We start from the raw sequence: 42,496 nt of genomic DNA, 5'->3' as shown, positions 1-42,496 counted from the left end.
CGGCATCACGCCATTCGATTACCTGATGTACTTACTAGAACAGGTCAGCCAGCCACATTACGATATCGAGCAATTGCTACCATGGGAATTTGCTAAACGCTAGGTGGGATTGGCGAACGCTTACGGAGGAGCTTCGATTAGCTTTAGTTGATAATCGCGCAGCGCGAGGCCGCAGGAGTTACTAAGACACCCATGTTTAGGAGATACCAAGACACCCATGTTAAGGGGGGGAGCTTCGATTAGCTTTAGTTGATAATCGCGCAGCGTGAGGCCGCTGTTTTTAAGGAGTTCGTCCAAGTAGATTGAGTTGTAAAAATTCGTGAGCAACCACAAAATTAAAAAGTGTGCTTTAACCCAATGGCTATGCACCTTGTATGATTGCTACCTTGTGCTATACCTTAATTTACTTTTAGTATCGGTTAACTCAAACGCTCATATAAATTTTATTCAGTAAGGGAATACATAATGAATCACTTTATCGCTTTAGCCGTTTTAGTCACTTTGTCTGCGCCATTCAATCTTAGTGCTAAAGATACGCATGTTCTACAACGACTCCAAAGCGTGAAAAAAGAATTAAAAGAAGGGGAGTCGCATAATTACTTTATCAAGGCGGCAGAAAATCACTTTATTTTTGGAGAAGTTGAGCAAGACACAATCGATGTGAAAATTCAGTTATTTGACCCTAAAGGGACAGAAATTAAGGCCTACAATAGCACTGAAATTGGTAGTGAGCCTTTTACATTAGATACTAAAAAGGCTGGCGATTATAAAGTCGTTGTCAGCTCGTTTGGTGAAAGTGCCGCTGGCCGTTACTCAATACAATTAGTTCGTAATGAGGCCATCCCTGAGGACCCTGATAAACGCCTCGAACAATTACTCAGCCCATACGATAAGGAAGCGACTCCTGGTGGGATCATTGGTGTGTTTGAAAAGGGGCAGACTACCCACGTTCATTCCGCAGGTATGGCAAATATTGCCCATGGTGTTGCATTTACCCCCGACATGCCAACCAATATTGGTTCTGTTTCAAAGCAGTTTACTGGGATGGCGATGCTACTACTTGAACAGCAAGGAAAGTTAAGCTTAGACGATAATCTTCGGCAGTATTTTCCGGAACTGCCAGATTTTAGCGCAGACATTACCATCAGAAACCTTCTTACACATACCTCGGGTTTACGTGAAATATTTGATTTTTTAGGGATGCGGGGGTGGACGGGCGAAGAATTCATAGACAAGCATCAAGCTATCGAAATAGTGAAAAAGCAAGCAAAGTTACAATCCGCGCCTGGCGAGAAAATGAATTATAACAACACAGGCTTTATTTTAATGGCACTGCTTGTTGAACGCGTTAGTGGACAGCCATTTTCAGACTGGATGCAGGCAAATATTTTTGAGCCACTCCATATGAAAAACACTTATGTAAGACGGGATCCTGGCCATATTATCCCCAATGCGGTTCAAGGATACGATAATGATAAAAATGGCTTTCGAGAAGCTGGAGATTTGTATTCCGCACCGGGAGCCGGTGGTATTTATACTACTGTTGCTGATATGGCAAAGTGGTCCCAGAATTACATCACTGGCGAGTTGGGTGGAAAGGAGCTGATCACTAAATTAACGACGCCTGGCGTACTTAATAACGGTGAACCGCAAACTTATGCATTAGGTTTGGGCGTCGAAGATTATAAGGGATTATTACGCTACGAACACGGTGGTGCTGATATGGCGCATTATACTAACTATGCATTCTTTCCCAAACTTGAAAAAGGGGTGTTTTTAAACACCAATAATACAGCTTTTAACATGGCTATGTGGAATCAAGTCGTTGACTTGTTTTTTGGCAAGGATTTTACCGAGTCATCGAAAGAAATTGATAATCAAGAAGATATAAGCAGTCTTAGTTTATCCCCAGAATATTTAGCGCAGTTAGCAGGGAAGTTCAAATCAGAATTGCTCGGAATGACTGTGGAGATAATGGCTTCAGACTTACAGCTTAAAATGGTCTTTGACGATAGTAACGCCATGCCCATGATAGCGCTCTCTGAAACGGAGTTTGCGGTGAGCGATGGACAATTCAATGTGCGCTATTCGATGAAAAATGAAAAAATAAGTGGCATCTCCATTAAACCCGGTCTCAGTTCGGATCGTTACGAGTTCACAAAACTCGACATATTTGAACCTACAAAAAAGCAATTGGCTGACTATACAGGTAAGTACTTTTCGAATGAGTTAGAGGTACTTTACACCATCGGCATGAATGAAGAGGATAGCCTCACGCTAAAACTGTACAATCTCCCTGAATTGACCTTAGTTCCGTCGGAACCAGATGTGTTCAGCGAAACGACCACTATATACAGTGATTTGAGTTTCATTCGAGATGCAAGTGGCAAGGTAACTGGAATAAGCCTCAGTAATGGCCGTACCCAGGACGTGATGTTTGAGCGTATGTCCTTGTAAGTTTTCAGAGCGGTTGTATGGGAAGCTCAGCATGCACAGTTATTGGCAAATAACTTGGGGTGAATGAGTACTTTTCCCTACAAGCAGCTTGGCAGACGAGGTCGAAACCTATTCAACCATCAAGTTAGCTCTGGATCAGAGGGACTAAATTACCTATTTAATCGCTCTAGTCGATTTAATCTGGTTAGAGCGATTTTAGCCTTGGCATAGCCTCTTTCTGCCGATTCTTGATACCAGCGTTTTGCTGTAGCGCGATCTTGAGCCACGCCTTTTCCGGCCTCATAGCTGAGCCCTAATTGGTACTGGGGAATGGCATCGCCTTGCTCTGCTGCCTTGAGCCACCACTTTACCGCTAACTCATGGTTTTGTTCAATTCCCGCTGCGAAAGCATAAGCGTTTCCTAAATTATGTTGTGCCAATGTGTTACCCAGTTTGGCTGCTCGTCGATACCATTCAACGGCTTCTTGTGAGTTCTCATTTTTTCCTAGCCCTTCGGCATAAGCGGTTCCCATCAAAAATATAGCCTCTGGAACCTGTTGCTCAGCTAATTCTTCTACTTTAGAAATCACACTTCTAGCAATTTCCTTTGCCTTGTCTTTATCTGCTGGATATCCCATTCTGCCGGTTGAATATACCCTTGCTATCCACATAACGGCCAAAGGATCTTGAGTAGATGCTGCAATTTCAAGTAGTGCTTTCGCCTTGGCATCGTCTACTTGCCCCGTTGCACCTATATACCATTTTATTGACTCTTCTAGTTTGCTATTAATTTGATAGGTTTGTTGTGCACTAGTGTGAAAAGAAATTGAGATGAAAAGAGCGATGAGCAAGAAGCATGATCGAAGAATAGACAATTTATTATAGTTTTTCATTTTAATCCTAAGGCTTATGCTGTGATTGTTGAAAATTGAGCGTTGAACAGATAAATAAAATACACCTAAACTAATGAGTTACTACTAGCCTGTGTAATTTCGTTTTAGAGTACAAGTTAATAGAGCATGGCTCAATGTACTTTTAAAATGAATATTTTGATAAGCAAAATAAGGAAGAAAAAGGTGGTGAATGGCGTAAATAAAAACCGCCCTTATCATGTTATTTAATAAGGGCGGTAATACAGTGCCTTTGTTTAAAAAGCTTAACCAAAGGCAAACTAGTTGTTTAGAAAGATGCTTTAACAGCAAGCCTTGCTGTAGTGCCATCACCTATAGTGACATTATTGGTACCACCACCTGCTAAGTAGTCCTCATCTAACAGGTTCTCAATGTTCAAACGAAAATCAACATTTTTGCCCATTAAGTTTGTGCGGTAGGTTGCACCCACATCAACACGTGCATAACCGTCTTTGGTAACCGTGTTGGCATTGTCAGCAAAACGCTCACCTTGATAGAAAACACCGGCATTCAGGGATAGTTTTTCATTCACTTCATAACGAGACCAGATTGAAGCCGACCATTTAGGGGCATCTGCAGGAGTATTACCCTGATAAGTTTCATCTACTTCATATTCTGCATGTAAATACATAGCAGATGTCATCACGAACCACTTGTCGGTAACAGCACCTTGAGCAGATATTTCAAACCCTTTGTGGGTTTGTAAACCAGATTGAGTCGTCACTGTTTCATAATCTGGATCATCATTTAGTTGCTCAGAAATTAACGTACCTGATTTTTCAATATTGAAAATGGCGGTATTCAACAACAGACGATCTGATACTTCCCATTTAGCGCCAACCTCAATTTGCTTAGAGGTGGTTGCATCGATTTCCATACCAAAGTTTCTGTCTAACTCATCTTCAATGGTTTCACTTGATTGCGGCTCGAAACCTTCTGAGTAGTTTACGTAAATAGTGCTGTTTTCAGCTGGGTGATAAAGCACACCAACTTTTGGCAATAATGACTCGTTATCAGCTCCTTCACGATTTTGTTTGTCGTAACGACCGCCAATGGCTACTTGCCAATGATCATTAAAGGTCATTAGATCTTGGAAATATACACCATAATAATCGTACTCAGTGGTACTTAAGGTTTCATCTCTGTGATAATCAAGATCAGGTAGTGAAGGCTCAACTTCACCAGGCGTGAAGGTAATTGTATCGCCGCGCTCAATTAATTGCCCATAGTAATAATCCAGACCATTGGCGCCAAATAAAAGGTTATGCTCAACGCCACCAATATTCACATCACCATTGAAATCGATAAAGGCGGTTTTAAATTGCCAATCATCAAAACGGTCATAAGGGTTAGAGTTATAACTATCCCCTGCTTGATAACCCGAGGGTAGGCTAGGTGAAGACTCAAAGCGTTCACGTTCGAAAGTTTGTTCGTTATAACCTAGTTTTACTTGCCACTCAGGGTTAATGAAGTAGGTTAATTTAGCGCCAATATTCTCTACAGTTATATCGGTAAAGGCCCAAGAAAAGTCATTGATCGTGTGTTTTTCACTGACGATTTCACCGTTATCATTTAGCCATGCACCTGTGTCTAAACCGGCTTTGTCGTTTGTGCGATCGTAATAAGCATTGATTATAAAGTCGTCGCTAATTTTATGTTCAAGTACCAGTGAACCTAAGAAGCGGTCACGTTCACGAGTTTCACCGTTTTGGTAATCACGGTCAAAATTAACGTCTTGTTTGACTAAAACGGCACGGTAGTTTGTGTCTGCCATGATTTCGCCACCTGCATCTAACATGAAGCGAGTAGACCCAAGTTGGTCAGTATCTGCAGATACTTCTAGAAGACGTGATTTGGTTGGTTGTTTAGTCACCATATTGATCAAGCCGCCAGGTGCAGATTGACCATATAAAATGCTCGAAGGTCCTTTAATTACCTCTACGCGAGATAAGGTTTCGATAGGCTGCTGATAGTGCGACCAATGCTGGTGGCCGTCACGTAGGTAGCCAGTAGAAGAACTTAGTTCAAAGCCTCGAGAGCTGAATACTTCGCGGTTACGTTGCTTAGAGCCTGGAGATAAACTAGCGTCATTGTTCAGCACTTCACCCAACGTAGTCGCCAACTGTTCATTAATGATCGTATCAGGAATGACGGTGACTGACTGGGCAGTTTCTAGGAGAGGAATATTACTACGCATCGCACCAGATGCATCCTGCACTTGATAATCATTAAAATATGAACCATTTACGCTAATGACCTCAAGGTCTTTTTCGCCATCGCTCGAATCCGGCGCTTGTGCGGCACTTGACAGAGAAATTAGCCCTAAACTAACCCCAACGAAAATCTGGTTTAAACGCATGAAAAGTCCTAAATTTTTTATATTAATCGACGAAGGACCGAGATATTAGCACAAACACGAATGATATCAATTCTTATTTGCAGTGTTATTTGTGTGTTGATTACTATGGTTTTGACTGATTTAAGCTTTCAGGCGCTGATTGTTATCAATGGATTTGAACAACAGCACCAGTGTTATACAATCAGTAGGAATTTCAAAGAAGCGCGGCGAAAGCATTGTTCGCGCAAATCAGATTTAGGAAGTTAATTTGAAAAGATCAGCGATTTTAGCCGTTTTACTTGTGAGTTTGGCTGCCTGTAAGGTTGCCACTAAAGATAATCAAATGATGAGCACTCAGATGGAAGATGAAGTTATGCAGCCAGCTATAAACAGTATAGCCACTGACTATGTAAAGCTCGTATTGGAAGTTGGACAATTCGATAGTGATGTTGTTGATGCTTATTACGGACCAGAAGATCTTAAACCTGCTGAATTAGAGAAAGGTTCTGATTTCCCTGCAGCAAGCCTTAAAGCCAAAGCACAGTTATTAACTAAACAACTTTTAGCTTTGCCTACAGACGCACTGTCAAAAGAGCAACAAGTTCGATTAACTATGCTTAAAAAACTGCTCATTGCGATTGAAACTAAAATTACTATGTTAGATGGACAAGAGTATGTTTTTGAGGAAGAAGCCAAGTTGTTGTACGACACTGTCCCTCCTAAGTTTCCACTGTCTCACTTCGATAGTTTATTAGCGCAACTCGATACCTTAGTGCCAGGTGAAGGGAACTTATCAGAGCGTTATACCGAGTTCACCAGTCAATTTGTTATTCCAAAAGATAAAATTGATATGGTTTTTAGAACTGCCATTGCAGAAGCGAGAAAAAGAACGTTATCGAAAATATCCTTGCCTGAACACGAGAACTTTGTATTGGAATATGTGACCGACAAAGCGTGGAGCGGTTACAATTATTATCAAGGCAATGGGCAAAGTTTAATTCAAATAAACACCGATTTTCCCATTTATATTACACGGGCAATTGATCTTGCTGCCCACGAAGGGTATCCGGGGCATCATGTTTTCAATGCGTTATTGGAACAAAAATTAGTGAACAAAAATAAGTGGGTGGAGTATTCAATTTATCACTTATTTTCACCTCAATCACTTATTGCTGAAGGTAGTGCCAATTATGGCATTGACGTGGCGTTTCCGGGGGAGTCTAGGCTGCAATATGAAAAACAAGTACTGTTTCCATTAGCGGGGTTAGATGCAAGCAAAGCAGATTTGTATTACCAAGTTCTTGACTTGGTTAGTGAGCTTAGTTACGCAGGTAACGAAGCGGCAAGGCAATATTTGAACGGCGATATTAGCAGAGAAGACGCCGCCGAAATCATGGTTAAATACCAATTGTATAGTCCAGAAAAAGCGTTACAACGCACCCGGTTTGTGGATAAATATCGTAGTTACGTTATTAACTATAATCTTGGCAAAGACTTAGTGGCTGAATACGTAGAATCAAATGGTGGTACTGCTGATCATCCTGATAAGCGTTGGCAAGTATTTGAAGAACTCTTAAGTACCCCGAAAACTGCAAGCATGTTAGAAAAATAACAAAACGGCATAAAACAGAGGTAATTTTTCATTTCAAGGGTTGCCTCTGTCCATGCGCAAACACGCTATTGGGGAAGGATGTTATGTGTAGTACATGATTAGTTGAATCACTACCATTATGACTAAAAGTGGCAGTATCCAGCGACTCATTTTCGACATTTGCTCTGCAGATAATCTAAAATTCGAACGCTCGAGTAATGGAATTACGATCAACAAAGAAGCAAACAATACGCCTAAAATAATTAAAACCGTCAAATTTTACTCCTCCTGTTACCACGCTATTCTTCAATACCAATCCAATATCGACAAACTAAAGTGCGAGGCTTATTTATAATATACACAATGGGGGAGACGAGAAGTAATTCAAGTAGATCAAAAACAGAGCTTGGAATAGATTATACCGTTCAATCAGTGGAGTAGTGAAACATAACGCCACCACCAGGCGATAATGAAAGGTAAATATACCTAGTTAATTATCCACCGGTTGAGGAGTAAACTAATGTGTCTTCGGTTACTTTTAAAGCCTGTACCGGCTTTCCTGGATGTCTAAACCAGTAATCACCTTTGCGCCAAATAGTGCCGTCTTCCGCCTCTACTTGTCCTTCTAGTATGAAGCCTTCGTTATAGGTTTCATAGCCTGACTCTCGAACGGGAACTGTTAAACCTTTATAAAACCGAATTAAACAGGATCCCTCTTTACTTAGTTTATCTTCACTCAGCACAAATCTGCGGCCAATCGTTTTCTGGTTAGGCCCTATTAATACTGGCCAGTTATTTTCAATTGGCACCTTGGTGTAAGCAAAGTCTCTTGTACTGGTTTTGTTATCAATATAAAAAGGCTCGTCTTTTGCTATTGCTTTTGGATAATTGAAGTCCAGGTTGCGCGGTGAGCGTCCAATAAAAATTGTTTCTGTTGGAACTGCACTTTTAAAACCGTGCACAAGATAGGGAGGGTGATAAACATAGGATTGGTCACTAAGCCAAGTCTTGTGATCAAAGGTCATTTTTCCCTCAAGTATAAACAGTTCTTCGTAAACTGTATGGTAATGAGGAATGCTAGGTGGATTCGCGCCTTCTTCAGGTACAAAGCGGAAAAGAGCCGTTCTATCGCCGCTATCTTCATTAAAGTTGAGCATTTTACAATAGACGCCTGAGGACAGTTTATCCCAAGGCAGTGCATCAGAGCTTAAATGGTCGATATGATGTCGCATAGTTTTACCTGTACTGTATTTACTAACTGCAGTTCTTTTTTAGTTAGCGGGTTCAGCCGTTAAGGTTTCTATTGGATTAGTCATTTCGTGATTAACTTTATGCTTACCAGCTAGAAAGAAAAACAAACCGGAAGCTATCAATCCTGAACCTACGAAAATGGTATACATCCAATGCCAGCCCATAAATTCTACAAGACGGGTTGTCACTAACGGGGAAACTAGAAACCCTGCATTTACACAGGCTGAACCACAAATTCCCATCGTTGAACCACGTAACTTGGGATGAGATTGGTTCATCAAAAATACAATAGCAATGGAAGCAGTACCGTTTACAAAAATCGCCATAATTGAAAAAACAATAAGATCTTGCCACTGTGATTGAGGCAGCCATATGGCGATGACCAACATGATTGCCCCAAGTGTTGCAAAGGTTAATGTTGTTGCTCTTAATGATAAATAACGTCGACTGATATAAGCGGATAATAGATAGCCGACAATACCAACCACTTGTAGCGTTCCCATTATTAGTGCTGCCATCTCACCGCTATAACCTCTAGCGACTTGAAAAAATGTGGGTAAATAGAAAATTTTGGCACCTGAAGCCAGTCCATAACAGAAAAATGCTGCGCAGAAAGCAAGGGCAGTAAATCGGAAGCTACCTGAAAAAATGTCCTTAATTGAACTCGTATTTTGTGCGCTAGCATCATCGTCAGACAATTTAGGATTATTGGGCAAACTCAAAGTAAACAACAGTACCAGTGGCGCGACAATAAACCCCATCATAAAAATCATACGCCAGCCATTATCTAACAATAACGCAACGACTAAAGACGCGAAGAACCATCCAAATGGATAACCACATTGCAGCAAAGAGATGAACCAAGTTCGATTCTTGTCTGAGCTATAATTAGCCACCATGGAAGCAATAATGGGCACTAACGCTGCGCTTAAACCGAAGCTCAGTGCGCGTAGGATAATAAACCCTTGTTGCGAGGTGGCAAGACCCTGTAAACCAACTAATATGGCAGATAACCCCATACAGATTAATAGCATCCAGCGGTGACTCCAGCGGTCAGCTAAAACCCCTGCTATTGGGGCAATGATCATCGCCGCCAAAAAAGATATTGAGATTATCGATCCTGTGTCATTAAGTGAAAAAGCAAAGGTCCCCATTATGTCTGGTAATACGTAGCTAAATAATGACTGGTCCATATTTGTAAGGGTTGAACTTAAAATCGCGATAACGAAAACAAAGATGCCAATATTACGTGCACGCCATTGCATAAAAGCGTTGCCAATTGGTTTTGATTCATTGGTTGGGTTAGGGGTACTTTTGGAATTAATCATTCACAGGACTCTTATTAATAACGTCTTTTTTTTGACCATATCAGTTATCTAAATATATTGATATATGTATAGGTTTAATTTTTTGTGTTTTTAACAGGTGATTTCAGAATGGGTAAATAAATTTAGATTGAAACCTAATCGATATTAAAAAGAGGAGGAGGCTGACGTTTAATATGAAGCAGCGACACCAGCTGATATTGCTAAATTAGATTAGATCATATTTGTCTGTCTCTGAGTTTTGAGTATTGACAGTAAATCTCTTTTTTTCCCGCTGCGTATCCTTCATACTTGCGCCACTTTCATTTTAGGCAGCTAAAACTTCATGTTAAAACGGAGTATTTTGAGACTAGTTGGCTCGGCAATCATCGTATCGATAACGATTATTGGCACTTCTATTCATACCTTGTATAGCAAAAAAGAAATTAATATTGATCCCAAATTACATGAAATTTCAGGGATTGAAATTGATAAAAAAAATCGTTTGTGGGCCATTAATGATAGCGGGGATGACCCTAAGCTGTATCAGATAAATCAAGACGGTTCGATTGCTAAAGAAATATTAGTAACCAATGCTAAAAATGTTGATTGGGAAGACATGACTCAAAATAGTTTTGGGCATTTTTTCCTTGGGGATTTTGGTAATAATGATAATAGTCGCAGGTGGCTAACGATCTATAAAATCGAAAACCCCATTGATATTAAAGGCAATACTACAGAAGCTGAAATTATTAAGTTTACCTACCCAGATTTAGATGATAACCCAGTCACACCAGAAAACAGGAATTATGACTTAGAGGCTTTTGTTGAATTGGACAGGCACCTCTATTTGTTTACTAAAAACAGAACTGAGCCCTTTGATGGCATCACTAACGTTTACAAAGTAGGTGATCATGCTGCTAACTTTGATGCTGAATTAATAGGATCATTTAAAACATGTACAACCTTGGGAAAGTTATGCTGGATCACATCTGCCGCACTAAGCCCTAATCGTAAACAGTTGGTGCTTTTGGACTCAACCAGTATTTGGTTATTTGAAAACTTTGAGGGAGATAATTTTTTTAGCGGCGATGTATTTCGCATTGATTTAGGGATCGTCACGCAAAAAGAAGCCGTTACCTTTTTGGATGACAACACCATTGTATTCACAGACGAAGCGTTTAAAGGCATTGGTGGCAATGCTTATGTTATCAAACTTGATGAAGTCGAAAAGATTGTCGTTCGACGTCGAGCTGAAAATATCCCTAAACAAGCACCCAAAGTAATTAAAGGGTCTGAAACTCGAAACCAAAAAAACAAAATTCTTAACGAAAACTCTTAAAAAAAACTCTTAAGACACCCACCGCTTTTCTCACAAACAACACTGCTGCCAGCTTAGTGTCTATTTAAGTAGGCTGCATCCAACCTGCATTTTGACTAGCCTACTTTGCGTTTCAAATTGTTCGTCTTGCATCAATTTGGGTATTCACCTATACGGTATTTAACAATTTTTGTTTTATATTTTATTGAATGATACATTGTTATGCTAATAATTCTAATATGTCAGCTCAGAGCTTTAAGGAATTAAAAATGTCGCAGGTCCAACAAACATCAGGCGGCTCATTGCTGGCTGATAGATTGCACGCCACTGGTGTGAAAACCATCTTTTCTCTCGCGGGTGCGGGACATACTCACTTATTACTACCCCTTGAAGATTTAGGTGTTCGGATAGTCAGTACCCGTCATGAAAGCGGGGCAGTCGGGGCGGCTGACGGTTACGCTAGGGCTACTGGTGAGATTGGCGTTGCCGCAATTATTGCTGAACAGGGTTTACCCAATGCCGTTTCTCCTATATCAACTGCAATGCATGCTGGTTCTCCTTTAGTCGTGCTTGCTACTCGTTTTCCCGATAGCTGGGTTGAAGCCGATGGAGAAGTACCTGTTGATCATCATCAGATGATTTCAGGGGTGTGCAAATGGGTCAGAACGGTTCCATCAGCAGATAAGTTAATTGAATATTTTGATACTGCATGTCGCATTGCTACAGCAGGAAGACCTGGTCCTGTGGTGCTAGTGATTCCGCAAAATTTCTTGATGGCTCCCTGTCATCCTTCGATTGTTGAACTTCCTCATGTTCCCAATCCTCCCATTGTCAATGCCACAGACATTAGAAAAATTGCAGATATGATTGTTGCAGCCAATCATCCCGTTGTCCTGATGGATTCAGGAGCCGTGCCGAAAAAAGGCGAAGAAGCCAAAGTCTATGCGGCATTGAATAAATTCAATAAAGACTTCGATGTACCTATATTTACCTATGGCCAAGCTCGTGGATTGATTCCAGAAGATAACGAATCTGTATTGCCTTGGCCGTTTGGGCAGCTCGTTTTGCCCGAAATAGATTTACTGATCGTGGTGGGAACCCGTTTAAATATGTGGTTTGGTTTCGGGCGAGCTCCGCGGTTTCCTGAGAACATGAAAACAGTACAAATTGATATTGAGGCAGAAACTATCCATCGTAATAATCAAGTCACTTTTGGTGCCGTTGGTGATCCTGCTACTGCAATTCAAGATCTGGCTTTAGAGTTGAATGATCGTGGTTTTTCTGCGGGCAGTTTGCATTGGTTAGATGATGCATTGGCTGAACGTAAGGCGCTGGTTGAAGAACGAAAAAGCGGCAACAATAAAGAGATTCATGCACTTGAACTTATTCAGCAAGTTGAAAAAAATCGACCTAAAGATGGCATCTTTGTTGGTGATGGCGCAGATATTCTAAATTGGAGTCAAGCACTGGTCAGAATTGCTCGACCCCGTGGTTATTTAGATCACCACCCGCTAGGCTCTATGGGGGTGTGCTTGCCTATGGCTTTAGGCGCTGCTGCGGCAGAAAGAGACATCGCCACTGCCCAAAACCGTGCGCCAAAACGCACTACTTTATTAACTGGTGACGGCTCATTAGGTTTTTATATTGCAGAGCTCGATACTATTGCTCGGGAAGGCTTACTTCTTACTATTATTGTCGGTAATGATGCCCAGTGGGGTACAGAGGTGCATGGACAGCGCTTGATGACAAAGCGTACCGTCAGTACAGTATTGGACTGGGTTGATTACGCTAAAGTAGCTCAAGGATTCGGGCTTGAAGCACATACGGTTAATACGCGAGACGAATTAAACGGGGCTATCGAACAAGCTTATACGGATACGGGACCTAAATTGGTAAATGTTCGTATTGATCCTGCCGCCGGTATGGAGCTGAAAATAAACCCTCAACTTACTTTTCTAATCTTTAGTGACTTAGCGCCACCTAATCGGTAAGGCTTGCTGAACTTTTCGTTTACTTAATTGGTATTTCACAGCGACAGTTTGATTTTTTCAAACTGTCGTAGCTAAGACACAAGCATCTAAACCCTCCTTATTACATCATTTTTGGAAATAATCCTTTGCCAATTGCCGCATATATCGTGCGCCCATTAATCTGTACATTGCCGTGTAATATTTTTGTTAAAGAACGGTTGGTTTTATGTCTTCAAAATTTAAAAAGGCTACTATTGCCGCAATATTCGGCATTTACATAGTTACGCCATTTTCCCACGCAATTGAAATTTTTCATCAAGATGATGGTGAACACGTTACTACAGTGAGTCTTGGTGGATACGCGAAAGTAGATCTTCGTCATGTTAACGGAGATGTTGCGTATCAAGATTATTGGGTGGGTAATTTCCCTGGCGGGGAAGCGACTGATACTTCTCATACCGGGTTCAACGTGCGCGAGTCTCGAATAAACATGAAGGTTAGCCATGATGATGTGTCGGGTTTCTTTGAAATTGATTTCTATGGTGGAGGCGGCAATGAGATTATCAGCAACTCATCGAACGTTAGGATTCGCCATGGCTTTATAAATTATCAAAATTGGTTGGCAGGTCAGACGTGGAGTACCTTTATGCCGCTCAATGTGATCCCTGAAACCCTAGACTTTGGTGGTCCTCACGTAGGCGAGGTATTCATCCGTGCCGTGCAGCTTCGGTATACCTATGGAAATTGGCAGTTCGCCGTTGAAAACCCTGAAACCTGGGGGGATGATGATGTTGGAACACCCTCTAGTGCCCTTGGTCTTACGGGTGATGAAGCCGATGCCGATGAGTCTATTCCTGATTTTGTCGTGCGCTACAATTATCAAAATGATTGGGGCTCATTCGCGGTTGCTGGTTTATTGCGTAAGGTCGATCAAGGCGGCATAAATGAAACCACTGCGGCACTCAATGTTTCAGGTAAAATTGATTCAGTGGGTAAAGATGATTTTCGCTTTCAGGTTACCCTGGGCGAACCCGGCCGTTATGCTTCTACAGCCTTAACTACTGATATTGTGGTCAATCCTGATAACCAGCAAATTGAAGTGGAGCAGTCTTTAGTTTATACCTTAGCTTACCGTCACTATTGGAGTGAGACTTTGCGCTCAACGGCGTTCTACGGCGCAGCTGAAACCGATGTTGCTGAGAAAAAACGTGCCCATTGGGGGCTGAATCTTATCGAATCATTAACTGACTCCTTAAATGTTGGGGTCGAGGTGGGCAATTATCGTGTTGCTGATCCAGATATAGAAAGTGTCAGTTCAAACTATTTACAATTCTCGGCGCAGTACTCATTTTAATAAAAATATTCCTTTTTACGCTGCAGTGCTTGGCGAAAATGCTCAACCAAAAGGTTGAGCATTTTGTTGGGTTGCCGAGTTTTGGGATACACCGCGTAAATTCCTAAATTTTTGGCTACAAAGGGACTTAGCAAGGGGACTAAATGGCCAGACAATAGCTCTTCATGAATAAGTGCTCTGGGAAGATAAGCAATACCAAAACCACTTAATGCACTTTGTTTTAACGTATCCAATGTATTTGTTCTAAAACGACTGTTTACCTGCACGGGATAATCTTGGTCATTTACATGAAACTTCCATGCTTCCATTTTTTTGTCTTCGTATTTGTATAATACACACTGATGTCTGAGTAAATCGTCTGGGTGCTCAGGGGTGCCATTCCGATTTAAGTACTCAGGACTTGCACATACTATCCAAGAGGAATCTATTAACCTTCGACCAATTAAGGATGAGTCTTCAAGATCAGCGGTTCGAATTGCGAGGTCATAACCCTCATCCAACATGTCAACTACACGGTTGCTCACCAATAATTCAACATCAACCCCAGGGTATTGTTCGCAAAAATCTGTGAGAGCTTGATTAAGCACCAAATTAGCGGTGACGACAGGCATGGTGATGCGAATTTTACCTCTTACGATGCTGCCAAATCCAGATACCACATCTTGCGCATCTTGAATTGCTTGCTGTGCCACTATGGCTTTTTGATAGAGAGCTTTTCCTGCTTCGGTAAGGCTCAATTTGCGTGTTGTACGGTACAACAACTGCACATTAAGCGCTTTTTCTAAGCGAGCAATACGTTTGCTCACGACAGACATCGTAATCTCGTGTTTAACCGATACTTTTGAGAAAGATCCTTCTTCTACAACAAATACAAATAAAAGGATATCGTCAGCTTTAACCATGGTAGGAGCGTTCTATTATGTCAAAAAAGGAAATAATCATATCGTTAAACCTTATATATTAACAGCCTGTTACTATTGTAGAGTCCATCACAAGATTTTAACTATCAATTAACAATGGTTCGAAGCACGCTTTAAGGTGATTTGACAGCGTATTGTTTACGTTTGAGAGGATGAAGAATGAGTGATATTGGACTCGGGTTGTTAGCCTTAGCACCCATTGGTTTGTCGGCGCTTTTACTGCTTGGTTTACAATGGCCTGCTAAAAAAGCCATGCCGGTAGTGTTAGCCCTAACTATCTTGTTAGCCTTTTTTGTCTGGAATATGACAGCAACTCGGGTCACTGCATCGATTATTCAAGGTTTAATCGTCACTGTCTCTGTCATGTGGATTGTGTTTGGCGCAATATTTTTACTTAATACATTAAAATATACGGGGGCTATTCAGACAATTCGCCAAGGTTTCGCGCAAATATCTCCTGATAGGCGTATACAAGCTATCATTATCGCTTGGTGTTTTGGCACTTTCTTAGAGGGGGCTGCGGGCTTCGGCACACCAGCAGCTATCGCAGCTCCATTGTTGGTTGCATTAGGGTTTCCTGCGATGGCAGCGGTACTCATTGGTATGATGATTCAAAGTACCGCAGTATCATTTGGTGCAGTAGGTACTCCCATTATCATTGGTATCAATAACGGTTTAGACTCAGCCAATATCAGCTCATTACTCGCCGCTGAAGGGTGGTAATGGTCGCAATTTATTCAACATATCACCTCCGAAGTCGCAATTATTCACGCGTTAGTTGGCACCTTCATGCCGGTGTTTATGGTTATTATGCTAACTCGTTTCTTCGGTGCTAATCGCAGTTGGAAAGAAGGGTTTGAAGTCTTGCCATTCGCCATATTTGCAGGCTTAGCCTTCACCGTGCCTTATGCGTTAACTGGTATTTTTCTTGGCCCAGAATTTCCGTCTTTGGTAGGAGGCCTTGTTAGTTTGGTTATCGTTGTGAATGCAGCGAAAAGAGGTTTTTTAATGCCTAAAACCACTTGGCGTTTTGCTGAAAAATCTGCATGGCCTAAAAGCTGGATTGGTAGCATCAATCTTGATACTAGCAACGAAATTCAGCATAACCCTATGTCGCAAACAAAAGCTTGGACTCCTTACTTAATTGTTGCTGGTTTACTGGTGATTTCTCGTGTATCCCCAGAGATAAAAAGTTTTCTGGCGAATATGAGTATTGGTTTAACGGATATTCTCGGTGAGCAAGGAGTTAGCGCAGCATTTAGCCCCCTTTATCTTCCCGGTGGTTTACTCATTATTGCAGCGCTTACTGCGATTCTGTTACAAAGCAAAGGTAAACAAAGACACTTAGCGTTTAGTAGTGCATTGTCGGAATCAAATAAAACCATTATCGGCGCAGGCATGGTGCTTATGTTTACGATCCCTATGGTGCGCTTATTTATTAATTCTGGCGTAAATATAGGCGACATTCCGAGTATGCCGATGGCGAGTGCGCAATTATTTGCTGATATGTTAGGTGACGCGTTTCCGTTAGTGAGCCCCACAATAGGTGCATTAGGAGCATTCATTGCAGGCTCAAATACTATTTCTAATATGATGTTCAGCCAATTTCAATACGAAGTGGCAATGAACTTACATTTATCGCCATCTTTAATTATTGCAGGGCAAGCTGTCGGCGCAGCAGCAGGTAATATGATTGCTATTCATAACGTTGTTGCTGCTAGTGCGACTGTTGGTTTATTAGGGCAGGAAGGTGCTACCTTGCGAAAAACCTTATTGCCAACTTTTTACTATGTTTTAGTGGCAGGGTTGCTGTTGATGTTTGCTACTTACATATTGAATATTAGCGGCCCGCTAACCTCTGGATAGCGTTCTCTATGCACAATGAGTGAGGCCATTTTAGCTCGTTTGTTTCGAATTTAGCCTGTCTGTGTCAGGCCCGTAGAATATATTTATCACACTTATAGATAGGTGGTAGTTGGAGAATTACAAAATGAATCATGACTCTGTTATTTCACAGTTTAAATCAATATTGAATGATGAGCATGTCACAACGGGAGCCCGTGAAACGGAGCACTATCGTTCAGGCTGGCGCTCAGGTCAGGGAAAAGCACTAGCCGTAGTGTTTCCACAGACGTTAATACAGTTTTGGCAAGTGCTTGAGGTGTGTGCGCAAAACAACTGTATTATTATCATGCAAGCGGCTAAAACCGGCCTAACCGAAGGTTCTACACCCAATGGTAATGATTACGATCGTGAAGTTGTGGTTATCAATACCTTGGCAATGGATAAATTACTTATTTTAGGCAGTGGCGAACAAGTTATTGGTTTTCCAGGAACAACCTTGCACTCTCTCGAGAAAACCTTGAAGCCCCTTTCTAGGGCACCACACTCAGTTATCGGTTCCTCAATGTTAGGTGCATCTATGGTGGGTGGCGTGGCGAATAACTCTGGTGGTGCGCTGGTGAAGCGCGGACCTGCATATACTGAGTTATCTCTGTTTGCACAAATTAATGAGCAGGGTGAGTTACATTTAGTGAATCACTTAGGCATTGATCTTGGAGATTCTCCAGAAGAAATTTTAAATAATCTAGAGCAAGGTAACTTTGATCACAACAACCTGAATACGGACAAGCTGGCTAGTGCATCTGATTATCAACAGCGCGTTCGCGACGTTGATGCCGAAACTCCTAGCCGATTCAATGCTGATACAACTCGTCTTTATGAAGCCAGCGGTTGTGCAGGTAAACTTGCTGTATTCGCTGTTAGGCTAGATACCTTTCCAGTGGCCAAGCAAGAAAAAACCTTTTATATCGGTACCAATAATCCCGATACCCTGACTGAGATTCGACGACATATCTTAAGTGAGTTCAGCAATCTACCTGAGGTAGGAGAGTATTTGCACAAAGATATTTTTGATGTGGCCAAAGACTATGGCAAAGATACCTTTTTAAGTGTTAAGTATTTAGGAACAGATAGGCTCCCTAAAATGTTTGCCTTAAAGGGCCGAATCGATGCGGTTTTGAATAAAATATCCTTTATTCCTAAATTCATGACCGACCGGGTGATGCAAGTGGTTGCTAAACTTTTTCCATTACATTTACCGGCTAGAATGATGGCGTTTAGAGCTAAATATGAACATCACCTGATTCTGAAAATGAGTGATGATGGTATCGCCGAGGCACAACAGTTTCTAGCAAATTATTTTGTCGATAAAGCGGAGCGTGGGGGCTATTTTGAGTGCACCGATAGTGAGTCTAGCAGTGCGTTCTTGCACCGTTTTGCAGCTGCAGGCGCGGCCATTCGTTATGAATTACTTCATCAAAAGGAAGTCGGTGAAATACTGGCATTAGATATTGCACTGCGCAGGAACGACCGTCACTGGGTAGAAGAGTTACCGCCGCATATTATGGATAAAATTGATAAAACACTCTATTACGGTCATTTCTTTTGCCATGTATTCCATCAAGATTACGTGCTTAAAAAAGGTGTCGACGCGAAGCTACTCAAAGCTGATATGTTGGCAGTTCTTGATAACAGAGGTGCTAAATATCCGGCTGAACATAATGTTGGACATTTATATAAAGCCGAAGACGGATTGCAACAATTTTATAAGTCATTAGATCCTACCAATACCTTCAATCCAGGTATTGGTAAAATGGATAAATATAAACGCAATTGCTCCTGCTGTATTTAGAAAAATAAAGCCCTACAGCCTGGTCTTTTAAGTGCGGTGATATTTCACCAGCCTAGGCTGTTTTAAAGAATCCCACCTCTTTGTTGAGCTTTTCTGCAAGTTTATCCAAGGCTATGGTGGCTGCGTTGTTCTGCTCTAAGGAATGGACTGTTTTCTTGTTGATTTCATCTATTTGTGCCATCACTCCATTTATGGTGGCTATCACATCTACCTGGTCAGAAGCCGTGTCGGCCACTATAGTCGCATTGCTATAAGAGCTATTCGCACTCTCTTCAATTTCCTCTAATAAGCCCATGGCATTGTGCGTTTTTGTCTGGCCATCTTCGACTTTAGGTAAGGTATTTTGCATAACAGTTACTGCAGTGGATGTTTCTCGTTGGACTTCTTCGATGGTTGATTGAATTTCACTGGTAGCTTCGCCTGTGCGCAGCGCGAGTTGTCTAACTTCATCTGCTACTACTGCGAAGCCGCGGCCAGACTCACCTGCACGAGCAGCTTCTATCGCCGCATTCAGGGCAAGCAGGTTCGTTTGATCAGATATGCCGTTGCTGACATTGGTGATGCCGCCGATTTGATTGGTGAGTGCTTCTAATTTGCTTATTTGATCAACCGCTTGAGAGACGGTTGTAGTGACATTTTTCATGGCGTCTACGCTCAAAGACATAGAGTCTATGCCGTTGTTGGCTCTTTCCACCATGCGTTTGGCATTGACTTTGTTTTTGGAAGCGGTTTCAGATACCACCAAGATATTTTCTTTCATGTCACTTAATCGGGTTCGGGTGCTTACCGTTAACTGATCTTGTTCTTGAGCAAGTAGGAGAATATCGTTTGACCCTTGAGTTACCACGGTTGACTGCTGTTTCAAGTCTTGTGAGGCTCCAACAATTTCCAATACGGTTTTGCGCAGTCGTTCTTGCATTTTGGACATAGTGGCTAACATACTAAACTCATACTTAGTGCTGAGTGATTGCACCAAGTTACCTTGTGCTATTTTCGTAAGAGACGCTGCTGCGATAGCAGGCTCAGCCCCAAGTGATGCTTTCACACTATTGGCAATGATGTAGGCCACTAAAATCGCAAGTATCAACGCGCTAAGGGTGAGGAGCAGCATAGTGGTCTTAAAGGTGGCCGCATTTTCTAAAATATCGTGGGTAGCCTCGATGTTTTTAGCTTCTTGTAAATCAATAAATGCATTAATACTTTCCAACCATTGCACAAAGAGCTGGCTCCCGCCATTTTTAAGCAGGGTTAAAGCATCCGCGTTTGTTTGCGCGACTTTAGAGCTTATGACGTCTTGTATTACCCTTTCGGTTTGCTGTTGAAGGGAATCGATTTTTTGTAATATGGTATTTTCTTGCCCACTAAAAGCCGTACCGGAGGCTTGCATAGTTTGCATTTTGTCATAGTCGTTAGTGTGCTACCGATCATATTGACGCGATAAATGCCAACCAGCGTTAGTATTATCATTAGCAAAATGACTACACTGAAGCCAATAAGTAAACGTGTATTGATACTAAATTTATTAAATATATCCATGCTCTTTCCAGTTTAAAGATAGACTGTTTAGGCCATCTACAAGTTTAGGGTTGGTATTTACTTGGTTGCCATTCGGGCTGCGCTGCTTGAGTATATAGATACACAAAAGGGCACTATGTAGGTAAGGATGACCTTGAACCAAACGAGTTCTGCATCACCAAAAATGGCTTCTGCTTGGTTTATCAGCGTCAGTAATGTGCCTACTACAATACTAATTATAATTGCTGTCTTAAATTGCTGTGCGGTAGACATATTAATGACCTAAAAGCATATGGGTTAAATTTAGTTTCAATTTGAAAAACAACGGTTTAGAAACCTAGGTGTAAACTTCAATATTCGACTAGTTAAGAACTGTGTAATTACTGAAAACTTTCACTATATTCATTTTTTATTGTTAGCAATAAAACTTTAGGTATTAAAATCCTTAACCTCAGTAACGCTAATTGTAGTTTAAATCAGCGGTTATTCTATTAGACTAAAGCAGTGTAAGCATGCAGTAGCGCATTAAGTTGTTCAGTAAATCTAAAATGGCAAAAGGATCGGAATGCAACATTTTGGTTGAACCTATGTTTATCCTTTAGGTCACAGACATAGCCGTTTTAGTTCACCTCTTTGGAAATCGATTTATGTCTTACCGCTATTTATTTGTCACTGTATTTTTAGTCATGGGTTTGTCAGCTTGCGCTGGCAGGCATGAGAGGCATCAGGAAGCAGAAAATGAATTTACAACAGAAATTCATTCCGATGGTTCGAAACGCTTCGTTGTCGCAATATTTTATCAGCAGGACAAGGCCGGTGGCGGACGCGGTGAAGGAAAACGCGAAGGTAAAAAAGGCGGTGGCGGCGGTGGCGGCCGTTCTGGACAGGGCCAAACTGGTCGTGGTCGATCTGGCTCACAGGAAGACAGTTCGCAAGTGGATTCTGTGCAGCGTAGTGAAGGCGGATCAGATGAAGAAAAGCGTGAAGCTATAATGGATTTGTTAGAACAGAAACTGGCTGAAACAGAGTATTGTCGACATGGCTTTATTGAGCTGGATTATTCGCAAATGCGCAGCAGAACTGAACTTGTCGGTGAGTGTCAAGAAAGCGCCTCAGAACAAGATAAACAACGTTGGGACTCGTAATCTCAGAAGGTTCATAGTCTAACTTTGTCTTTTATTCAGACGCTTCCATGCTAAATTGCTATTCTTAATAATACCCACAGTGATTGTTTTTGAATAGCAATTGATTATGCCTTGGAGGCAATATGAAATATCTTTTAATAACCCTGTTTATACTCTTTAGTTTTACTGCCAATGCTGAGGATACTAGTATTGATAGCGAAAGTGTTTTAGTGACCGTAATCCTAAAACATCAGCAAGACAAAAGTTTGACTGAATTGCAAGCCATCCAAGATAAAAGCGAATTTTGGCAATCATTTCCCCCTGAAGGAATGAAAATCGAATCTTGGTATGTAGCGATGGGATTAGGGCAGGTAATCACGTTGCGAGTTTCACCTAAAGATCTGCGAACCTTGAACTTGGCAGTAGAAAAATCTGCATGGGGATCTTTTACTACTGAATTTTATCCTACTTATGAATTTCAAGAAATTGCGAAAAATATTAAAGCCAGCAAAGCTAAAACAAAATAGACATCTAACAATTGCGCTAGCCTTGATTGATTAATCGGGGCTAGCTAAACCTTTCTATCATGGAATACAATTTTTCTTGTTCAATGGGTTTAGAAAGATATTCATCCATGCCAGAAGCAATGCATTTTTCTCGCTCATCTGACATGGCGTTTGCAGTCAGGGCAATAATTGGAATTTCGTCTGCGGGGGCCGACATTTGCCGAATATGTTGGGTGGCTTCATAACCATCCATGTTAGGCATCTGACAATCCATTAAAATTAAGGAGTAGTGACGATCAAATTTAATTGCATGTTTCATAATTGATAAAGCTTCGGTGCCATCCTTAACGATGTCGAAATGAATATGTCGCTGTTTTAACATTTCCCCAATAACTACCTGATTAATTTCATTATCCTCAACGATTAAAATTTTCAGGTGGCTCAGATCGCTGACTAAAGGTTTTACTCCTAATGCCCCTGAGATTTGCTCAACATCATCCACCAGGGCAACATTGATGTTAGCTTGGAACTTACTGCCTTTGAGGGGGGTACTTTCAACACTAATATCTCCCCCCATTAACTGACATAACTTGCGTGTGATGGAGAGTCCTAATCCGGTACCGCCAAATTTACGAGTGGTTGAAACATCTGCTTGATTGAAAGGTGAAAAAAGATTGTGCAACTGGACTTTTTCCATTCCAATTCCTGAATCTTCAACCGTAATGGAGAGCTTAGCCCGGTTATCTTCTTGTACCGTCAGATGGCTGGAAATTTTCACATTGCCTTGAGGAGTAAACTTGATGGCATTAGAAAGCAGGTTGGAGCAGATTTGACGCAATCGAGTGGGGTCGGAAATGGCAACAACTTTATTAGTTGCTTCGAAATTTTTAACTAAATCAATCGATTTGTCTTGTGCCCGAGGGATAAATATATCAACACAGTTATTGAGCAACTGATTGACATCTATGGTTACCTCTTCAAGGTTTAATTTATCTGAGTCAATTTTAGTAAAGTCTAAAATATCGCTAATAATGCCAAGTAAAGAGGTAGCACTGTCTTTGGCTAATCCTAAGAATTTTTTTTGCTTAGAATCAAGATGAGAACTTTCCAAAATTTGTAGCATGCCCAGCACGCCGTTAATGGGAGTGCGAATTTCATGGCTCATGTTGGCTAAGAATAAACTGCGAGCTTCGAGGGCTAGAGAGAGTTCTTTATGTCTACTCTCCAGCTGAATTCGATTATTAACTTGGTCAGTAATGTCTTGAAAAGCACCAACGAGCCTGACACATTTACCGTTATCTAGCTCTGCTTTGCCCTTTACTGTTATCCATTTCTCGGTGCCTTTTTGAGTGATGATCTCGAATTCCCCGGAAAAGTGTCCACCACTTGCTATTGCATTGTTAATATATGAAGTAATTCGTTGTTGGTTTTCTCCCACCTTGTAAAACTTCAAGCCTTCTTCTAAAGCAGGTTCATAATCTTGGTCAACTTCGTGAATTTTTTTAGTTACCGCTGACCAAAACAATTTATTTTCAATTAAATCCAGTTCCCATGCTCCAACATCAGCAACCTGCCCCATTTGCTCCAAGATATTCTGTTGTCGAGTCATAGCTTTTTGCTGAGCCTGAAGCAAATCGATCTTTTCGTAACGAGCAATTTCATTGGCGACCCAATGTGAAAGTAGCTCTATAAAATCATGGTCTTCTTGACTAAAGGGAGCTGAACGAGGAGCGCTAGCAGAAAAGTTAATGGTGCCATAACGTCTTCCTTCGACTATCAGCGGAGCACCTATATAACTTTCTAAACCAAAATTTTTGTAACAAGGATGCTGGGCGATTCGGCTCTTCCCTGCATGATAAAAAGACAGCGCATGATTGGTTTCTAGGGTATGCAAACAGTAAGTTTCAGCAACATCGAATGTTGTTCCTGGGAGTAGATCATCGTCTGGGGAAATGGCATACCTAACAGTGTAAATCTCGTCAACAATTTCACTAATAATTCCCAAATCCAAGTGGAATACTTCAGCACCTAGTTTCAATAACGAAACCATTTTTTCAGAATTTGAAAGGGAATTATCTGAGGTGATTTGATACAGCTGTTTTAGATTACGCACCGCAATGTTTGTCCTTCGAAATTTATCTCACTGATAGATCTAAATTAAGCGTTTAATATGAAAATTATAGTTGAATGGGGAATAAATTTACCAGTTGTTAATGGCAAATTAACGTTTTGCCGTTCACGTTTCAAACTCAACCTAATATAAACGTAAGTTGGGAGATTTTAGATCATTTTTCTAGAAAATAATTTTCTTAATTTGTGGGCAAAGAGAATAAAACTATAACATAGTGCTTGATGCAGAGGTACAAGATGGCCTTAACTAAAATAGATATGTTGAAGGATTTTTATAGAGGGGAAAGGCACCAAGGATGAACCCGCAGGCCTTTCATATTCTGCGGGGTTAGGGAAACGCTGGTTAAGTTGACGACAGCGTGATGCGTTTTTCAACGATGATTGGTGTGTCTCGGCGAACAGCAGAGATGCGAACTCGCACTTTTTGAGTATCGCCGGAAATACTTTGATATCTGACCGACTGGTTGCCTTGGATTCGGGTTAAATACATAGTGCTATTGTCCAGCAGTTTAACCCCTTTACTACTGACCACTTCCGCTTTTACATTGTGATAATCAGGGTGGATGTTATAGCTAATGGTAAAGGCTCCTTTCCCGCCCGAGATTGTATCTTCAGTGGAAAGTGTGACTTTCAGTGGCGCGCCTGCTGGTGGCTTAAAGTGTTGCAACATGACTGGGTGTAATTCAGGTGACAGCGGTGGAAACGTTGGAATTTTACTTGTCCCGTAGTCGTGATACTGACAGCTAAAGCTATATGCTGAGAACAATACGCAACAATACCCAAGAAAAAGAGTTAATTTCTTCATTTTAATGCCTAATTTGTCAGTTGAATGTGAGATTTATAAAAACGTGACAGCTGTCATTCGTGTGGATTTCAGCACAGAAAAAAAGGAGCAAATCAGCGTTTCATAAAGGAAGTTTTGGCAGAAAAATAAACTCGATTGCCAAAAGACACGATTATCAAACTAGCAAAATGATCTTGTTGTGGTCAAGTTTTATCGATGAAAAAGCGAACAGCAGCGTTCAAAGTGCCAATTGGTCGCAATAGATAAACCAACGACCGCAAATTGCAAACTAAAAGCATGATCTATTCTTTCTTAGAGCTTTATTATTATGATATAACGTTCTTAGACTTTAAGTTGAAAATTTGTACTAACTAATATTTAAGAGTGGGAATAAAGTTGAACAGAAAAATTACTTTGAGTCGTTATTATCGTGGTGGGTTCCTTTTCTTGTTGATGCTTGCGTTTACATCAACTCAAGCGGCAAGCAATCCAACTTATGATGAAGTGGAATGGATAGAGTTAATGCCCAAGAGTGATCTTGATGCTCTGCTCGATCCCCCTGACTTTCTGGTTGAAATTAAAGACGGCAGTGAGCTTGATTCTGTAGAAGCGTTATCAGGTATGAAACAGAAGAGCGAAAACGCCGAACGATTTGAGCAAGCATTAACATCAACTCGCATCATCCAAAGTTTTGATAAAAAACAGGTCAGAATTCCGGGTTTTATTGTCCCCCTTAGTTCAGATGAACAGCGTCGCGTGGTGGAGTTTTTTATCGTCCCTTATTTTGGCGCTTGTTTACATATGCCGCCCCCGCCACCCAATCAAATGATCCATGGCAGGTTTAAAGAAGGGATCAAAGTGACTCAACTCGATGTCGCCTTTTGGTTTGAGGGTACTATTAATATTGAAACTACCAGTAATGACACCGGAACATCTGCTTACGCGATGACATTGGATAATATTGAAGTTTACGAGTAGTTATTTGGCCGCAAAATCGGTTGGATTTAGGGATCCGTTTTTGATTCTTTCAAGTGAGCGATGGGACAGCCTTGAAAACACCACTATTTGCATTTAATAAAATACTATTAACTTTAGTGGTGTGGGCTGGTTTAGGGCTTTTAGTGGGTCGTTTAGGTGATGCTGCATGGCCATCAATTAGGCCGCTATTTTTTCCTGCGTCTCAGCTATATTTTAGTTCGAATGAGCTTTTGCTAGAAAAATATCAAAATGCAAAAGTGAATCCAATACAATGGCAGTCCCTTTTGCCTGATAAAGAATTAGAATTAATTACTAAATATCAGGGGGATATCCCCCAAGCAAGCGATGATATGAGTTTGCAAATCCTGCGTTCCATTGAAGCCGCTACTGATCCAGAGTACAAAGCCGTTTTACATTCATCCAATACGGTAAGTGATTTTGAATATGACTTTGTTGCTATTTCAGGATTTATCGTTCCCATTGACTTTTACCCAGATAAAACGGTAAAGAACATGTTTCTGGTACCATACTTTGGTGCTTGTTTGCATTTTCCTCCCCCGCCACCCAATCAAATCATTTTTGCTAGCTTAGAGCCTGGTTTTAAGGATTTAAAAATGAACCAAGCTTACACTTTGACTGGGCAATTTACGTTGGGGCTGTTTGAAGATCCCCTAGCCACTTCTGCATACAAATTAGATGTCGTATCGGTTACCGAGTTTAACGAGCAACCTGATGATGTGCGACGCCATTAATTGGTTTAATTCACAAAATCTAAGGTGAGTAACAAGCGCTTTTGATTCGGTTCATAGGCAGGTGAGCGATGCACCACACCAGCAAGCTCATTATCCATCCATGTTTCGCCCTTGAGTAGAGCTACATGACCCGTGCCCATGGATTGTATGTCTGTTTGTTGAGCAAACAATCCTGAAACAGCGTCCTCTAAACCTTTACTGCCGTGACCTAATTTATCTCTGCTTACCTTGTCATGTTCCAACCATTGAGTGCCATTTCCTGCGAAGGTGGTCACTAACCGACACGGCACGTGATCCACATGAAAACGTGGACACATGGGGGCATCAAGTATCCGTAACCGGAAACCGACCTCTTCAAGCTCAAATAGAGTACAAAACATATCTACCAGTTCGGTTGTACTCGCTATGAACGCATCCCCTGTGTTATACAATTTAAGCGCTTCACGAATACTCATACTTATATTCTGAGCGTCAATAAAGGCTGATATATTTAGTGAAGACGTCGTTTCCAGCAGGCTTTCAGCGTCAGCGACTACTGAAGAGGATAACTGGCGTTGCCAGATCGCCATATTGACACTTTGCTTATAAATCTGGGTCAATATATCGACCTCTTTTGAACATACAGAGTGTCGCTCCCAATCATCATAATTGTTGGTAGTTAATACTGTGGCTGCTTGCATGAAAACCTCATTTAATCTGTTTTTAGGGAAAGTTTTAGGCTCCAAAATGGGTTTAGCTGATGGCTTGGTAATCTGCAAAACTAGTTTTTCGGCGCTTCAAGTTCTGAAGGTGTCCAAAGCCCACTAATGCAGCGCCAATAACTGAGGCTACTGCTTCACCCGTTTCACCAAAAACATCATGTCCGAGTGCGCCTGCTAGTACTAAAATTACCAGCCCTATCAACGCAGTAATTAATATAGGCATACTACGTTGGTGAACATAGCCAAACGTAATGGCAAAAATACTGATGGGAACAACCCCATAAAGTAGCCATATATGAAGATGTTCGTCGTCAAGAATCGCAAGGCTAGTTAAGGTTGGTAAAACAAGCAGAATGATGGGAGAGAGCAGGCAATGGATAACACATAACGTAGATAAGGTAATTGCAGAGCGATCCGCAAGGGTGAGTAGTTTATTATTAATCATTTTGATTCCTAGTTAATTTTAATGGTGCTGTCGTCACTGACTCATTCTGCGAAAAATACCATCTTCAAATTTAACGATACTGCGCACCGATATTGGCAATTCAAAGTAAGGGGCCTAACAACCTTATTGATGGTTAATGCCACTTCAATTGATGACGCTTAGGGTTTATTAAGGTTGAGCCTTGTCCAGTTTGAATGCTCCACTGAACTGCTAAATTTTGTAAATTGTTGCTTGAATTTAAAATCGGAAAAGAGACCTGAGTTACCTCATCGGGGCATTCAATTAGGTATAAAATCTCTATGTCACTATGTTCATGTTCACCGGAATGCTCATGGTTGTCAGAAAGCTCGTGGCTGTCGGAATGCTCGTCTTCACCAAACTCAAGGGAACTCTGGGAATAATTCACTTGTGTACAATTGACATCAAATTGGATTAGGTTTTCGAAGTGTTTTTGTTTTTGGTCAAATTGCTCAGCTATCAGTCTTTGTTGCTCATTTTCAGGGCTATGTTCAAAACCAAGTATGTCAGAGGCAGGGAGTACGAATTGTACCTGCCATAAATCATTTTCCTGAGCAATAAATACCGAACCCTGTCCATGGATATGTTGTTGACTATGCACTGCCGCGGTCCAGCTAACAAAGATCAGAATGCCTAAAATAAATGACTTCATTTTTACCCCTTCTCAATTAGGTTTCGTTAATTTGACCCGTTTACACAATACTGGTTGTTTTAAAACTCGGTCAGTGAATGGGACTTTTTACGAATAATAGAGATAATATAACATTACTTTTTAAATTGATATAGTATAACATATCGAACTTATTGAGGTGATCGATAGCCAACAGCTTTGTCGTTGCTATTAACTCACCAATAAGCCCATGCTAATCTTGGCAATTCAGTGATTAAGGCTTTGTCATAAATCTGCATCGACGCATGAATATACTGACTAATAATGAGGTTATCGCCCACCCAAAGCATTATTTTTTGGTTGCAGTAGTCGCCAATTAGAGAAATGCTAACGTTTGGTATTAAAATAGGAATGTTTATGGTTACCCGAAGAGAGTTTAATCGAGGTTTTATCGCGGTTGCATTTAGTGGTCTTGCGACACATTTACAAGGCGGGGAATTAACTCGTTATTTGTCGAATGTATCCGCAGCTTCAGGCAACTTATCCAATTTGCCTTCTGGCCCCGCGGCGCTGGGTAGCTTGGTTCCAGATCCTAAAGGCATTATTGATTTACTCCCTGGGTTTAGCTATCAGCAAATTTCGCATTTCGGTGATCCTATGGATGACGGATTAACTGTGCCCGACAGAGCAGATGGTATGGGCTGTTTTGAATTGGACGATGAGCGAGTGGTGTTGGTGCGTAATCATGAATTGTCGCCGTCAAAATCTGCTAACCAGCTCGCAGATAAAAGTATCCATAGTACAAGGGTGTATGATACTGATTCATCGGGCATTCCTTTGCCAGGGGGAACCAGCAATATTGTCTACAATTTAAAAAAGCGACAAGTCGAATCTCAGTTCATGTCATTGCTAGGTACCATCCGTAATTGTTCTGGTGGCACTACTCCTTGGGGAAGTTGGTTAACCTGCGAAGAATCAGTGGCCACGGCTTCTAATGCAATCAACAAGAATCACGGCTATGTGTTTGAAGTTCCTTCGAGAGCAACAACATTGGTAAAACCAGAACCAATAAAAGCTATGGGACGATTTAATCATGAAGCAGCTTGTGTCGATCCAGTCAGTGGTATTGTTTATCTTACAGAAGATCGACCTGACAGCTTGTTTTATCGATTTGTGCCCAATATCAAAGATGATTTAAAAGCGGGCGGACAATTACAGGCCCTAGTGATAGCTGGAAAGCCCAAATTCGACACTCGAAATTGGCAGCAACCGCAAATGCAAATTAATCAGGATTATGCTTGTCAATGGATAGACCTCGACAACGTCGAAAGTCCCGAAGATGATCTTCGTTTAAGAGGGTTTGCAAGAGGCGCTGCGGTGTTTGCGCGAGGGGAAGGAATTCATTTTGGTGAACAAGAAATGTATTTTTGTTGTACCAGTGGTGGCAAAGCCAAATTAGGGCAAATTATGCGCTACCGGCCTTCACCTGAAAGCAAACATCAAAGTAAGGGAACACAAACCGGCACGCTGACGTTGTTTGTGGAAAGCCCCAACAAAGCGACCTTTAACTTTGGGGATAATTTAGCGGTAGCTCCTAGCGGCCACTTAATAGTGTGTGAAGATCAGTATTCAGATGTTGTCAATAATCACCTCAAAGGGGTCAGTCCGCAAGGTCAAGTTTATGACTTTGCAAAGGTTCGTTGGCAAACTGAACCGGCTGGCGCATGTTTCTCCGCTGATGGTTCTGTGTTGTTTGTAAATCTTTATTCTCCCACCCTCACACTAGCAATAAGAGGACCTTGGGGATCACTCTATGCTTGAGGTTACCAACGTACCCACCAATATTATTACGGGTGCTTTGGGGGTAGGGAAGACCACGTTAATTCAGTCCCTGTTAGAGCATAAACCTAAAGAAGAAAGGTGGGCAGTATTAGTTAATGAATTTGGTGAAGTCGGAGTCGATGCTGCTCTTTTAAATAGCCCTGAAGAAACCGGTGTTTACATTCGAGAAGTGCCAGGAGGATGCATGTGTTGTACTTCAGGACTACCCATGAAAATAACCTTGAATCTGCTGTTGGCTCATGCAAAACCCCATCGTTTAATTATTGAACCAACAGGCCTTGGTCACCCAAAAGAGGTTTTAGCCACACTTACCTCCGAAGATTACAAAGGTGTACTTGATGTTCACGCAACCCTAGGTTTAATTGATGCACGTAAACTAACTCAGCCCCGCTGGCGGGCGCATAAAACCTTTCAAGAGCAGCTGCAAATAGCTGATTACGTGGTGGCAACTAAGTCTGATCTATATAACCATGAATCAAAGCCAATGTTGGTTAAATATTTGGACGAAATAGGGATAACAAACACTCCTGTTGTGTTTTCTAACAAGGGCGTTATTGATCCAAATTTACTTTCAAATAAGTCTCGACATCTACAAAGTGTTTATGTACATCAGCATAATCACGCGGCACATTCAATTCTGAATCCAGGGATAAAAGTCCCCACAAAAGGGTCAATTAAGGTGGAAAACAGTGGAGAAGGTTATTTCGCTTGTGGTTGGGTTTGTGCTCCTGCTGAGCTTTTTGATTATCAACTCATTGTAGATACATTAAGTGGTATAAATGTAGAACGCCTGAAAGCCGTTTTCATTACTCAAGAAGGGGGAGTGGGTTGTAACTTCAGTGATGGAGTATTGCGTTTGACTACTTTGGACAGTGCAAAGGATTCTCGAATTGAATTTCTTACGCAAAATAAATTGCTAGCTGAACAAACCTGCAAAATATTAGAAAGCGCGTTAGGTTTAAGTGCTACTTGAGTAGCGTTATCAATACTATGAAGAAGTACCCATTTAAAACGGGGGGAGTGCATCGTCGTAGTTAAGGCAGTTGGTAACGGTATCGATATTAAGTCAAAAGAAATCGACGAAGATCCTGTTCTTGGCGCATCACATGCAAAATAAATACTTTATTACTCTCAAATTTATAAAATAGTCGACACGGCTTAACGACAATCTAGCGATAGTTTACCGTCGGAATTTCATTTGCTACTTTCCCTGCCTCAGGATAACTTTGTAAATGTTTTATACGTTTAAAAACAGTTTTTACGAGCTTTTTTGCAGCTCGCCAAAAATCGCTATGCTTAAGCATAGCGTTATGGCTTAACTTAAATATCCGCGATTAATCATCTAATTCCCAAGCTGGGAATGGGTCGCTAAGGGTTTTCCAGTAATCTTTTCCTTGGAGTAATTCGGCATCGTTTAATAAGCATTGATCTAAGGCTTGGGTGATGCTGTGTTGGTCTAGGTTTTGACCGATAAACACCAGCTCTTGGCGCATATCTCCAAAAGGTTCCACCCATAACTCGTTAATTGATTTAAGTGATTCATCATCAGTGGGCCATTGTTCCGGTGGCGCGGCTTTCCAGAATAAACCACCAAAACCGTACCTTGCAATTCCACCGGCTTGACTCCATTGGCCTGCGAATTCTGGGCGTGTAGCTAACCAAAAGTATCCTTTTGAGCGAAGTAACTTGCCGTACTCTTCGGTGCTGTGTAGGAACTGGTAGAATTTTTGTGGATGAAAGGGTCTTCTTGCCCCGTAGCTAAAGCTATTTATTCCATATTCTTCCGTTTCTGGAGTATGCTCACCACGTAATTCTTGCAACCAACCAGGCGCTTGCTGTGCTTTATCAAAATCAAATAGCCCTGTACCTAGAATACTATCTACCCTGATGTTGCCGTTACTGATTGGCAGAATATGCGCCTGTGTATTGAGGCTTCGCAAGACCGCTTTTAGTCGTTTTATGTGCTGATCATCAACCAAATCGGTTTTACTAATAAGGATAACATCAGCAAATTCGACTTGATCAACCAGAAGATCTGCGACGCTGCGCTCGTCTTCTTCACCCAAACTTTCACCGGTTTCTTGCAAGTATTTTGCTTCGTCGTAATCTTTTAGAAAATTCACTGCATCTACTACTGTTACCATGGTATCTAGGGTGGCTACATCTGATAAAGAGATGCCATCTTCATCGGTAAAGGTGAAGGTTTCGGCTACCGGTAACGGCTCTGAAATACCCGTTGATTCAATTAGCAAATAATCAAATTTTCCAGTAGCAGCGAGTTTAGTGACTTCAAGCAATAAGTCTTCACGAAGGGTGCAGCATATACAGCCGTTACTCATCTCGACTAATTTTTCATCACTATGATTTAACGAAACGTCACTTTTTAAGATAGATGCATCGATATTGATTTCGCTCATATCATTGACGATGACCGCCACTTTTTTATCTTGGCGATTATTTAAAATATGACTCAGTACGGTGGTTTTTCCTGCGCCAAGAAATCCTGATAACACAGTAACGGGGAGTTTTTGTGGGTTCATATTTACGTCTATTCCGATGTATGAGGTGTTGGAAGTTTGTTTTTTCGTTGTAACTGGTAATTTCGAATATGAGCAAAGGCAATAATGCATGATCCAAAAACGGTCATTGCAACTTCACCATAGTTGCCAAGTAAGTCATGACCTATCAAGGCAGTTAAAATGAGTAGCGTCAGTCCAAATGAAGCAATTAAAAAAACGCGGCCACTGCGATGATGGAAGTAACCCATTATCAGCGCTATGACGCTAATGGGCACAACGGCGAATAGCAGCCAACGGTGGAATAGCGCATCGTTTATGGCGAACAGCCCAGAAAGCGGTGGCATAAGAATGAGCAAAATAGGAAAAAAGAGACAGTGAATGACACACAGTAGCGATAATCCTACCGCTGCTTTATCACTTATTTCTTGAATCTTAGCCATTTACTACTCCTGAGTAATTATTTTTAAGCTTTTGCGAAGCGCACTTATCGCATATGGTATTGAGTTCAATTTGAGATCCTAAAACCGAAAAGCCCGCGGTTTGTGCTTGTTCAGACAGTGCTTTAATCAAGTCGTTTGCCAATTCGACTTTTTTTATACTCTGACAAGATTTACAAATCAGGAAAAGCGGCGGTTGATGTTTCCATGGCCCAAAGGTGGGAGCACAAATAATGTATTTGTTTATGGAATTAAGACGGTGAACTAGCTTCGCTGTTTCTAAAAATTCCAATATACGATAAACCGACATTGCGGTAATAGATGCACCAATTGTCTTTTTGTAGTGATCTGTTAGTTCGTATGCTGAGACAGGTGTGTTTAGTTTGAATAGCACTTCTAATACGTGTTGACGTTTTTCCGTCAACCTACTGCCAGACTCTTCACAAATTAGCCTTGCTACCGAGATCATATTTTTCGTTTCACTAGACTTCATTGTCTTTATTCCTAATCGACTTGTCGCATATTGAGGCCGTCATTTCCTCATCAATAGCAAGGATAAAGTTAGGCTGAACTTGCCATTACGAACCTGCTTGTGTTGAAAACCCCTTAAGACAAATTTTTCCAACGTATAGGATTGCCTTTGATTTCGATACATTATAACATAACTTCCAATAAGTGAAACAATATAACATAACACTGGAGACTGGGATGTATAAAATATCGCGAATTGTGGCACTTGTTAGTGCGCTTATACCGGCGAGCCTAATGGCACAATCGATAGAAGGGGTAGTGAAAAATAGTGATGGGAATGCCGTTTCTGGCGCACTTATTACGGTAGAAGGTACAAATGCAAAAGCGGTTACTAACAGTACCGGACACTTTGCTATTAAAGATTTGAAAGCTGGAGTAAACGAATTTCATATTTCAGCTCCAGGCTTTGCTCATCTTTACCAAGATATTGTGTTAACTGAAGATGGCGTAGAGGCTCTAGCGCTTACCCTTATTCGTTCACCTATTGAAGTCATCGATATTGTTGGCACTCCTATTCATATGTCGGTGATGGAATCAGCTTCACCGGTGAGTGTGCTCTCTGGTGAAACTTTGCGCCGTCAACAAGCTTCAACCTTGGGTGATACCTTAGAAAAACTTCCAGGTGTTCAAACTAATTTTCACGGCAATGTTGCAAGTACACCTATTATTCGCGGTTTGAGCGGCCCACGTGTGTTAATCGCTCAAAATGGGTTAGACGTCAGCGATGTATCTAGAGTCGGCCCAGATCACTCGGTTGCAACTGAAGCCTCAACCTCACAACAAATTGAAGTCCTACGGGGTCCTGCCACACTTTTTTATGGTAGTGGCGCAATTGGTGGTGTGGTTAACGTGGTCGATGGAAGAGTTCCTACTGACAACTCAACCAGAGGTGAATGGTTACTCGAAACCAATTCAGCTGATGAGAAAAAGCTAGCTAGCTTTAATGTTACCACTGGTTATGAGTCATTTGGTTTTTATGCGGATGGTTTTTGGCATGAGACTGAAGACTATGAAGTACCAGTGGAAGCTGAGATAGAGGACGAAGAAGAAGAGCATGATCATGATGAGGAAGAAAGCCATGATTATGAGGTAGAAAACAGCGCGGAAAAGTCAAACGGTTTCACATTAGGTACAAGTTATCTTTTCGATGCGGGTTATGTTGGGATTGCAGTGGAACAGTTTAATCGTGAATACGGTATTCCTGGTCACTCACACGATGGCGACGTTAGCGTTTTTGCTGATTTGGAACAAACTCGTGTTCAATTACTCAGTGAAATTAATGTTCAATCAGAATGGATCAATCAGGTAAATGTGCGCGGGGCCTATACAGACTACAAACATTCTGAAATAGAAAATGATGCTGTGGGAACGTCATTTGAAAATGATACCCATGAAGTAAAAGTTGACGTTCTGCATAATCCTTTTTCGGAATGGAATGGTGGATTTAGTGTGCATTTCAAAAACAGTGATATTTCAGCGGTTGGCGAAGAAGCTTTCACACCGCCTGCTACATCTGAAACTATTGCTCTAGCATTGATGGAAGAAAAACACTTTGGTGATGTGTTACTGCAGTTTGGAGCACGAATTGAGCGTGTAACCATTGATGCTGATGATGTGTTACTGCCTGTTCTTGAGGCCCATGAGCACGAAGAGGAAGAGGAAGATGAGCATGAGCATGACCATGACCACGGTGATGAATCTACCGCTACTCGGGTTTTCGATGCGGCGCATAAATTTACTCCAGTGAGTTTGTCGGCAGGTTTAGTTTGGGATTTCACGCCAGGTTATAACTTGGGGATTTCTGTTTCACGTTCAGAGCGTGCCCCTTCAGCTGCAGAATTACTGTCTTTTGGTGCGCATATTGGAACCAATAGCTATGAAGTTGGCGCTTTATTCGCGTTAGATGATGAAGAAATAGGTTTGACTAATGAAACAATCGACCTTGAAACTGCTAATAACATTGATTTGACACTGCGTAAAACCCAAGGTGATGTGGCATTCGTATTTAACGCTTTCTATAACCAAGTAGACAATTACTACTATCAAACCAATACCGGTCTTTTTGTTGAAAGTAGTCATGACCATGGAGATGAACATGACCATGATGCCGAAGAAGAGGAGCACACTGACGAGTTGCCCGTGTATATATTTGAAACTGATGATGTAGTGCTAAATGGTTTTGAAGTTCAAGTGGCATGGCAGGCAACAGATACATTCAAAGCAACTGTGTTCTCTGATTTTGTTCGTGCTCGTTTAAAAGACGGCGGCAACTTGCCACGCACGTCTCCACTTCGTTTTGGGACTCAATTCGCCTACGTAGATGACAGCTTGACAGCCAACTTAGATGTTACCCGTTATCAAAGCCAAGACCATGTAGCAACGGATGAAACAAGTACCGCTGGCTATACCATGGTTGATGCAAGTGTTTCTTATGATTTACCCGTCTCCAATCAAGACATTATGGTGTATCTAAAAGGCACAAATCTGACTGATACCGAAGCGCGAGTTCACACCTCATTTATAAAAGATATAGCCCCTCGCCCAGGACGTAGTTTCGCTGTGGGTATAAGAGGCAACTTCTAATTCGACAATCACTTTTTACACATTAAGGAATAAACAATGACAAGCACACGCAAACTTTCTCTACTTGCTGCCACTATCGGAGCATTGCTGCTAACCGGTTGCGGCGATGCAGAAACGACCATTATTGAAAAAGAGTCGATTGAAGTGGATGATTCGACTGAAGATGATCATGACCATAGTGATGACGAATATTTAATTGATTCTCTGGGCCGATTAGCGGTATTAACTGCCAACAGCAGTACGGCGATATACGATTTAGATGACGGTAGTGAATTAGATACGTTTTCGCTAACTTATGCATCAAGCACGTTGACCTCTTCTGCAGATTATCGTTATGCGGTCATTGCGAGTCGTTCTGACGACTACGTAGGCTTTATTGACAGCGGTATGTGGCGTGAAGATCATGGCGAGCATTTGCATGACTATGAACAAGGTCCGGCGATGAGTGATTACGAGATCACGGGAAGTCGTCCTACCCACATCATTAAACATGATGGTCAGATGGCTATATTTTTCGACGGTGATGCAGACTCCAGTACCCCTGCATCTGTACAAGTTGTCTCAGACACTGATATTAGTGGTGAAACTAGTGTACTTCCGACCTTGAATTACACCGTAAACATGCATGGTGCAGTTGAGCCAAAAGGTGATTATTTATTATCAACGGTCCGTCGGGATGATGCTGAAAGTACCTCGGTGGCTAAAATACTCCCGGATCAAGTCGCTTTATATCATCTACACGATGATGAATACGAACAAGAGCAAGTGCTAGATGTGTTATGTCCTGATCTGCACGGTGGCGCACAAAATGAAACCTATGCCGTTTTTGGATGCAGTGATGGTGTTTTAATCGCTCATGAACATGACAATGAGTATGAAGCTGAAAAAATTGTCAACATCGACGTTTTAGACAGTTTACGTATAGGTACAATATATGGTCACGAAGAAAGTGATACATTTATTGGCATCGCCGCTGGGCATGACGCAGGTGAGTCTATTCTAATTAAAATAGCCCCTGAAGATAGTGAAATGGAAGCACTAGAATGGCAACCCGAAACGGATGCCAGCCCGGTTGCTTATGGATTTTCCTATGAAGGCGACATGTTTTTAGTGTTAGATAGCCAAGGTTATTTGAATATCCTCAGCGCCCACGACCATGACGGTGAAACTCATTGGGAGCTAGAGCAAAGCTTTGATATTTCTGATGAAGACATTGCCAATATGCCTGATGGTATGAACTTCAGTATGACTGTGGCACAAAATGGAAATTACGTTTATGTGTCTGATCCTATCGCTGAACATGTATTGCAAATTGACTTGGAAACCATTGAAGTGGTTAGTGATATTGAATTGGGGTTCGCAGCCGCCAGTATCTCTTGGTTGGGTGTTGCTGAAGAACACGATCATTAATCATTAAGGGCTTTATTGTGCATAGCCATGGGGAGGCTTCCCTATGGCTATTTTTTGTTTTTTTATGCCATTTTACACCAAAGCGGTCAGCTTAGTTACGCATCTCTAACTATTACTGAGCCGAGGAAAAGTGCCCGTTCATACGCAAAAATCGAGCAACCACTAGGGTCAACAGTGCCCAACCAATTCCCATTAACCAGCCTGCTATCACATCCGTTGGCCAATGCACTCCAAGGTAAACTCTACTCACTCCAATGGAAAACGTTAATATAATTGCGATAACATAGAAGTAGGTTTTTACGCGATTACGTACCGGTAAATACGACAGCATTCCAGCTAATGTAAAGTACACTAACGCTGATAACATAGCGTGTCCGCTGGGAAAACTGCTGGTATAAACATAGCTGCCATGGGGTACTAAGTCAGGGCGGGGACGGGTGATACCATACTTTAATGAAAAGCTCACTAACATTCCTGAAGTTATAGCGACTACTAATAAAGCGGCGATTTTAGGTTTGTTCTCGATGAGTAAGAACAGCGTTACGAACAACGTAAAACTGGTTAAAATAGCCACCCCGCCTAAAGCAGTGATGTCTCTCATCATCTCCTCTACCCATTTGGGTCCAAGGGGATCGGACAAATCTTCCGCGTTTCTAAAGGCAAGGATAATATTCTGATCGATTTGTGGGGTACCCCCCGAGACTGCAAATCCGGCTAATTCATAAAATAGCCAAAGAATAAGAGCAAAAATAAAAAGCAGGACAAACTGCTTGTTGTGAGATTTTTCCATTTTTAACTTTAGCATTTCCCATCTCCTTACCTCGGCCAAAAAAATATTTTCTTCAGCATAAAGTGGTTTTGAACTAAGCCATTACAAACCTTCAGGTTATACGCTATCACGTTTGCGTTAAATTCATCCATTTAGCATGATTATTTAACCGGTTTAAAAAAGTTGGTTTTATATACAAAAACCATTCGTTCTTTCCAATAATCCAATTCACCTATATAACTTATTGATTTTACTTGGTTAAATTTCATATAAGACTAAAGTCGTAGATCCATTTTAGTAGCGGGTAAGTCTATTGGAAGGGTTTTATTGGTATTATACAGCTCACATCAACCGATATATTTTACTGCAAGAGAGAACCAACAATGTCAGCAACTTCTAGAATTCTTTGTCCGACACTTAAAGAACGTGTAATGAGTGCAGAACAAGCCGCTGAATTGATTCCCGCAGGTGCTAATATCGGCATGAGCGGGTTTACAGGTGCGGGTTATCCAAAAGCAGTGCCCAAAGCATTAGCTGAGCGTATTAAAAAATCGAATGCGGAAGGCAATGATCCTTTCCGCATTAGTTTGTGGACCGGTGCATCAACTGCTCCAGAACTAGATGGCGTGTTAGCCGAAGTGGATGGTATCGAAATGCGATTACCTTTCCAAAGTGACCCTATTTGCCGTAGCAAAATTAATAACGGTACAATGGATTATGTGGATTTACATCTTTCTGAGGTGTCACAATATGCCTGGTCTGGCTTTTTGGGCAAAATGAATATTGCGCTGATTGAAGTTGCAGGCATCCGAGAAGACGGCAAGCTAATTCCTTCTTCTTCCATTGGTAATAATAAAACCTGGATAGAACAAGCGGATAAGATCATTTTAGAAGTAAATACCAAACAGAATGCAAAACTTGAAGGTATGCACGATGTTTATTATGGCACTGCATTACCACCAAACCGCAAGCCGATTATGCTTACCGACCCTGCGGACCGAATTGGTGAGTTTTATTTTGAGTGTCCACCTGAAAAAGTCATCGCAGTGGTAGAAACCCATGCAGAGGACCGAAATTCTCCGTTTAAAGAACCGGATGCGGTATCGCAAAAAATAGCCCAGCATATTCTTGATTTTTTCCAGCGCGAAATTGAAGTAGGTCGTTTGCCAAAAGAATTACTACCGATTCAATCTGGTGTGGGTAATATCCCCAACGCCGTATTGGAGGGTTTAGATGCCGGTCCATTTAAAAATCTATCAGCTTTCACTGAAGTGATCCAAGACGGCATGTTGAAAATGCTAAAATCGGGTACCTTGAGTGTGGCATCGGCAACGGCATTTTCGTTGAGCCCTGAAGGACTCAAAGAGTTTGATGACAACATTGACTTGTACCATGACAAAATTATCCTGCGTCAGCAGGATATTAGTAACAATCCAGAATTGGCTCGTCGTTTAGGCATCATCGCCATGAACGGAATGATTGAAGCGGACATCTACGGTAATGTTAATTCTACCCATGTGATGGGCACTCGTATGATGAATGGTATTGGTGGTTCTGGAGATTTTGCCCGTAATGGTTACTTGTCTATTTTCGTATCACCTTCCATCGCCAAAGATGGGGCAATTTCATCTATTGTTCCAATGGTATCCCATGTGGATCACACCGAGCATGATGTGAAAGTGATAGTGACAGAACATGGATTGGCAGATTTACGTGGTTTATCTCCACGCCAGCGAGCCAGAGAAATTATCAATAATTGCGCAGATCCTAGCTATCGACCTGCGTTACAAGATTATTATGAACGCGCTCTACATGCTGGTCGCGGCATGCATACCCCGCATTTGCTCAGTGAGGCCCTTAGCTGGCACGAGCGCTATGAAAACGAAGGACACATGTAAGCCAAATTAGTTTTTAAACAAGATCGTTTAAACAGGGTCGGAGTTAATTGTTTGATTAGCTCCGACCTTTTTTGTTTCTTATCATTTAAGCTGATTGAGTTTTATGTTTATTGTGGATAAATACCAATAAAATAAAGCCAACGAGCACTACTACAGCACCTATAGGGCGACCTAGATTCGGAGAAAGGTTAAAGCCAATTGCCGCTGTCATGATATATGAAATGGTGACCCCGGTAGCAATTACAGCAGGAATACTGGCAATCCAATGGAATGTGCTTCTGTCGAACAAATATTTAGTTGCAAGCCATAATACGCTGGTGGATAGCAGCATGTTTGAGAATGCAAAATAGCGCCAAATCACCGAGAAATCCAATTTAGTCATAAAATAGGCAATGGCTAAAATGGGTATGGCAAGGAGTAAACGATTACGAATGCTCTGCGGGATATTGAATGCATCAACTATGGTGAGTCGCAACGAACGAAACGCGGTGTCGCCAGAGGTAATAGGGAATACGGCAACCGCAACTATTGCCATAATGCCACCAAATATTCCTAAGTAGCTATTCGCAATATGGTTTACCACCAACCCTGGGCCACCCACATCCAGCATGGCTTTAAGTCCTGCATAGCCTTCTGGGAAAGCGGCAATGCCAGCCAAAGCCCACACACAAGCCACAATACCTTCACACATCATTGCACCGTAATACACAGGTCTTACGTATTTTTCATTGGTTAAACAACGAGCCATAATGGGCGCTTGGGTAGAATGGAAACCACTGATTGCGCCACAGGTAATAGTCACAAATAACAAGGGCCAAGTAGGCAAACCTTCTGGATTCGGAGCGAGAAAGTCATGGGCATGGTCGGCTTCAAAATAGGCCAAAAAGTCCCCAGCCATGGGTAGGTGTGGCGCGTCAATAAGTAAGGCGATGGCAATCATCGTTGTCATGACGATCATCAGTAGCCCAAAAATGGGGTAAAACTTAGTGATAATTTTATCGATGGGTAAAAGGGTGGCTAAAAAGTAATAGCCTAAAATTACCAGTACCCAGAAAGTGTTGTTGGCCAAAAATGTATCTTGGAAAACCTCCAGGTTACTAAGTAAGCCTGCAGGGCTCATAATAAACACCACCCCAACAAAGAACAGTAACATTGCCGTGAAAATAAGCATCACCCCTTTAAACAGGATGTTGAAATAATGCCCCGCTATTTCCGGTAAGCTTTTTCCGTCTTCTTTTATGCTCATCACACCAGAGAAATAGTCGTGAACGGCACCACCCAACACATTTCCTAATACAATCCATACCAATGCGACTGGCCCATATAATGCGCCCAGAATAGGACCAAAAATAGGACCGACACCGGCAATATTCAAAAACTGTATTAAAAACGCGCGAACAGGATGGACAGGCACATAGTCGACACCTTCACTAAAACGTGTTTGAGGTGTGGCGACATTGGGATCTATACCAGCTTGTTTTTCAACAAAAGGACTATAAAATTTATAGCCGAGAATCAATATAGAAATACAAATAAAAAAGATGATCATTATTGCGTTTATCTCAGTATAGGGGCTTTCGAAAAAGAGCACGATACTCGCACTCCACCTTTCATTTTTTACAATTTATTGCAGGATAAAATTCGCAGCAGATAGTAACAAAGTCGAACTCAACAAAAAATGGAAAACATGGTTAATTGGAATTTAATTAACTAAAAAGGGCTAACAAATGAAGTGACCCCTTAAAGTTGGACTCATTTCTAAGCGGCAACCAAGGCCTGATTTCGATATTGTATCGGACTCAGGCCTTTCAGTTTCAGCTTAATGCGTTCATTGTTGTAATAATCGATGTATTC

The 42,496-nt window shown here is 41.5% G+C and carries 34 protein-coding genes and 1 pseudogene; 16 read left to right on the top strand and 19 right to left on the bottom strand.

The genetic code is table 11. From position 1 onward, the window contains the following. The first annotated feature begins 465 nt into the window (after positions 1 to 465). Positions 466 to 2,457: a serine hydrolase domain-containing protein gene (locus ACYVIL_RS18680; protein ID WP_460314103.1), complete on the top strand. Its 1,992-nt coding sequence runs from the start codon at positions 466 to 468 to the stop codon at positions 2,455 to 2,457. Positions 2,458 to 2,606: 149 nt separating this feature from the next. On the opposite strand, the gene ACYVIL_RS18675 is transcribed toward ACYVIL_RS18680, so the two are convergent. Both ACYVIL_RS18675 and ACYVIL_RS18670 read right to left on the bottom strand, forming a co-directional pair. After that, positions 2,607 to 3,329: a tetratricopeptide repeat protein gene (locus tag ACYVIL_RS18675; RefSeq protein ID WP_460314101.1), complete on the bottom strand. Its 723-nt coding sequence runs from the start codon at positions 3,327 to 3,329 to the stop codon at positions 2,607 to 2,609. A gap of 286 nt (positions 3,330 to 3,615) precedes the next feature. Next, positions 3,616 to 5,706, bottom strand: coding sequence for a TonB-dependent receptor (locus ACYVIL_RS18670; protein ID WP_460314099.1), 2,091 nt, complete (start codon positions 5,704 to 5,706; stop codon positions 3,616 to 3,618). Positions 5,707 to 5,953: 247 nt separating this feature from the next. Between ACYVIL_RS18670 and ACYVIL_RS18665 the strand changes: the two genes are divergently transcribed. Then, the gene (locus ACYVIL_RS18665; RefSeq protein WP_460314097.1) at positions 5,954 to 7,297 is read left to right on the top strand and encodes a hypothetical protein; all 1,344 of its coding nucleotides are present in this window, start codon (positions 5,954 to 5,956) and stop codon (positions 7,295 to 7,297) included. Positions 7,298 to 7,378: 81 nt separating this feature from the next. Here ACYVIL_RS18665 and ACYVIL_RS18660 read toward each other — a convergent pair whose 3' ends face one another. From ACYVIL_RS18660 to ACYVIL_RS18650, 3 genes are all read right to left on the bottom strand, one after another. Further along, positions 7,379 to 7,552: a hypothetical protein gene (locus ACYVIL_RS18660; protein WP_303475033.1), complete on the bottom strand. Its 174-nt coding sequence runs from the start codon at positions 7,550 to 7,552 to the stop codon at positions 7,379 to 7,381. Between the two features lie 218 nt (positions 7,553 to 7,770). Further along, positions 7,771 to 8,508 (bottom strand): cupin domain-containing protein, encoded by a 738-nt coding sequence (locus ACYVIL_RS18655; RefSeq protein ID WP_460314095.1) that lies wholly within the window; start codon positions 8,506 to 8,508, stop codon positions 7,771 to 7,773. A 39-nt stretch (positions 8,509 to 8,547) separates the two neighbouring features. Then, positions 8,548 to 9,855 (bottom strand): MFS transporter, encoded by a 1,308-nt coding sequence (locus ACYVIL_RS18650; protein WP_460314093.1) that lies wholly within the window; start codon positions 9,853 to 9,855, stop codon positions 8,548 to 8,550. Between the two features lie 322 nt (positions 9,856 to 10,177). Here ACYVIL_RS18650 and ACYVIL_RS18645 point away from each other — a divergent pair, with 322 nt between their 5' ends. From ACYVIL_RS18645 to ACYVIL_RS18635, 3 genes are all read left to right on the top strand, one after another. Then, a complete protein-coding gene (locus tag ACYVIL_RS18645; protein ID WP_460314091.1) occupies positions 10,178 to 11,173 on the top strand; it encodes a hypothetical protein in 996 nt (331 codons plus the stop codon). A gap of 248 nt (positions 11,174 to 11,421) precedes the next feature. Then, positions 11,422 to 13,143, top strand: coding sequence for a thiamine pyrophosphate-binding protein (locus ACYVIL_RS18640; protein WP_460314089.1), 1,722 nt, complete (start codon positions 11,422 to 11,424; stop codon positions 13,141 to 13,143). 205 nt (positions 13,144 to 13,348) lie between these two features. After that, a complete protein-coding gene (locus ACYVIL_RS18635) occupies positions 13,349 to 14,476 on the top strand; it encodes a DcaP family trimeric outer membrane transporter (RefSeq protein ID WP_303475022.1) in 1,128 nt (375 codons plus the stop codon). Here ACYVIL_RS18635 and ACYVIL_RS18630 read toward each other — a convergent pair. Further along, positions 14,473 to 15,378 carry a LysR family transcriptional regulator gene (locus ACYVIL_RS18630; protein WP_460314086.1) on the bottom strand — a complete coding sequence of 302 codons (906 nt, stop codon included), beginning with the start codon at positions 15,376 to 15,378 and terminating at the stop codon, positions 14,473 to 14,475. The genes ACYVIL_RS18635 and ACYVIL_RS18630 overlap by 4 nt on opposite strands. A gap of 177 nt (positions 15,379 to 15,555) precedes the next feature. On the opposite strand from ACYVIL_RS18630, the pseudogene ACYVIL_RS18625 reads away from it, so the two are divergent. Beyond that, a pseudogene (locus tag ACYVIL_RS18625) lies at positions 15,556 to 17,262 on the top strand (L-lactate permease). Positions 17,263 to 17,386: 124 nt separating this feature from the next. Continuing rightward, positions 17,387 to 19,090, top strand: coding sequence for a D-lactate dehydrogenase (gene dld / locus ACYVIL_RS18620; RefSeq protein ID WP_303475016.1), 1,704 nt, complete (start codon positions 17,387 to 17,389; stop codon positions 19,088 to 19,090). A gap of 52 nt (positions 19,091 to 19,142) precedes the next feature. Here the strand turns inward: dld and ACYVIL_RS18615 are convergent, their stop codons facing one another. Together ACYVIL_RS18615 and nrtS are read right to left on the bottom strand one after the other, a co-directional pair. Next, entirely contained in the window at positions 19,143 to 20,486 is a 1,344-nt protein-coding gene (locus tag ACYVIL_RS18615; RefSeq protein WP_460314084.1) for a methyl-accepting chemotaxis protein, read from the bottom strand. Between the two features lie 197 nt (positions 20,487 to 20,683). Continuing rightward, the gene (nrtS, locus tag ACYVIL_RS18610; protein ID WP_368411646.1) at positions 20,684 to 20,878 is read right to left on the bottom strand and encodes a nitrate/nitrite transporter NrtS; all 195 of its coding nucleotides are present in this window, start codon (positions 20,876 to 20,878) and stop codon (positions 20,684 to 20,686) included. Positions 20,879 to 21,252: 374 nt separating this feature from the next. On the opposite strand from nrtS, the gene ACYVIL_RS18605 reads away from it, so the two are divergent. Next, a complete protein-coding gene (locus ACYVIL_RS18605) occupies positions 21,253 to 21,750 on the top strand; it encodes a hypothetical protein (RefSeq protein ID WP_460314082.1) in 498 nt (165 codons plus the stop codon). 122 nt (positions 21,751 to 21,872) lie between these two features. Further along, positions 21,873 to 22,256 (top strand): hypothetical protein, encoded by a 384-nt coding sequence (locus tag ACYVIL_RS18600; protein WP_460314080.1) that lies wholly within the window; start codon positions 21,873 to 21,875, stop codon positions 22,254 to 22,256. 40 nt (positions 22,257 to 22,296) lie between these two features. On the opposite strand, the gene ACYVIL_RS18595 is transcribed toward ACYVIL_RS18600, so the two are convergent. Continuing rightward, on the bottom strand, positions 22,297 to 24,348 hold the full coding sequence (locus tag ACYVIL_RS18595) for an ATP-binding protein (protein WP_460314078.1): 2,052 nt from the start codon (positions 24,346 to 24,348) through the stop codon (positions 22,297 to 22,299). Between the two features lie 360 nt (positions 24,349 to 24,708). Continuing rightward, positions 24,709 to 25,170 (bottom strand): hypothetical protein, encoded by a 462-nt coding sequence (locus ACYVIL_RS18590; RefSeq protein WP_303475006.1) that lies wholly within the window; start codon positions 25,168 to 25,170, stop codon positions 24,709 to 24,711. A gap of 375 nt (positions 25,171 to 25,545) precedes the next feature. On the opposite strand from ACYVIL_RS18590, the gene ACYVIL_RS18585 reads away from it, so the two are divergent. Both ACYVIL_RS18585 and ACYVIL_RS18580 read left to right on the top strand, forming a co-directional pair. Continuing rightward, positions 25,546 to 26,127 (top strand): DUF3299 domain-containing protein, encoded by a 582-nt coding sequence (locus ACYVIL_RS18585; protein WP_303475005.1) that lies wholly within the window; start codon positions 25,546 to 25,548, stop codon positions 26,125 to 26,127. Positions 26,128 to 26,198: 71 nt separating this feature from the next. Next, complete coding sequence (locus ACYVIL_RS18580; protein ID WP_460314075.1) at positions 26,199 to 26,879, top strand: DUF3299 domain-containing protein; 681 nt, start codon at positions 26,199 to 26,201, stop codon at positions 26,877 to 26,879. Between the two features lie 5 nt (positions 26,880 to 26,884). On the opposite strand, the gene ACYVIL_RS18575 is transcribed toward ACYVIL_RS18580, so the two are convergent. From ACYVIL_RS18575 to ACYVIL_RS18565, 3 genes are all read right to left on the bottom strand, one after another. Next, positions 26,885 to 27,559 (bottom strand): DUF1826 domain-containing protein, encoded by a 675-nt coding sequence (locus ACYVIL_RS18575; RefSeq protein ID WP_460314073.1) that lies wholly within the window; start codon positions 27,557 to 27,559, stop codon positions 26,885 to 26,887. 52 nt (positions 27,560 to 27,611) lie between these two features. After that, positions 27,612 to 28,025 carry a MerC domain-containing protein gene (locus ACYVIL_RS18570; protein WP_303475001.1) on the bottom strand — a complete coding sequence of 138 codons (414 nt, stop codon included), beginning with the start codon at positions 28,023 to 28,025 and terminating at the stop codon, positions 27,612 to 27,614. Between the two features lie 133 nt (positions 28,026 to 28,158). Continuing rightward, on the bottom strand, positions 28,159 to 28,695 hold the full coding sequence (locus tag ACYVIL_RS18565) for a ZrgA family zinc uptake protein (RefSeq protein WP_303474999.1): 537 nt from the start codon (positions 28,693 to 28,695) through the stop codon (positions 28,159 to 28,161). 375 nt (positions 28,696 to 29,070) lie between these two features. On the opposite strand from ACYVIL_RS18565, the gene ACYVIL_RS18560 reads away from it, so the two are divergent. Together ACYVIL_RS18560 and ACYVIL_RS18555 are read left to right on the top strand one after the other, a co-directional pair. After that, entirely contained in the window at positions 29,071 to 30,474 is a 1,404-nt protein-coding gene (locus ACYVIL_RS18560) for an alkaline phosphatase PhoX (protein ID WP_303474997.1), read from the top strand. Continuing rightward, complete coding sequence (locus ACYVIL_RS18555) at positions 30,467 to 31,468, top strand: CobW family GTP-binding protein (RefSeq protein WP_460314070.1); 1,002 nt, start codon at positions 30,467 to 30,469, stop codon at positions 31,466 to 31,468. The genes ACYVIL_RS18560 and ACYVIL_RS18555 overlap by 8 nt, the downstream gene beginning before the upstream one ends. A gap of 361 nt (positions 31,469 to 31,829) precedes the next feature. Here ACYVIL_RS18555 and zigA read toward each other — a convergent pair whose 3' ends face one another. From zigA to ACYVIL_RS18540, 3 genes are read right to left on the bottom strand one after another with little or no spacing between them, the layout of a single operon-like run. After that, complete coding sequence (gene zigA, locus ACYVIL_RS18550; protein ID WP_303474993.1) at positions 31,830 to 33,035, bottom strand: zinc metallochaperone GTPase ZigA; 1,206 nt, start codon at positions 33,033 to 33,035, stop codon at positions 31,830 to 31,832. Between the two features lie 8 nt (positions 33,036 to 33,043). Beyond that, on the bottom strand, positions 33,044 to 33,454 hold the full coding sequence (locus ACYVIL_RS18545; RefSeq protein WP_303474991.1) for a MerC domain-containing protein: 411 nt from the start codon (positions 33,452 to 33,454) through the stop codon (positions 33,044 to 33,046). Continuing rightward, the gene (locus ACYVIL_RS18540) at positions 33,447 to 33,944 is read right to left on the bottom strand and encodes a Fur family transcriptional regulator (protein ID WP_303474989.1); all 498 of its coding nucleotides are present in this window, start codon (positions 33,942 to 33,944) and stop codon (positions 33,447 to 33,449) included. Before ACYVIL_RS18540 ends, ACYVIL_RS18545 begins: the two co-directional genes overlap by 8 nt. 215 nt (positions 33,945 to 34,159) lie before the next feature. On the opposite strand from ACYVIL_RS18540, the gene ACYVIL_RS18535 reads away from it, so the two are divergent. Further along, complete coding sequence (locus tag ACYVIL_RS18535) at positions 34,160 to 36,565, top strand: TonB-dependent receptor (RefSeq protein WP_460314067.1); 2,406 nt, start codon at positions 34,160 to 34,162, stop codon at positions 36,563 to 36,565. 36 nt (positions 36,566 to 36,601) lie between these two features. Next, a complete protein-coding gene (locus tag ACYVIL_RS18530; RefSeq protein ID WP_460314065.1) occupies positions 36,602 to 37,975 on the top strand; it encodes a 5-methyltetrahydrofolate--homocysteine methyltransferase in 1,374 nt (457 codons plus the stop codon). Between the two features lie 112 nt (positions 37,976 to 38,087). Here the strand turns inward: ACYVIL_RS18530 and ACYVIL_RS18525 are convergent, their stop codons facing one another. After that, positions 38,088 to 38,780, bottom strand: a complete 693-nt coding sequence (locus ACYVIL_RS18525; RefSeq protein ID WP_460314063.1) for a phosphatase PAP2 family protein — start codon at positions 38,778 to 38,780, stop codon at positions 38,088 to 38,090. A gap of 347 nt (positions 38,781 to 39,127) precedes the next feature. Here ACYVIL_RS18525 and ACYVIL_RS18520 point away from each other — a divergent pair, with 347 nt between their 5' ends. Beyond that, positions 39,128 to 40,642, top strand: a complete 1,515-nt coding sequence (locus ACYVIL_RS18520) for an acetyl-CoA hydrolase/transferase family protein (RefSeq protein WP_303474983.1) — start codon at positions 39,128 to 39,130, stop codon at positions 40,640 to 40,642. An 85-nt stretch (positions 40,643 to 40,727) separates the two neighbouring features. Here ACYVIL_RS18520 and ACYVIL_RS18515 read toward each other — a convergent pair whose 3' ends face one another. Together ACYVIL_RS18515 and ACYVIL_RS18510 are read right to left on the bottom strand one after the other, a co-directional pair. Then, positions 40,728 to 42,191: a carbon starvation CstA family protein gene (locus tag ACYVIL_RS18515; RefSeq protein WP_460314106.1), complete on the bottom strand. Its 1,464-nt coding sequence runs from the start codon at positions 42,189 to 42,191 to the stop codon at positions 40,728 to 40,730. 209 nt (positions 42,192 to 42,400) lie between these two features. Then, positions 42,401 to 42,496, bottom strand: a 96-nt coding sequence (locus ACYVIL_RS18510) for an IS3 family transposase (RefSeq protein WP_256770813.1), incomplete at its 5' end; no start/stop codon positions are given.

It is taken from the genome of Aliiglaciecola aliphaticivorans (assembly GCF_054782055.1).
Note: the sequence above shows the minus strand (reverse complement) of the source record. Positions and strands in the feature narration are given on the sequence as shown.

Excerpts from the sequence above, each read along its gene's own strand:
- ACYVIL_RS18530 (WP_460314065.1), top strand. The coding sequence starts at position 36,602 with ATGACAAGCACACGCAAACTTTCTCTACTTGCTGCCACTATCGGAGCA.
- ACYVIL_RS18570 (WP_303475001.1), bottom strand. The coding sequence starts at position 28,025 with ATGATTAATAATAAACTACTCACCCTTGCGGATCGCTCTGCAATTACC.
- ACYVIL_RS18575 (WP_460314073.1), bottom strand. The coding sequence starts at position 27,559 with ATGCAAGCAGCCACAGTATTAACTACCAACAATTATGATGATTGGGAG.
- ACYVIL_RS18670 (WP_460314099.1), bottom strand. The coding sequence starts at position 5,706 with ATGCGTTTAAACCAGATTTTCGTTGGGGTTAGTTTAGGGCTAATTTCT.
- ACYVIL_RS18680 (WP_460314103.1), top strand. The coding sequence starts at position 466 with ATGAATCACTTTATCGCTTTAGCCGTTTTAGTCACTTTGTCTGCGCCA.
- ACYVIL_RS18630 (WP_460314086.1), bottom strand. The coding sequence starts at position 15,378 with ATGGTTAAAGCTGACGATATCCTTTTATTTGTATTTGTTGTAGAAGAA.
- ACYVIL_RS18515 (WP_460314106.1), bottom strand. The coding sequence starts at position 42,191 with ATGATCATCTTTTTTATTTGTATTTCTATATTGATTCTCGGCTATAAA.
- nrtS (WP_368411646.1), bottom strand. The coding sequence starts at position 20,878 with ATGTCTACCGCACAGCAATTTAAGACAGCAATTATAATTAGTATTGTA.
- dld (WP_303475016.1), top strand. The coding sequence starts at position 17,387 with ATGAATCATGACTCTGTTATTTCACAGTTTAAATCAATATTGAATGAT.
- ACYVIL_RS18605 (WP_460314082.1), top strand. The coding sequence starts at position 21,253 with ATGTCTTACCGCTATTTATTTGTCACTGTATTTTTAGTCATGGGTTTG.
- ACYVIL_RS18635 (WP_303475022.1), top strand. The coding sequence starts at position 13,349 with ATGTCTTCAAAATTTAAAAAGGCTACTATTGCCGCAATATTCGGCATT.
- ACYVIL_RS18520 (WP_303474983.1), top strand. The coding sequence starts at position 39,128 with ATGTCAGCAACTTCTAGAATTCTTTGTCCGACACTTAAAGAACGTGTA.
- ACYVIL_RS18615 (WP_460314084.1), bottom strand. The coding sequence starts at position 20,486 with ATGCAAACTATGCAAGCCTCCGGTACGGCTTTTAGTGGGCAAGAAAAT.
- ACYVIL_RS18675 (WP_460314101.1), bottom strand. The coding sequence starts at position 3,329 with ATGAAAAACTATAATAAATTGTCTATTCTTCGATCATGCTTCTTGCTC.
- ACYVIL_RS18545 (WP_303474991.1), bottom strand. The coding sequence starts at position 33,454 with ATGGCTAAGATTCAAGAAATAAGTGATAAAGCAGCGGTAGGATTATCG.
- ACYVIL_RS18525 (WP_460314063.1), bottom strand. The coding sequence starts at position 38,780 with ATGCTAAAGTTAAAAATGGAAAAATCTCACAACAAGCAGTTTGTCCTG.
- ACYVIL_RS18565 (WP_303474999.1), bottom strand. The coding sequence starts at position 28,695 with ATGAAGTCATTTATTTTAGGCATTCTGATCTTTGTTAGCTGGACCGCG.
- zigA (WP_303474993.1), bottom strand. The coding sequence starts at position 33,035 with ATGAACCCACAAAAACTCCCCGTTACTGTGTTATCAGGATTTCTTGGC.
- ACYVIL_RS18650 (WP_460314093.1), bottom strand. The coding sequence starts at position 9,855 with ATGATTAATTCCAAAAGTACCCCTAACCCAACCAATGAATCAAAACCA.
- ACYVIL_RS18590 (WP_303475006.1), bottom strand. The coding sequence starts at position 25,170 with ATGAAGAAATTAACTCTTTTTCTTGGGTATTGTTGCGTATTGTTCTCA.
- ACYVIL_RS18640 (WP_460314089.1), top strand. The coding sequence starts at position 11,422 with ATGTCGCAGGTCCAACAAACATCAGGCGGCTCATTGCTGGCTGATAGA.
- ACYVIL_RS18655 (WP_460314095.1), bottom strand. The coding sequence starts at position 8,508 with ATGCGACATCATATCGACCATTTAAGCTCTGATGCACTGCCTTGGGAT.
- ACYVIL_RS18540 (WP_303474989.1), bottom strand. The coding sequence starts at position 33,944 with ATGAAGTCTAGTGAAACGAAAAATATGATCTCGGTAGCAAGGCTAATT.
- ACYVIL_RS18560 (WP_303474997.1), top strand. The coding sequence starts at position 29,071 with ATGGTTACCCGAAGAGAGTTTAATCGAGGTTTTATCGCGGTTGCATTT.
- ACYVIL_RS18535 (WP_460314067.1), top strand. The coding sequence starts at position 34,160 with ATGTATAAAATATCGCGAATTGTGGCACTTGTTAGTGCGCTTATACCG.
- ACYVIL_RS18645 (WP_460314091.1), top strand. The coding sequence starts at position 10,178 with ATGTTAAAACGGAGTATTTTGAGACTAGTTGGCTCGGCAATCATCGTA.
- ACYVIL_RS18600 (WP_460314080.1), top strand. The coding sequence starts at position 21,873 with ATGAAATATCTTTTAATAACCCTGTTTATACTCTTTAGTTTTACTGCC.
- ACYVIL_RS18555 (WP_460314070.1), top strand. The coding sequence starts at position 30,467 with ATGCTTGAGGTTACCAACGTACCCACCAATATTATTACGGGTGCTTTG.